Annotated in this window: 52 protein-coding genes (2 of these 52 only partly in view); 37 read left to right on the plus strand and 15 right to left on the minus strand. The window is 75.7% G+C overall.

From position 1 onward, the window contains the following. From ACI784_RS11615 to hpf, 14 genes are all read left to right on the plus strand, one after another. Nucleotides 1-830 carry the final stretch of a glycerol-3-phosphate dehydrogenase/oxidase gene (locus tag ACI784_RS11615; RefSeq protein ID WP_457013588.1) on the plus strand. Its footprint begins 913 nt before the window's first position, so only the last 830 of its 1,743 coding nucleotides appear in the window; the start codon falls outside the window, past its left edge; its stop codon occupies nt 828-830. 190 nt (nt 831-1,020) lie between these two features. Continuing rightward, the gene (gene manA, locus ACI784_RS11620) at nt 1,021-2,196 is read left to right on the plus strand and encodes a mannose-6-phosphate isomerase, class I (protein ID WP_457013589.1); all 1,176 of its coding nucleotides are present in this window, start codon (nt 1,021-1,023) and stop codon (nt 2,194-2,196) included. A 71-nt stretch (nt 2,197-2,267) separates the two neighbouring features. After that, entirely contained in the window at nt 2,268-3,467 is a 1,200-nt protein-coding gene (locus ACI784_RS11625) for a glycosyltransferase family 2 protein (protein ID WP_456923845.1), read from the plus strand. Then, complete coding sequence (locus ACI784_RS11630) at nt 3,458-3,880, plus strand: GtrA family protein (protein ID WP_457013590.1); 423 nt, start codon at nt 3,458-3,460, stop codon at nt 3,878-3,880. Before ACI784_RS11625 ends, ACI784_RS11630 begins: the two co-directional genes overlap by 10 nt. Then, nucleotides 3,877-6,126 (plus strand): hypothetical protein, encoded by a 2,250-nt coding sequence (locus ACI784_RS11635; protein WP_457013591.1) that lies wholly within the window; start codon nt 3,877-3,879, stop codon nt 6,124-6,126. Before ACI784_RS11630 ends, ACI784_RS11635 begins: the two co-directional genes overlap by 4 nt. A 153-nt stretch (nt 6,127-6,279) precedes the next feature. Next, on the plus strand, nt 6,280-8,151 hold the full coding sequence (locus tag ACI784_RS11640) for a glycosyltransferase (RefSeq protein ID WP_457013592.1): 1,872 nt from the start codon (nt 6,280-6,282) through the stop codon (nt 8,149-8,151). Nucleotides 8,152-8,321: 170 nt separating this feature from the next. Next, a complete protein-coding gene (locus tag ACI784_RS11645; RefSeq protein ID WP_457013593.1) occupies nt 8,322-9,068 on the plus strand; it encodes a class I SAM-dependent methyltransferase in 747 nt (248 codons plus the stop codon). Nucleotides 9,069-9,143: 75 nt separating this feature from the next. After that, complete coding sequence (locus tag ACI784_RS11650) at nt 9,144-10,031, plus strand: GmrSD restriction endonuclease domain-containing protein (protein ID WP_457013594.1); 888 nt, start codon at nt 9,144-9,146, stop codon at nt 10,029-10,031. A 142-nt stretch (nt 10,032-10,173) separates the two neighbouring features. Continuing rightward, nucleotides 10,174-11,658 (plus strand): adenosylhomocysteinase, encoded by a 1,485-nt coding sequence (gene ahcY / locus ACI784_RS11655; protein WP_456923839.1) that lies wholly within the window; start codon nt 10,174-10,176, stop codon nt 11,656-11,658. 197 nt (nt 11,659-11,855) lie between these two features. Further along, on the plus strand, nt 11,856-12,572 hold the full coding sequence (gene mtrA / locus ACI784_RS11660; protein ID WP_456851630.1) for an MtrAB system response regulator MtrA: 717 nt from the start codon (nt 11,856-11,858) through the stop codon (nt 12,570-12,572). Between the two features lie 201 nt (nt 12,573-12,773). Continuing rightward, nucleotides 12,774-14,519 carry an MtrAB system histidine kinase MtrB gene (gene mtrB / locus ACI784_RS11665; protein ID WP_456923838.1) on the plus strand — a complete coding sequence of 582 codons (1,746 nt, stop codon included), beginning with the start codon at nt 12,774-12,776 and terminating at the stop codon, nt 14,517-14,519. After that, entirely contained in the window at nt 14,516-16,234 is a 1,719-nt protein-coding gene (locus ACI784_RS11670) for an LpqB family beta-propeller domain-containing protein (protein ID WP_456923837.1), read from the plus strand. The genes mtrB and ACI784_RS11670 overlap by 4 nt, the downstream gene beginning before the upstream one ends. Nucleotides 16,235-16,315: 81 nt before the next feature. Next, on the plus strand, nt 16,316-17,095 hold the full coding sequence (locus tag ACI784_RS11675; protein WP_457013595.1) for a ComF family protein: 780 nt from the start codon (nt 16,316-16,318) through the stop codon (nt 17,093-17,095). A gap of 38 nt (nt 17,096-17,133) precedes the next feature. Further along, a complete protein-coding gene (gene hpf / locus ACI784_RS11680) occupies nt 17,134-17,811 on the plus strand; it encodes a ribosome hibernation-promoting factor, HPF/YfiA family (RefSeq protein ID WP_457013596.1) in 678 nt (225 codons plus the stop codon). Between the two features lie 42 nt (nt 17,812-17,853). Here hpf and ACI784_RS11685 read toward each other — a convergent pair whose 3' ends face one another. Both ACI784_RS11685 and ACI784_RS11690 read right to left on the minus strand, forming a co-directional pair. Beyond that, the gene (locus tag ACI784_RS11685; RefSeq protein WP_456923834.1) at nt 17,854-18,405 is read right to left on the minus strand and encodes a GNAT family N-acetyltransferase; all 552 of its coding nucleotides are present in this window, start codon (nt 18,403-18,405) and stop codon (nt 17,854-17,856) included. A gap of 10 nt (nt 18,406-18,415) precedes the next feature. Continuing rightward, nucleotides 18,416-18,808: a PPOX class F420-dependent oxidoreductase gene (locus tag ACI784_RS11690; protein WP_456923833.1), complete on the minus strand. Its 393-nt coding sequence runs from the start codon at nt 18,806-18,808 to the stop codon at nt 18,416-18,418. A gap of 59 nt (nt 18,809-18,867) precedes the next feature. Between ACI784_RS11690 and secA the strand changes: the two genes are divergently transcribed. Further along, the gene (gene secA, locus ACI784_RS11695) at nt 18,868-21,948 is read left to right on the plus strand and encodes a preprotein translocase subunit SecA (protein ID WP_457013597.1); all 3,081 of its coding nucleotides are present in this window, start codon (nt 18,868-18,870) and stop codon (nt 21,946-21,948) included. A 78-nt stretch (nt 21,949-22,026) separates the two neighbouring features. On the opposite strand, the gene ACI784_RS11700 is transcribed toward secA, so the two are convergent. Beyond that, on the minus strand, nt 22,027-22,593 hold the full coding sequence (locus ACI784_RS11700; protein ID WP_457013598.1) for an Rv3235 family protein: 567 nt from the start codon (nt 22,591-22,593) through the stop codon (nt 22,027-22,029). Nucleotides 22,594-22,679: 86 nt separating this feature from the next. Next, nucleotides 22,680-23,564 (minus strand): LysM peptidoglycan-binding domain-containing protein, encoded by an 885-nt coding sequence (locus ACI784_RS11705; protein ID WP_457013599.1) that lies wholly within the window; start codon nt 23,562-23,564, stop codon nt 22,680-22,682. Between the two features lie 99 nt (nt 23,565-23,663). Between ACI784_RS11705 and ACI784_RS11710 the strand changes: the two genes are divergently transcribed. Further along, nucleotides 23,664-24,233, plus strand: coding sequence for a hypothetical protein (locus ACI784_RS11710; RefSeq protein ID WP_457013600.1), 570 nt, complete (start codon nt 23,664-23,666; stop codon nt 24,231-24,233). Nucleotides 24,234-24,239: 6 nt separating this feature from the next. Here the strand turns inward: ACI784_RS11710 and ACI784_RS11715 are convergent, their stop codons facing one another. After that, the gene (locus ACI784_RS11715) at nt 24,240-24,530 is read right to left on the minus strand and encodes a helix-turn-helix domain-containing protein (RefSeq protein ID WP_456923828.1); all 291 of its coding nucleotides are present in this window, start codon (nt 24,528-24,530) and stop codon (nt 24,240-24,242) included. Between the two features lie 182 nt (nt 24,531-24,712). Here ACI784_RS11715 and ACI784_RS11720 point away from each other — a divergent pair, with 182 nt between their 5' ends. From ACI784_RS11720 to ACI784_RS11735, 4 genes are all read left to right on the plus strand, one after another. After that, nucleotides 24,713-25,579: an SAF domain-containing protein gene (locus tag ACI784_RS11720; RefSeq protein ID WP_457013601.1), complete on the plus strand. Its 867-nt coding sequence runs from the start codon at nt 24,713-24,715 to the stop codon at nt 25,577-25,579. Further along, the gene (locus tag ACI784_RS11725; protein WP_457013602.1) at nt 25,579-26,874 is read left to right on the plus strand and encodes an AAA family ATPase; all 1,296 of its coding nucleotides are present in this window, start codon (nt 25,579-25,581) and stop codon (nt 26,872-26,874) included. Before ACI784_RS11720 ends, ACI784_RS11725 begins: the two co-directional genes overlap by 1 nt. Before the next feature lie 80 nt (nt 26,875-26,954). Beyond that, complete coding sequence (locus tag ACI784_RS11730) at nt 26,955-28,337, plus strand: WS/DGAT/MGAT family O-acyltransferase (protein ID WP_457013603.1); 1,383 nt, start codon at nt 26,955-26,957, stop codon at nt 28,335-28,337. A gap of 72 nt (nt 28,338-28,409) precedes the next feature. Beyond that, nucleotides 28,410-28,922 (plus strand): DUF6912 family protein, encoded by a 513-nt coding sequence (locus tag ACI784_RS11735; RefSeq protein ID WP_457013604.1) that lies wholly within the window; start codon nt 28,410-28,412, stop codon nt 28,920-28,922. 20 nt (nt 28,923-28,942) lie between these two features. Here ACI784_RS11735 and ACI784_RS11740 read toward each other — a convergent pair whose 3' ends face one another. Continuing rightward, a complete protein-coding gene (locus ACI784_RS11740) occupies nt 28,943-33,193 on the minus strand; it encodes an FtsK/SpoIIIE domain-containing protein (protein WP_457013605.1) in 4,251 nt (1,416 codons plus the stop codon). Between the two features lie 150 nt (nt 33,194-33,343). Between ACI784_RS11740 and ACI784_RS11745 the strand changes: the two genes are divergently transcribed. Then, the gene (locus ACI784_RS11745; RefSeq protein ID WP_456923822.1) at nt 33,344-33,637 is read left to right on the plus strand and encodes a WXG100 family type VII secretion target; all 294 of its coding nucleotides are present in this window, start codon (nt 33,344-33,346) and stop codon (nt 33,635-33,637) included. A gap of 13 nt (nt 33,638-33,650) precedes the next feature. Here the strand turns inward: ACI784_RS11745 and ACI784_RS11750 are convergent, their stop codons facing one another. Together ACI784_RS11750 and ACI784_RS11755 are read right to left on the minus strand one after the other, a co-directional pair. Further along, nucleotides 33,651-34,598 carry an MFS transporter permease gene (locus ACI784_RS11750; RefSeq protein WP_457013606.1) on the minus strand — a complete coding sequence of 316 codons (948 nt, stop codon included), beginning with the start codon at nt 34,596-34,598 and terminating at the stop codon, nt 33,651-33,653. Then, nucleotides 34,595-35,083, minus strand: a complete 489-nt coding sequence (locus ACI784_RS11755; RefSeq protein WP_457013607.1) for a hypothetical protein — start codon at nt 35,081-35,083, stop codon at nt 34,595-34,597. Before ACI784_RS11755 ends, ACI784_RS11750 begins: the two co-directional genes overlap by 4 nt. A gap of 137 nt (nt 35,084-35,220) precedes the next feature. Between ACI784_RS11755 and ACI784_RS11760 the strand changes: the two genes are divergently transcribed. Then, nucleotides 35,221-35,727 carry a MaoC family dehydratase gene (locus ACI784_RS11760; protein WP_456923819.1) on the plus strand — a complete coding sequence of 169 codons (507 nt, stop codon included), beginning with the start codon at nt 35,221-35,223 and terminating at the stop codon, nt 35,725-35,727. A 10-nt stretch (nt 35,728-35,737) separates the two neighbouring features. Here ACI784_RS11760 and ACI784_RS11765 read toward each other — a convergent pair whose 3' ends face one another. After that, nucleotides 35,738-36,169, minus strand: a complete 432-nt coding sequence (locus tag ACI784_RS11765; protein ID WP_457013608.1) for an NUDIX hydrolase — start codon at nt 36,167-36,169, stop codon at nt 35,738-35,740. Between the two features lie 74 nt (nt 36,170-36,243). Between ACI784_RS11765 and ACI784_RS11770 the strand changes: the two genes are divergently transcribed. From ACI784_RS11770 to ACI784_RS11790, 5 genes are all read left to right on the plus strand, one after another. Then, the gene (locus tag ACI784_RS11770) at nt 36,244-36,867 is read left to right on the plus strand and encodes a DUF6758 family protein (protein ID WP_456923817.1); all 624 of its coding nucleotides are present in this window, start codon (nt 36,244-36,246) and stop codon (nt 36,865-36,867) included. A 134-nt stretch (nt 36,868-37,001) separates the two neighbouring features. Beyond that, nucleotides 37,002-37,160 carry a hypothetical protein gene (locus ACI784_RS11775; protein ID WP_456923816.1) on the plus strand — a complete coding sequence of 53 codons (159 nt, stop codon included), beginning with the start codon at nt 37,002-37,004 and terminating at the stop codon, nt 37,158-37,160. A gap of 9 nt (nt 37,161-37,169) precedes the next feature. Further along, nucleotides 37,170-37,844, plus strand: a complete 675-nt coding sequence (locus ACI784_RS11780; protein WP_457013609.1) for a PH domain-containing protein — start codon at nt 37,170-37,172, stop codon at nt 37,842-37,844. A gap of 50 nt (nt 37,845-37,894) precedes the next feature. Continuing rightward, on the plus strand, nt 37,895-38,752 hold the full coding sequence (locus ACI784_RS11785; RefSeq protein ID WP_457013610.1) for a PHP domain-containing protein: 858 nt from the start codon (nt 37,895-37,897) through the stop codon (nt 38,750-38,752). Nucleotides 38,753-38,788: 36 nt separating this feature from the next. Beyond that, the gene (locus ACI784_RS11790) at nt 38,789-39,643 is read left to right on the plus strand and encodes a RecB family exonuclease (protein WP_456923813.1); all 855 of its coding nucleotides are present in this window, start codon (nt 38,789-38,791) and stop codon (nt 39,641-39,643) included. 23 nt (nt 39,644-39,666) lie between these two features. On the opposite strand, the gene ACI784_RS11795 is transcribed toward ACI784_RS11790, so the two are convergent. From ACI784_RS11795 to ACI784_RS11810, 4 genes are read right to left on the minus strand one after another with little or no spacing between them, the layout of a single operon-like run. Then, nucleotides 39,667-40,533: an oxygenase MpaB family protein gene (locus ACI784_RS11795; protein WP_457013611.1), complete on the minus strand. Its 867-nt coding sequence runs from the start codon at nt 40,531-40,533 to the stop codon at nt 39,667-39,669. Beyond that, a complete protein-coding gene (locus ACI784_RS11800) occupies nt 40,530-41,477 on the minus strand; it encodes an alpha/beta fold hydrolase (RefSeq protein ID WP_457013612.1) in 948 nt (315 codons plus the stop codon). The genes ACI784_RS11795 and ACI784_RS11800 overlap by 4 nt, the downstream gene beginning before the upstream one ends. Nucleotides 41,478-41,521: 44 nt before the next feature. Further along, nucleotides 41,522-42,664 carry an outer membrane protein assembly factor BamB family protein gene (locus ACI784_RS11805; protein ID WP_457013613.1) on the minus strand — a complete coding sequence of 381 codons (1,143 nt, stop codon included), beginning with the start codon at nt 42,662-42,664 and terminating at the stop codon, nt 41,522-41,524. A 10-nt stretch (nt 42,665-42,674) separates the two neighbouring features. Beyond that, entirely contained in the window at nt 42,675-44,279 is a 1,605-nt protein-coding gene (locus ACI784_RS11810; RefSeq protein WP_457013629.1) for a DEAD/DEAH box helicase, read from the minus strand. A 367-nt stretch (nt 44,280-44,646) separates the two neighbouring features. On the opposite strand from ACI784_RS11810, the gene ACI784_RS11815 reads away from it, so the two are divergent. Further along, nucleotides 44,647-45,297 carry a ferritin-like fold-containing protein gene (locus ACI784_RS11815; protein ID WP_456923809.1) on the plus strand — a complete coding sequence of 217 codons (651 nt, stop codon included), beginning with the start codon at nt 44,647-44,649 and terminating at the stop codon, nt 45,295-45,297. Between the two features lie 11 nt (nt 45,298-45,308). Further along, nucleotides 45,309-45,968 (plus strand): SDR family NAD(P)-dependent oxidoreductase, encoded by a 660-nt coding sequence (locus ACI784_RS11820; RefSeq protein WP_457013614.1) that lies wholly within the window; start codon nt 45,309-45,311, stop codon nt 45,966-45,968. Between the two features lie 136 nt (nt 45,969-46,104). On the opposite strand, the gene ACI784_RS11825 is transcribed toward ACI784_RS11820, so the two are convergent. Both ACI784_RS11825 and ACI784_RS11830 read right to left on the minus strand, forming a co-directional pair. After that, the gene (locus ACI784_RS11825) at nt 46,105-46,341 is read right to left on the minus strand and encodes a DUF3107 domain-containing protein (protein WP_456923807.1); all 237 of its coding nucleotides are present in this window, start codon (nt 46,339-46,341) and stop codon (nt 46,105-46,107) included. A gap of 102 nt (nt 46,342-46,443) precedes the next feature. Next, the gene (locus ACI784_RS11830; protein WP_456923806.1) at nt 46,444-47,094 is read right to left on the minus strand and encodes a TetR/AcrR family transcriptional regulator; all 651 of its coding nucleotides are present in this window, start codon (nt 47,092-47,094) and stop codon (nt 46,444-46,446) included. Nucleotides 47,095-47,162: 68 nt separating this feature from the next. Between ACI784_RS11830 and ACI784_RS11835 the strand changes: the two genes are divergently transcribed. The 8 genes from ACI784_RS11835 to ACI784_RS11870 form a co-directional block, all read left to right on the plus strand. Beyond that, nucleotides 47,163-48,203, plus strand: coding sequence for an alpha/beta fold hydrolase (locus tag ACI784_RS11835; RefSeq protein ID WP_457013615.1), 1,041 nt, complete (start codon nt 47,163-47,165; stop codon nt 48,201-48,203). Between the two features lie 398 nt (nt 48,204-48,601). After that, complete coding sequence (locus ACI784_RS11840; protein WP_457013616.1) at nt 48,602-49,390, plus strand: DUF3152 domain-containing protein; 789 nt, start codon at nt 48,602-48,604, stop codon at nt 49,388-49,390. A gap of 199 nt (nt 49,391-49,589) precedes the next feature. Next, the gene (gene moeZ / locus ACI784_RS11845) at nt 49,590-50,750 is read left to right on the plus strand and encodes an adenylyltransferase/sulfurtransferase MoeZ (RefSeq protein ID WP_457013617.1); all 1,161 of its coding nucleotides are present in this window, start codon (nt 49,590-49,592) and stop codon (nt 50,748-50,750) included. A 68-nt stretch (nt 50,751-50,818) separates the two neighbouring features. Beyond that, nucleotides 50,819-51,403 carry a TIGR03086 family metal-binding protein gene (locus tag ACI784_RS11850; RefSeq protein WP_456923802.1) on the plus strand — a complete coding sequence of 195 codons (585 nt, stop codon included), beginning with the start codon at nt 50,819-50,821 and terminating at the stop codon, nt 51,401-51,403. 82 nt (nt 51,404-51,485) lie between these two features. Then, nucleotides 51,486-52,490, plus strand: a complete 1,005-nt coding sequence (locus ACI784_RS11855; protein ID WP_457013618.1) for a hypothetical protein — start codon at nt 51,486-51,488, stop codon at nt 52,488-52,490. After that, nucleotides 52,490-52,816 carry an MGMT family protein gene (locus ACI784_RS11860; protein WP_456923800.1) on the plus strand — a complete coding sequence of 109 codons (327 nt, stop codon included), beginning with the start codon at nt 52,490-52,492 and terminating at the stop codon, nt 52,814-52,816. Before ACI784_RS11855 ends, ACI784_RS11860 begins: the two co-directional genes overlap by 1 nt. Nucleotides 52,817-52,886: 70 nt before the next feature. After that, a complete protein-coding gene (locus tag ACI784_RS11865) occupies nt 52,887-56,063 on the plus strand; it encodes an ATP-dependent helicase (protein ID WP_457013619.1) in 3,177 nt (1,058 codons plus the stop codon). Continuing rightward, nucleotides 56,060-57,671 carry the start of an ATP-dependent helicase gene (locus ACI784_RS11870; protein WP_457013620.1) on the plus strand. The gene runs 1,697 nt beyond the window's last position, so 1,612 of the gene's 3,309 nt are visible here — the first part of the coding sequence; its start codon is at nt 56,060-56,062; the stop codon falls past the right edge of the window. The genes ACI784_RS11865 and ACI784_RS11870 overlap by 4 nt, the downstream gene beginning before the upstream one ends.

Genomic DNA, 57,671 nt, shown 5'->3' on the forward strand with positions numbered 1-57,671 from the left:
AGTGGATCATCGGCACCACCGACACCCCGTGGAAGCTCGACCGCGACCACCCGGCGGCCAGCAGCGCCGACATCGCCTACCTGCTCGACCAGGTCAACCGGGTGCTGGCCAAGCCGGTCACCGTCGACCAGGTCGTCGGGGTCTACGCCGGGCTGCGGCCGCTGCTGGCGGGGGAGGCCGACCAGACCAGCCGGCTGTCCCGCGAGCACGCCGTCGTCACGCCCGTCCCCGGGCTGGTGCTGGTCGCCGGTGGCAAGTACACGACCTACCGGGTGATGGCGGCCGACGCCGTCGACGCCGCCACCGCCGGGCTGCCCGGCGTCCCCCCGTCGCGGACCGCGCACCTGCCACTGGTGGGCGCGCACGGCTGGGACGCCGTCCGGCACCGCGCCGCGGAGCTGGCCGCCGCGTCCGGCCTGCCCGAGGACGCCGTCGACCGGCTGCTGCACCGCCACGGCGACCAGGTGACCGAGGTGCTGGACCTGGTCCGCGCCGACCCGGCGCTGGGACTTCCCCTGCCCGGGGCGCCCGCGCACCTGGCCGCCGAGGTCGTGCACGCGGTCACCGCCGAGGGGGCGCTGCACCTGGACGACGTCCTCACCCGGCGCACGCGGGTGTCGATCACCACGCCGCACCGCGGCACCGAGTCCGCGCCGGCGGTGGCGGAGCTGATGGCCGGGCCGCTGGGGTGGGACGCCGAGCGCGTAGCGCGCGAGGTCGCGCACTACGCAGCGCGGGTGGAGGCCGAGCGGGAGTCGCAGCGGATGCCCGACGACCGCACCGCGGACGCCGCGCGGCTGGGCGCACCGGACGTGCGGTCCGCCGTCTGAGACAGCTGTTCCCCGAGGGGCACCGCAGGGAGCGCTGCGAGCGAGGAGCGGACCGGGGCCTGCGGGGGACGGACCGGTGGCGGCCGACCGACTCACCCCGACGGGGCAGGCGGAGGGGGGTGCACTCCATCCGGTACGTGGGCGTTCCGACATCCCTGCTGTGCTCGAGTCGCCAGTAGCCTCCTCCGTGATGTGGCAGCTCACCAGTGCGGTCCGCTTCTACCCGTGGGGCAGCCGGACCGTCATCCCGGAGCTCCTCGGGGAGCCCACCCCCGCGCAGCTGCCGCACGCCGAGCTCTGGATGGGCGCGCACCCCGACCAGCCGAGCGTGCTGGCCGACGGCCGGCCGCTGGACCGGGCCATCGCCGAGGAGCCGGAGCGGCTGCTCGGTGCGCCCGTGGTCGAGCGGTTCGGGCCGCGCCTGCCCTTCCTCATGAAGGTGCTCGCCGCCGACGCGCCGCTGTCGCTGCAGGCGCACCCCACCATGGAGCAGGCCGCGGCGGGGTTCGCCGCCGAGGAGGCCGCCGGGGTGCCGCACGACGACCCCACGCGGACGTTCAAGGACCCGTGGCACAAGCCCGAGCTGCTGCTGGCCCTGACCACCTTCGAGGCCCTGTGCGGCTTCCGGCCGGTCGAGGAGTCGCTGCACTGCCTGGCCAAGCTCCAGCTGCCGGAGCTCAAGCCGACGATCGCCGCGCTGGCCCGCGGCGGGCTGCGCGGGGCCATCCCGCAGCTGCTGGCGCTGTCCGGCCGGCGCCGGACCTCGCTCGTCCAGGCCGTCGCCGAGGCCGCGGCCCGCTTCGTGGCCGCGCACGACCCGGAGTTCATCAACACCTACCGCTGGGCCGCGACGCTGGCCGAGGCCTACCCGGGTGACCCGGGAGTCGTCATCTCGCTGATGTGCAACCACCTCAAGCTGGCGCCGGGGGAGGCGGTCTTCCTGCCTGCCGGCAACCTGCACGCCTACCTCAGCGGGGCCGGCGTGGAGGTCATGGCCAGCTCCGACAACGTCCTGCGCGGCGGCCTGACCGCCAAGCACGTGGACCTGGCGGCGCTGATCGAGGTGCTCGACTTCAGCGACGGGCGCGTGCCGGTCATCCACCCCGTCCTCGGTCCGGGTGGACTGCGCTACCCGGTGCCCGTGCAGGACTTCGACCTCACCCACGTCCAGCTCGACGAGCAGGCCGGCGTCCTCACCACCCGCGGGCCGCAGGTGCTGCTGTGCACCGACGGGCGCGCCGTCCTGGCCGCGGCCGACGGCGAGCTGGTGCTGGATAAGGGGCAGTCGGCGTTCGTCCCCGCCGGTGAGCCGGTCACCGCCCGCGGGCCGGCCGTCCTGTACCGCACCACCACCCAGCTGCGCTGACCCCGCGGCGCCGGAGACCGCCGCGCAGCAGTCGCCTGCGCACCGGCTCCCGTTCCGGGAGGATGGCGGGCATGTTGCTGTCCGTCGTCGTGCCGTGCCACAACGAGGAGCGCGTGCTCCCGGAACTGGTGGACCAGGTCCGCGCGGCGGTGCAGCCGACCGGCGTCGAGCTGGAGATCGTGCTCGTGGACGACGGCAGCCGGGACCGCACCGTCGAGGTGCTCCGGCAGCTCAGCGTCGCGGACCCCCGGGTGCGGTACGTCTCGCTGAGCCGGAACTTCGGCAAGGAGTCGGCGATGCTCGCCGGCCTGGCCTACGCCCGCGGCGACGCGGTCGTGATCATGGACGCCGACCTGCAGCACCCCCCGCGACTGATCGTGGACATGCTCGAGCTGCACCACCAGGGCCACGACCAGGTGGTGGCCCGCCGGACCCGGGACGGCGACGCGCTCGGCCGCACCCTGCTCTCGCGGACGTACTACCGGCTGGTGAACGCCCTCGTCGAGGTGCGCATCGAGGACGGCGTCGGGGACTTCCGGCTGCTCAGTCGCCGCGCGGTGGACGCGCTGCTGCAACTGGGCGAGTACAACCGCTTCTCCAAGGGCCTGTTCGCCTGGATCGGGTTCCCGACCGCCACGATCGACTACCGCAACGAGTCCCGGTACGGCGGCGACGCCAGCCGCTGGACGCTGCGCCGGCTGCTCAACTACGGCATCGATGGGGTGATGTCGTTCAACAACGCCCCGCTGCGGCTGGCGATCTACGTGGGTCTCGTCGTCACCGCGCTGGCGTTCGGCTACACCGCGTTCCTCGTGGTCGCGGCCATCGTCGACGGCGTCACCGTGCCCGGGTACATCACCCTGGTGGCCGCGGTCATCGGCCTCGGTGGGCTGCAACTGCTCTTCCTCGGGGTGATCGGGGAGTACGTCGGCCGCATCTACTACGAGTCCAAGCAGCGGCCGCACTTCCTCGTCGCCGAGTCCAGCGACGACCACGCGCCGACGGTCACCCCGCGGCGGACCCGGGCACCGGCGCGCAGCACGGTCGTGGTCGGGAACTACGTCGCCACGGACGGCGTCAACGAGGCCGTCCCCGTCCACCCCGGCCCCGTGCGGGCCCCCGGCGCGCAGGCCCCGCAGACGGCGGAGACCGGATCCGCGCACGTCACGCGGCGGATCCCGCGGGGGAGCGGCACGCGGGCCGCGGCGTCGCGTCCGGCCGGCGACGCGGGGACGAGCCCCGTCCCGGGCGACGCCGCACCGTGGCCGTGATCCCGGCCCGGCTGCGTCCCGTCGCCCGGTTCGCCGTCGTCGGCGTCGTCAACACCGGGGTCTACTACGGCAGCTACCTCCTGCTGCGCACCGTCGTGCACTACCTGGCGGCGCACCTGTGCGCGATCGCGGTGGCGATGGTCGTGTCGTTCTTCCTCAACTGCTACTGGACCTTCCACACCCGGCCGACCTGGCGGAAGTTCGCGCTGTTCCCGCTGACCAACGCGACGAACTACGTGATGACGACGGTGGGGGTCGTGGTCCTGGTCGAGTGGTTCGGGATGGGCGAGCGCATCGCCCCCCTGGTGGCCGCGGCCGCCGCGATCCCGGTCACCTACCTGCTGTCCCGCAGGGTGCTGTCCGGCCGGCCGGAGGTGCCCGTCGGCGCGGCGCCGCGAGAGGTGGGCAGGTGACGGCGCGCACCCACGAGCACCCCGCCCCCGCCGCGGCACCCGAGGTGGCCGCCGACGCCGGCGACCACCCCGCGCCGCGGCGGCGCCGCCGGCTGCCCGAGTGGCTGGTCACCCTCGGCGTCGGGGCGCTGGTGTGGGCCCTGGGCGTCATCCCCCAGTGGCGGGGCGACTTCTTCTACTACGTGGGCGACCAGCACGAGCAGTTCGCGCCGCTGTGGCACCTGTTCGGCCGGCAGCTGCGCGCCGGGCAGTGGCCGGCCATGGACCCGGCCGGGTGGGTGGGCGGCAACTACGCCGCCGAGGCGCTGACCGGCATCTGGAACCCGGTCAACCTGGCGAACTTCGTGCTGGTCTCCACGTTCGACAACCTGTCGCTCGCCGCGTTCGTCGTCATGGTGGAGTTCCTCGGGCTGCTGGCCATGGGCGTGTTCCTGCTGGCCCGCGGCTACGGTGCGGCCCGCTGGCCGGCCGCCGTCGTCGCGACCGCACTCCCGGTGGCCGGCTTCACCCTCTGGTACGAGGCGTCGGGCTGGCCGGCCGGGCTCTTCGCCGTCACCTGGGTCACGCACTTCTGGTGGTCCGCGCACCGGGTCACCCGCGGCCGGCTCACCCCGCTGGTCCCCTTCGTCTTCGGCTTCCTGGCGGTCACCACGGGCAACCCCTACGGGCCGCTCGGGCTGGCGGTCGTGGTGGCGGCGCTCGGCGTCGAGCTGCTGCTGCGCCGGCGGTGGGCCCGGCTGGTCCACCTGGCCGTGCTCGGCGCCTGTGTCGGGGTGGTCGCCCTCCAGGTCTTCCTGCCGCTGCTGGGGGCCAACGCGGTGTCCTCGCGGGAGCAGCTGGCCGAGGTCGTCAACGACACGTTCCTCGTGCCCGACCTCGGCGACCTGCTGGCGGCCAGCTCGCCGACCTACCTGCCGTCGATCACCAACTGGAACGGCGCCCTGCTGGAGAGCCTGCCCTCCACCTACCTCGCCTGGTTCGTCCTGCCCCTGCTGCCGTGGCTGCGCTGGGACCGGCTGCGCCGCCGGGCGCGCTCGCTGGTCAGCGTGTTCGTCGTGGGCGGCTGGTACCTGCTGGCCACGCTGGGCCCCTCCAACCTCTGGCTGTTCCGGTGGCCGGTCCGCCTGGTCGAGTACCTGTGGCTGCCGGTGGCGGTGCTGTTCGCCGTCGTCCTCTCCGCCGGCCTGGCCACGACCGCGGTGCGCACCCGGGCGGTGGTCAGCGCGGCCGTCGTCGCCGCCGGGTACTACCTGGCCTGGGCGGTGCAGCCGGCCGACCTCGGCAGCGTCCACCTCGGGGGGCTGCTGCTCGTCGCCGGGCTGACCGCGCTGGCCGTCCTGGCCGGTCGCCGTCGCGGCCTGCCGGCCCTCGGCGCGGTGGTGGTCGCCGGCACCGCGTGCGTCCTCACCCTCCAGACCAGCGTGTTCCCGGCCCGCCCGGAGGGCGCCCCGCCGCCGGCCCAGCCGGCCTACGACCTGCCGTCGGTGGCCGAGGGCACGTCGACCTACGAGGGCACCGTGCTGCAGCTGGCCGCCCTCGCCGGCGTCGGCACCGAGCAGATGCGCGACGGCGAGATCCTCTTCGGCAACCTGCCGCGGGCGACCGGCGTGTCGACCGTGACCAGCTACAGCGGCATCGGGTTCCGCGAGTTCACCGCCGAGCTGTGCATGGACTACCGCGGGGCGACCTGCCCGGAGGCGTTCGACCGCGTCTGGCAGCCGGCCGGCCCGGGCTACGACGTCCCGCTGGTCGACGCGATGCAGGTGTCGACCCTGGTCGTGCAGCGGTCGCTGCGGCCGGACGTCGCCGCGCTCGAGCCGCCGCCGGGCTGGCGGGTGGCCCTCGAGACGCCGGTGCGGGTCGTCTGGGTGCGCGACCGGCCCGTGGACGACGAGGGCCGGGTGTCCTGGGCGTCGCCCGGCACCGCCGTCCTCGCCGACTCCGCCACCGCCCGGCGCGAGGAGGTCCGCTACCGCGCCACGGAGCCGGGCCGCCTGCTGTTCGCGCGCCTGACCTGGCCCGGGTACACCGCGACCGTCGACGGCCGGCCGGTCGAGGTGGTCGACGGCCCGGCCGGCCTGCTGGCGGTCGAGGTGCCGGCGGGGGAGCACTCCCTCGTGCTGGAGTACCGGGCACCCGGGCTGCGCGCCGGCGCCCTCGCCGCCGCGGCCGCCGCCCTGGTGGTGCTCGTGCAGTCCGGCGTCTGGTGGTGGGGCCGGCGCCGCCGCCGTCGAACCGCTGCGTGACCGATCGGAGACGCAGCGCCACACCCGACCGGCACGGCAGCGTGCCGCGCTGCTAACTGCCTGGGTAGACGGCCGATCCCAGGCCGAGTACCGACCACCCCGGTTACGGTCGGGCGCAGCTCATCACCGGCTCGACGGGAGTACCCGCTTCTCATGGTCCTTTCGACCCCGACCACCGCGCCCCAGACGCGTGCACCCGCCGCGACCCCGGTGGGCGAACGGCTGCTGGTGCAGCGCACCCTCTTCGCCGGGCTCTTCCCCGAGGCGCCCGCGGACCTCTACAGCATCGCGGCCGAGGGTGCGGCGGTGCGCGAGCGTGACCGCGTCGTCCTCGACCCGCACGCCGTCGTCTCGACCAACACCTACTTCGGCCGGTTCCCCGCCTCCTACTGGCAGCGCTGGACCTCCGCCGACCAGGTCCGGGTCACCCTGGTCGCCAGCGGCACCGGGGTGGTCCGCGTCATGGCCTCCGACAGCCGGGGGGTCGCGCGCACGGTGGCCACCGCACGGGTGAGCGACGCGGACGCCGAGCACCTGCGCCTCACCGCGGCGATCGACCGGTTCGTCGACGGCGGCGCCCTGTGGCTGGAGTTCGAGACCGCCGCCGCCCCGCTCACCGTCACCCAGGTGCGCTGGACGGTGCCCGCGGTCCGGCGCCGCCGTGCCACGGCCGTGGTCATCTGCACCTACAACCGGGCCGACGACTGCATCGCCACCCTGCAGACCCTCGCCTCGGACGTCGAGGTCGCCTCGGGGCTGAGCGCGGTCTACGTCATCGACCAGGGCACCGACACCGTCGACTCGCGGGCGGCGTTCCCGCAGCTGCAGGAGGCCTTCGGGCCGGTCCTGCGCTACGTGCGCCAGCCCAACCTGGGCGGCGCGGGCGGCTTCACCCGGGGCATCTACGAGGCGGTCCGCAACGAGACCGTCGACCGGGTCAACCTGCTGCTGATGGACGACGACATCCGGCTGGAGCCGGACACCGCCGTGCGCCTCACCGGCCTCGCCGACGCCGCCGCCAAGCCGATCCTCGTCGGCGGCCAGATGCTCAACCTGTTCCACCCCGAGCGGCTGCACGTCGGCGCCGAGTCCGCCGACCTGGACATCCTGCGGGCGGGCCTGCCCGTGCCCGACGCGCTGACCAACGCCGACGTCACCAAGGAGAAGCAGGAGGTCCGGGTCGACGCGGCGTACAACGCCTGGTGGACCTGCCTGATCCCCTCCGAGGTGGTCTCGGCGGTCGGCTACCCGCTGCCGGTCTTCTTCCAGTGGGACGACATCGAGTTCGGCCTGCGGGCCCGGGCCGCCGGCTTCCCGACCGTGACGCTGCCGGGGGCCGGCGTGTGGCACGCCGACTTCGCGTGGAAGAACTGGGACGACTGGTCGCGGTACTTCAGCTTCCGCAACTCGCTGATCACCAGCGCCCTGCACGGGGAGTTCGACCGTGGGCGCATCGTCGAGCACCTGGCCCGCCAGCTGGCCAACTACCTGGTCTCGATGCGCTACGGACTGGCGGTGCTCATGCTCAAGGCGGTCGAGGACTTCCTGCGCGGCCCGGAGGTCCTCGCCGACGGCGGCGCGGGGGTGTCCCGCGAGATCCGCGCGCTGTGGTCGGCCCACCCCGAGACGAAGAACCACCCCGCCTCGGCGGTGCCCGGCGTGGACGCCGACGCGATCGAGCGCACCGTGGCCGGGGGGACCCCGTCGATGCCGAAGTCCGTGCTGGCCAAGCGTGTCCTCTGGCAGCTGCTGGGCAAGGCGAAGGGCAAGGCCGCGATCAGCGACGCCGACGCCCACTGGTGGCACGTGTCGCTGTTCGAGACCGCCGTGGTGACCGACCCCTCGCAGGAGGGCGTCCGGGTACGCCGCTACGACCGGCAGCTGATGCGCGACCTGAGCCGGCGCGGGGCGGCCGTGCTGTGGCGGCTGTCCCGGGAGGGCGACCAGGCCCGGGACCGGTGGCGGGCCGGCGTCCCGGAGCTGACCTCCCGCGCGACGTGGGGCCGGCTGTTCGACAGCCCGTAGCCGCGACGGAGCCGGGGCGGCGCGGGCCGGGGAACCGCTAGGTTCCCCGGAGGTCCGGCGCCGGCCCGGGGCGGCCGCCGGGAGGACGAGGCGGTCGCATGGCGCGAGGACGACGAGGGCAGGGGCGGGGCAGGGTCGCAGCGGCGGCCCGACGGTGGCTGGTGCGGACGGTGGTCGCACCCGCCGAGGCGCGGCTGGCGCGGGTGGTCCGCGACGTCGTCGCCGCCGAGGTCGACCGCGCGATCGGCGCGGTCCACGAGGTGGAGTTCCGCTCCCGCCGCGACCTGCTGGCGGCCGGGGAGCGGGACGCGGCCGTGGGCTCGGCGCGGTTCGCCGCGCGGGCGATGCCGACGGCCCGCGCCTTCCACGACCGGGAGAGCACCCTCGAGTACGGGGTGCAGATCGCGCCGCGGGGCGGGCTGGCCCTGGAGTTCGGCGTCTTCGAGGGGCGGTCCCTGGAGGTCATCGCCCGTGAACGCGGGCGCCGCGACGTCTTCGGGTTCGACTCCTTCAAGGGCCTGCCCGAGGACTACCGGCCGCACGTCCGGGCGGGCGCCTTCGCCGTGGGCGGGCTGCCGGACGTCGACGGCGCCGAGCTGGTGGTGGGCTGGTTCGACGACACCCTCCCCGGATTCCTGGCCGACCACCCCGGCACGGTCGACTTCGTGCACGTCGACGGGGACCTCTACTCCTCGGCGGTGACGGTGCTGGACCAGGTCGGGCCCCGGCTGGCCGCCGGATCGGTGCTGGTCTTCGACGAGTTCTTCAACTTCCCCGGCTGGGAGCAGCACGAGTTCCGGGCCTGGGAGGAGTGGCTGGACCGCACCGGCGCGCAGGTCGAGTACGAGGCCTACACGTCCAACAACGAGCAGGTCGTCGTCCGCATCACCGACCCGGGCCGGCCGACGCCGGGGTGAGCCGGGGCGTGGCGCCCCGGGAGCGACGGGACGGCGGCCTAGCGTCGTCCCGTCGCTTCCGCACCGGGGAGGCCCGTGACCGCCCGCACCACCGCTCTCCCGCGCCGGCGCCGCGCCGGCGTGCGGTCGACCCTGGCCGCGCTCGCGCTCGCCGGGGCCCTCAGCGCTTGCGAGCCGCTCGCCGAGGACGCCGGCGGGCCGCCCACCGGCGTCCTCTCCGACGCCGCCGCGCAGGAGGCGATCGACACCGCACCGCCCGGCTCGGCGCTGGCGGTCCTCGGGGACCTGGCGGTGAAGGGGCGCGCGCCGAGCACCGGGTACGAGCGCGACCGCTTCGGCGACGGCTGGGTCGACGTCGACCGCAACGGCTGCGACACCCGCAACGACGTGCTGGCCCGCGACCTGACCGGCGAGACGACGCGCAACTGCGTCGTCCTCACCGGCACCCTCGCCGACCCCTACTCCGGGCGCACCATCGAGTTCCGGCGCGGCCAGGACACCAGCGACGACGTGCAGATCGACCACGTCGTCGCCCTGTCCGACGCCTGGCAGAAGGGCGCCCAGGGCTGGGATCCCGCCCGCCGCACCGCCTTCGCCAACGACCCGCTGAACCTGCTCGCCGTCGACGGCCCGCTGAACATGCAGAAGGGGGACGGCGACGCCGCGACCTGGCTGCCGCCCGACCGGTCCTACCGCTGCGCCTACGTGGCCCGGCAGGTCGCGGTGAAGTCCGGGTACGGGCTGTGGGTGACCCGCGCCGAGCGCAACGCCGCGGCCACCGTGCTGTCGGACTGCCCCGCGGAGCCACTGCCCGGTGGCGATCCGGCGGCGACGTCCCCGGCCGAGGTCGGCTACGCCGACTGCGGCGCCGTCCGGGCCGCCGGCGCCGCGCCCATCCGCCGGGGCGAGCCGGGCTGGCGGGACGCCTTCGACGGGGACGGGGACGGCGTCGGCTGCGAGTGAGCTCCGCGGCGTCGTCCGCGTACGCTGGACGACGGCACGAGCCCCGCCGAAGCCTCGGCATGCTCGCTCTCCCCGCCGTGCGCGGGGATCGCAGCGAACACGCATGGCCTGGCCGGGTGGCCGGGCCGGAACCTGGAGCGACATGACTGCCTCGACCGGCACCCGCGTCCTGAACGACGGCGACTTCAAGGTCGCCGACCTCTCCCTCGCCGGCTTCGGCCGCAAGGAGATCACCCTCGCCGAGCACGAGATGCCCGGCCTGATGGCGCTGCGCGCCGAGTACGGCGAGGCCCAGCCCCTGGCCGGCGCCCGCATCGCCGGCTCGCTGCACATGACCGTGCAGACCGCCGTCCTCATCGAGACGCTCACCGCGCTGGGCGCGGACGTCCGCTGGGTCAGCTGCAACATCTTCTCCACCCAGGACCACGCAGCCGCCGCGATCGTCGTCGGCGACGGCACCCCCGAGGAGCCCGCCGGCGTCCCGGTGTTCGCCTGGAAGGGCGAGACGCTGGAGGAGTACTGGTGGTGCACGCAGCGGCTGTTCGAGTTCCGGAACGAGGCCGGGGACGTCGTCGGCCCGAACATGCTCCTGGACGACGGCGGCGACGCGACCCTGCTCGTGCACCTGGGCACCCGCTTCGAGGCCGACGGGGCCGTCCCGGACACGACCGAGGCCGACTCCGAGGAGTACGGCGTCATCCTCGACGTCCTGCGCGGCACCCTCGCCGCCGACGGGCAGTACTGGACCCGCATCGGCCAGGGCATCGCCGGCGTCACCGAGGAGACCACCACCGGCGTCATGCGCCTGTACGAGCTGGCCCGCGACGGCCGGCTGCTGTTCCCGGCGATCAACGTCAACGACTCGGTCACCAAGAGCAAGTTCGACAACCTCTACGGCTGCCGGCACTCCCTGATCGACGGCATCAACCGCGCCACCGACGTGATGATCGGCGGCAAGGTCGCCGTCGTCTGCGGCTACGGGGACGTCGGCAAGGGCTGCGCGGAGTCGCTGCGCGGCCAGGGCGCGCGGGTGATCGTCACCGAGATCGACCCGATCTGCGCGCTGCAGGCGGCGATGCACGGCTACGAGGTGACCACCCTCGAGGAGGTCATCGGCAAGGCCGACATCATCATCACCGCCACCGGCAACAAGGACATCATCACCGCCGAGCTGCTCGGGCAGACCAAGCACCAGGCGATCGTCGGCAACATCGGCCACTTCGACAACGAGATCGACATGGCCGGCCTGGCCCGCACGCCCGGCATCACCCGGACGACGATCAAGCCGCAGGTCGACGAGTGGCGGTTCGCCGACGGCCACACGATCATCGTGCTCTCCGAGGGGCGCCTGCTGAACCTGGGGAACGCCACCGGCCACCCCAGCTTCGTCATGAGCGCCTCCTTCTCCAACCAGGTGCTGGCCCAGATCGAGCTGTGGACCAACCGGGCCGCCTACGAGGGCCAGGCGCCCGGCGTGACCGTGCTGCCCAAGAAGCTCGACGAGCACGTGGCGCGGCTGCACCTCGACGCGCTCGGGGTGAAGCTGACCGAGCTGACCAAGGTGCAGGCCGACTACATCGGCGTGTCGGTGGAGGGCCCCTTCAAGTCGGACCACTACCGGTACTGAGAGGACCCCTGCCCCCGCCCCTCGCCGGCTCGCGGCGGGGCCGTGCAGGGGGCCGTGCCAGGACGTCACCAGGCTCTGGAAGGGGCCGTTCCAGCACCTCACCGGAGCTGGACTACTGCGACTGGGTGACACCAGTGGGGCACCCGTCCGGTCGATGACCGGGCGGGTGCCCTCGTTCCGTCGTCTTTCAGCGCAGAATGGGCGCCGTGCCACCCACCGCTCCCCAGAACGGCTCCAGCCGCGGCCGTGTCCTCGTCGTCGACGACGACGCCGCTCTCGCCGAGATGCTCGGCATCGTGCTGCGACGCGAGGGCTACGAACCGGCCTTCGTGTCCGACGGCAACCGCGCGGTGGGCGTGTTCCAGCAGACCCGGCCCGACATCGTGCTGCTCGACCTCATGCTGCCGGGCCGCAACGGCCTGCAGATCTGCCAGGACATCCGCACGCAGTCGACGGTGCCGATCGTCATGCTCACCGCGAAGGGCGACACGATCGACGTCGTCCAGGGGCTCGAGGCCGGCGCCGACGACTACGTCACCAAGCCGTTCAAGCCCGTCGAGCTGGTCGCCCGGGTGCGCGCCCAGCTGCGCCGCGGCGAGACCGGCCAGGCGGAGAGCCTCAGCATCGGCGACGTCCAGATCGACGTCCCGGCCCACCAGGTCACGCGGGACGGCGTCCCGATCGCGCTGACCCCGCTGGAGTTCGACCTGCTGGTGGCCCTGGCCCGCAAGCCGCGCCAGGTGTTCACCCGCGAGCTGCTACTCGAGCAGGTGTGGGGCTACCGGCACGCGGCCGACACCCGGCTGGTGAACGTCCACGTGCAGCGGCTGCGGGCCAAGATCGAGCGCGACCCGGAGAAGCCGGAGATCGTGCTGACCGTGCGCGGCGTGGGCTACAAGGCCGGCCCGCCGTGAGCGGACAGGCCCGTGAGCATCGCAGCGAGGGCCGGAGCCGACAGGGAGTGAGCATCGCAGCGAGCTCTGCGAGCGAGGAGCGGAGCGACCGCGGAGGCGACCTGTGATGTCGGCGAGGAGCGGAGCGGGCCGCGGGAGCGAACCGCATGGCACCGTGATCGAGCCGGCGGGCATCGCGACGGTGACCCGGCCCGCCGGACCGTGAGCACGACCCGGCCCGCGACCGAGGCCACCCCGGCGCCGGCGGAGGACGACGCGCCGTCGTCGTCCTCCGCCGGGGTGGTGACCCCGGCCGGGCCGCGGCAGGCGCGCCCGGCCGACCTGGCGTCGGTCCGCCGCCGGCTGCGCCGCCGCGTCGTGCGGGCGCGGGTGCTGGCGCGCCGGACGGGCGCCCGCGCCCTGCACGCGTGGCGCTCCTCGCTGCACGTACGGGTCGGGGCCATCACGATGGTGGTCGCCGGCACCGTCGTCGTGATCGTGAGCATGGTGCTGTTCACCCAGATCCGGGACCAACTGCTGTCGGTGAAACGGCAGGCCGCGGTGGACCAGGCGCAGGCCGGGGTGCTGTACGCGCAGAGCGAGGTGGCCGGCATCGCGACCGGCGACGCCGCGAGCGTCCGGTCGACCCTGGACCGCACCGTCAAGCAGCTCAAGGAGCGCGGCGGCCCGGCCGGCGACTTCGACGTCGTCATGGTCTACCGGAGCGGCGACACCGAGCGGCCGGCCCCGAGCCGCCGCTTCGTCTACCCGGCGATCCCGGCCGAGCTGCGCGCCGACGTCGCCTCGGGCGGCCAGTTCTCGCAGTACGCGATGATCCCGGACGCGACCGACGAGCCCCGCCCGACCCTGCTCATCGGCGCCCCCGTGCCCACCGACGCCGCGGCGCCGGAGCGGATCGAGCTGTACTACGCCTTCCCCCTCGACCAGGAGGAGGAGAGCCTGTCGCTGATCCGCAGCACCGTGGTGATCAGCGGCATCGCGCTCACGCTCTTCGTCGTCGGCATCGGGGTGCTGGTCACCCGGCTGGTCGTGGACCCGGTCCGCCGCGCCGCCGGCATCGCCCAGCGGCTGGCCGAGGGGCAGCTGGAGGAGCGGATGACCGTGCGCGGCGAGGACGACCTCGCCCGGCTGGCCACCAGCTTCAACGCGATGGCTGACAGTCTCCAGCGCCAGATCACGCAGCTGGAGGGGCTGTCCCAGCTGCAGCAGCGGTTCACCTCCGACGTCTCCCACGAGCTGCGGACGCCGCTGACCACGGTGCAGATGGCCGCCGAGATCCTCTACGAGTCCCGGGGCGACTTCCCCGCGCACGTGGCCCGCTCCGCCGAGCTGCTGCACACCGAGCTGGACCGCTTCGAGGCGCTGCTCACCGACCTGCTGGAGATCAGCCGCTACGACGCGGGGGCCGCCGTCCTGGACTGGGAGCCCACCGACCTCGGCGCCCTCGTGGGCCGGGTGGCGGGGGGCATGTCGGCGCTGGCCCGGCGGCACGGCTGCGAGCTGACCGTCACCGGCCCCGGCTCCGACGTCATCGCCGAGGTCGACGCGCGGCGGGTGGAGCGGATCCTGCGCAACCTGGTCGGCAACGCCATCGAGCACGGCGCCGGCCACCCCGTGGAGATCACCTGGGCCGCCAACCGGACGGCGGCGGCGGTGACCGTCCGCGACCACGGCGTCGGCCTGTCCTCGGCCGAGGCCCAGCACGTGTTCGACCGGTTCTGGCGGGCCGACCCGTCGCGGGTGCGCACCGTCGGCGGCAGCGGGCTGGGCCTGTCGATCAGCCTGGAGGACGCCCGCCTGCACGGCGGCTGGCTGCAGGTGTGGGGCCAGCCCGGCGTCGGTGCGCAGTTCCGCCTCACGCTCCCGCTGTCGGCCGGAGCGGACCTCACCAGCTCGCCGCTGCCGCTGCGCCCGGCGATCGCCCGCCGTCCCGGACCACGATCGTGAGGCGCCGCGTCGCCGTCCTGGCCCTCCTCCTGCCCGCGCTGCTGCCCGCCTGCTCGACGGTGCCGACGAGCTCGCCGACGGTGCAGATCACCCAGGCCCCCACCCGGCAGGACCGCGCCGTCGGGATCGAGCCGTTGTCGCCGGAGCAGGGCGCGACCCCGGAGGAGGTCGTGCGCGGCTTCCTCGACGCCGGGGCCAGCCGGGTCCGCGGCCACCCCGTGGCGCGGGAGCACATGGCCCCGGAGGCGGCCGGCGCGTGGTCGGACGAGGCCGGGATCACCGTCCTCGGCCAGGACTACGCGACGGTCACCACCGACGCCGGCTCGGTCGTGGTGACCGCCACGCTGGTCGGCACGGTCGACCAGCGCGGGGTGTTCACCGTGGGCGCCCAGGAGGTCTACACCCGGGAGTTCACCCTCACCGAGGTCGACGGGGAGTCGCGGATCACCAACCCGCCGGACGGGCTGCTGGTCCTCGAACCGGACTTCGAGCGGCTCTACGAGCGGCGGGACCTCTACTTCGTCGACCCCACCGGGCAGCGGGTGGTGCCCGACCCGCGGTACCTGATCAGCGGGGAGGCGCAGCCGACGGTGCTCGTCGAGCGGATGCTCGACGGGCCGTCCGCGTCGCTGGCGGCGGGGGTGCACAACGAGCTGGCCGGCGTCTCGCTGCGCAGCACGGTGACGGTCTCGGCGGAGTCGGTCACCGTCGACCTGACCGGGCTGGGCGACGCGCCGCCGTCGCGGCTGGCCGAGCTCTCCGCCCAGCTGGTGTGGACCCTCGAGCAGTTGCCGGTCAGCTCGGTCGACATCCTGGTCGACGGTCAGCCGCTGCGCATCGAGGGCGTCACGCCGGTGCAGTCGACCGACACCTGGTCGGCCTTCGACCCCGACACCGTCCCGGTCGGCGCGGTCGGCCACTACGTCCAGGCCGGGGCGCTGCGCACGGTCGAGAACGCCGCGGCGCCCGGCCCGGCCGGCACCGGCGCCTACGTGCTGACCAGCGCCGCGGTCTCGATCGACCGGCGCACCGGCGAGCCCACGGCGATGGTCGGCACCACCGGGGACGACGGCCAGGCGACGCTGCTGGCCGGCGCCTACGGCGGTGACCTGACCGCGGTGCTGTCGGGCACGACCCTCAGCGAGCCGACCGTCGCCGCGACGCGCGGGGAGTTCTGGCTGATCCGGGACGGCGGCGCGGTCGTCCGGGTGCCGGCCGGCGGCACCCCGCAGTCGGTCAGCGCGCCGACGCTGCCCGGCCTCGGGCGCGCCTCGGAGCTGCAGCTCTCACCCGACGGCGTCCGCGCCGCCGTGGTGGTGGACGACGGGCAGCGCGAGGCTCTCTACGTCGGCACCGTGGTGCGCTCCGACGAGGGGCCCGTCGCGCTGCGCGACCTGCGGGAGGTGGCGCCCACGTTGTCCTCGGTCGCCGACGTGGCCTGGCGGACGGCGGGCAGCCTGCTGGTGCTGGCCGGGGACGCCGGTGAGGACCGCGTCGTCCCCTACACGGTCGGGGTGGACGGCTGGGGCCTGACCGCCGTGCCGACGGCCGGGCTGCCCAGCCAGCCCACCCGGGTGGCGGCCGCCCCCGGCCGGCCGCCGCTGGTGAGCGCCGGCGGCACCATCTGGCAGTGGCAGGTGGCCGGCGGCACCTGGGTGACGCTGGTCCGCGGCGAGCAGCCGCTGCCGGGGGAGGAGCCCTTCTACCCGGTGTGAGCCGGTGTCCACCTGCCGGCCGGTGTCCACAGATGCCGGCCGCCCCTGGGCCGACGGCGTCCCGACGGCGACGCTGGGGGAGTGGACGGCGGCCTGCTCGCGGCGCTGACCGACCTGCTCCTGCCGCGGCTGTGCGCCGGGTGCGAGCTGCCCGGCGCGGTGCTGTGCCGGCGCTGCGCGGCGCTGCTCACCGTGCCGCGCCTGGCCCAGCCGCGGCGCTTCCCGGCCGGGTTCCCGCCCACGGTGGCCGCGGGCGCCTACGCCGGCCCCGTGCGCCCGGCGGTCAACGCGTTCAAGGAGCGTGGCCGCGCCGAGCTGGCCCGTCCACTGGGAGCGGCCCTGGCGCTCGCCGTCGCCGGGGTGCTCGCCGGGCTGCCGACCGTGCCCGGGCCGGTGTGGCTGGTCCCGGTGCCGAGCGGGCGGGCCGCGCTGCGCACCCGCGGCCGCGACCACGTGCGGGAGCTGACCGGCCGCGCCGTCGCCGAACTGCGGGCCGCGGGGCTGCCGGCGGCGGAGGTCCGGCTGCTGCGACGCTCCGGGCGGGCCCGTGACTCCGCCGGGCTGTCGGCGGCGCAGCGGCGGGCCAACCTGGCCGGCACCTTCGCCCTGCGCGGCGAGCCGCCACCGCGTCCACCGGGCGTGGCCCTCGTGGTGGTCGACGACGTCGTGACCAGCGGCGCGACCCTCACCGAGGCCGCCGCCCAGCTGGCCTCCGTGGTACCGGAACCGGGCCCGCCGGTGCTCGCCGCGGTGGTCGCCGCCACCCCCCGACGGGCCTCCGCGGGGGCTCCGGCGGGAGGTCCCGGACCCGGCCGAAGCGGCCGCCAAGGTCGACTGTCGGGACCCGGGAACGGCGACTAGCGTGGAACCGATCACAGCCCGTCCTACCGGGAGGTCTCATGGAGATCGTGGTCCGTGGCCGCAACGTCGAAGTCCCCGAGCACTACCGACAGCACGTCGAGGACAAGGTCGGCCAGCTCGAACGTTTCGACGGCAAGTTGAAGATCCTCCGCGTCGACGTGGAGCTCTTCCACGAGAAGAACCCGCGCCAGTCCTCGCAGTGCCAGCGCGTGGAGATCACCCTCAGGGGCAAGGGCCCCGTCATCCGAGCCGAGGCCAGCGCCCCGGACTTCTACTCCGGCCTCGACCTGGCGGCCGGAAAGCTCGAGCACCGGTTGCGCAAGGCGGCCGACCGCCGCCGCGTGCACCACGGTCGGCGCACCCCCGCCACCGTCCGCGTCGGCGGTGGAGCCGAGCCCGGCGTCCTCGAGGCACTGGACCGCGAACGTCAGCTCGCCGCCGAGGGGCCGCACGTCACGGACCTCGACGAGCACCTGCCCGGGCGGATCGTCCGGGAGAAGCACCACCCCGCCACCCCGATGACCGTCGACCAGGCCCTCCACGAGATGGAACTGGTCGGCCACGACTTCTTCCTGTTCCAGTGCGCCGACACCGGCCAGCCGACGGTGGTCTACCGGCGGCACGCCTACGACTACGGCCTCATCCGGCTCGTCGACGCCCCGCTCGACGGCAAGCTCGAGCAGCAGCCCGCCCAGCCCGCGGCGGCCCCTCTCTGATCGCGCGGCGGGCGGAGCGCGGGAGGCGCCCCGCCCGCCGTCTCAGTCCCCGGCGACCCGGCCGAACAGCACCGCGTCCGCGCGGGTGCCGTCCCGCCGGTCCAGGCACGAGCGCACCAGCCCCTCACGGGTGAAGCCGGCCCGCTCGGCGACGATCTGCGACGCGGTGTTGTCCACGTCGGCGACCAGGTGCACCCGGGGTGCCCCCAGCCCCAGCGCCCACTCCGCCAGCGCGTGCGCCGTCTCCGCGGCGTACCCGCGGCCGCGGGCCCACGGCGCGATCCAGTAGCCGACCTCCGGCCCGAACCGGCCCTCGCGCAGGTGCACGCCGCCCGACCCCACGAACTCCCCGTCGGCCTCGACCGCCACCGGCAGGCCGCGGCCCTCCGCCCGCTCCCGTGGCGCCACGTCGGCCACCCAGGCACGGGCGTCGGCCCGGGTGTAGGGCACCGGGACCGTGGCGATCCACTGCTGGATGCCCGGGTCCTGGCAGGCGCGCAGGACGGCGTCCTCGTCGTCGGGGCGGTGGGGGCGCAGCACCAGCCGGTCCGTGCGCACCACCTCGGTGGTCAGGTCGATGCCGGACAGTTCCACGCCTGCAGTCTCAGGCGTTCCCCAGGACGCGGTCGACCGAGATCTCCAGGACCACCCGCGCCGGGTTCGCCCGCGGGGTGCGGTAGCGGCGGGCGTAGCGGTCCTCGGCGTCGGCCACCGACGCGGCGTCCTCCCGCACCACCGCCGTCCCCTCGAGGGTCACCCACCGGCGTCCGTCGACCTGGCAGACGGCGACCCGTGACTGCCCCGACCGCACGTGGCGGGCCTTGGCCGAGCCCCCCGAGGTGATGACCCGCGCGGTGCGGGTGGCCGCGTCGTAGGTCACCCCGACCGGGACGACGTGCGGGCTGCCGTCCGGGCGCAGGGTCGTGAGCGTGGCCAGGTGCCGTTCGGTGAGGAAGGTGAGCAGGCCGGGGCCCAGGTCGTCCAAGTGGTGCGCCACCCCGGGATTGTCGCCGTCAACCACCTGTCCCGCTGCGGACGCCGCCTACGCTGGGGTACGTGGTGTTCTCGAAGATCCTCCGTGCCGGTGAGGGCAAGATCCTCCGACGGCTGAACAAGATCGCTGACGCGGTCGAGTCGCTGGCGGACGACGTCGCCGACCTCACCGACGCGGAGCTGCGGGCCAAGACCGACGAGTTCAGGGAGCGGCTGGAGGAGGGGGAGACCCTCGACCACCTCCTGCCCGAGGCCTTCGCCGTCGTCCGCGAGGCCGCCACCCGGACGCTGGGCCAGCGGCACTTCCGCGTCCAGATCATGGGCGGCGCCGCGCTGCACCTGGGCAACATCGCCGAGATGCGCACCGGTGAGGGCAAGACGCTGACCGGCGTCCTCCCGGCCTACCTCAACGCGCTGGCCGGCCAGGGCGTGCACGTCGTCACGGTCAACGACTACCTGGCCAAGCGCGACGCCGAGTGGATGGGGCGGGTGCACCGCTTCCTCGGCCTGTCGGTCGGCACGATCCTCTCCGGCGAGCGCCCGGCGCACCGCCGCGAGCAGTACGCCTGCGACATCACCTACGGCACGAACAACGAGTTCGGCTTCGACTACCTGCGCGACAACATGGCTTGGAGCAAGGCCGACCTCGTGCAGCGCGGGCACCACTACGCGATCGTCGACGAGGTCGACTCCATCCTCATCGACGAGGCCCGCACCCCGCTGATCATCAGCGGTCCGGCCGAGTCGGCCGGCAAGTGGTACGTCGAGTTCGCCCGGATCGTGCCGCTGATGAAGCGCGACACCCACTACGAGGTGGAGGAGGCCAAGCGCACGGTCGCCGTCACCGAGGAGGGCGTCGAGTTCGTCGAGGACCAGCTCGGCATCGACAACCTCTACGAGGCGGTCAACTCCCCGCTGATCAGCTACCTGAACAACGCGCTCAAGGCCAAGGAGCTCTACCACCGCGACCAGCAGTACATCGTCACCAACGGCGAGGTGCTGATCGTCGACGAGTTCACCGGCCGGGTGCTGTCCGGACGGCGCTACAACGAGGGCATGCACCAGGCCATCGAGGCCAAGGAGCGGGTGCAGATCAAGGACGAGAACCAGACCCTCGCCACGATCACCCTGCAGAACTACTTCCGGCTCTACGAGAAGCTCTCCGGGATGACCGGCACGGCCCAGACCGAGGCCGCCGAGCTCTCCCAGACCTACAAGCTGGGCGTCGTCCCCATCCCGACGAACCGGCCGATGGTCCGCGAGGACCGCTCCGACGTCATCTACAAGACCGAGCAGGCGAAGTTCGACGCGGTCATCGACGACATCGCCGAGCGGAACGAGAAGGGCCAGCCGGTGCTGGTCGGCACCGCCAGCGTGGAGAAGTCCGAAGTGCTCTCCAAGCTGCTGCTGCGACGCGGCATCCCGCACGAGGTCCTGAACGCGAAGAACCACGCGCGTGAGGCGCACATCGTCGCCCAGGCCGGGCGGCTGGGCGCGGTCACCGTGGCCACCAACATGGCCGGCCGCGGTACCGACATCCAGCTCGGCGGCAACCCCGACTTCATCGCCGACGAGGCGCTGCGGGCCCGCGGGCTGTCGCCGGCGGAGACGCCGGAGGAGTACGAGGCCGCCTGGGACGACGCGCTGGCCAAGGCCAGGGAGCAGGTCAAGGCCGAGCACGAGGAGGTCGCCGACGCCGGCGGGCTGTACGTGCTGGGCACCGAGCGGCACGAGAGCCGCCGCATCGACAACCAGCTGCGCGGCCGCTCCGGCCGGCAGGGCGACCCGGGTGAGTCGCGGTTCTACCTGTCGCTGGGCGACGACCTCATGCGCCGGTTCAACGGCCCGATGCTCGAGTCGATGATGACCACGCTGCGGGTCCCCGACGACCAGCCGATCGAGTCGAAGATGGTCACCCGGGCGATCCGCTCGGCGCAGACGCAGGTCGAGCAGCAGAACTTCGAGGTCCGCAAGGACGTCCTGAAGTACGACGAGGTGCTCAACCGCCAGCGCACCGTCATCTACGACGAGCGGCGCAAGGTGCTCGACGGCCAGGACCTGCACGAGCAGGTGCGCGCGATGGTCGACGACGTGATCAGCGCCTACGTCGACGGCGCGACCGAGACCGGGTACGCCGAGGACTGGGACCTCGAGCAGCTGTGGACCGGCCTCAAGGCCCTCTACCCGGTGGGCCTGGACCGCGACGAGCTGATCGACCGCGTGGCCGACGGCGACCAGGCGGGGCTGACCGCCGACGTCCTGAAGCGGGAGCTGCTCGACGACGTCCACCGCGCCTACGAGGAACGGGAGGCCGCCCTCGGCTCGGAGGTCACCCGCGAGCTCGAGCGGCGGGTGCTGCTGTCGGTGCTGGACCGCAAGTGGCGCGAGCACCTCTACGAGATGGACTACCTGCGGGCCGGCATCCACCTGCGCGCGATGGCCAACCGCGACCCGGTCGTGGAATACCAGCGCGAGGGCTACGACATGTTCAACCAGATGCTCGACGGCATCAAGGAGGAGTCGGTCGGCTTCCTGTTCAACCTGGAGGTCAAGACCAAGGAGCAGCAGGAGGTGGAGGCCGCGGCCAAGCAGGCCGAGGCCGAGGCGAAGGCCCTCGCCGCCGCCCAGGAGGGGACGGCGCGGGTGCTGGCCCGCCAGGCCGCGGCCGCGAAGGCGGCGCAGGCCGCGGCAGCGGCCTCCACCCCCGCCCCGGCCGCCGCGGCAGCGGCCGCCGCCCCCGCTCCGGCCGCCGCGGCAGCGGCCGCCGCCCCCGCTCCGGCCGAGGCTCCGGCGGCCTCGGCCGGGGGGCAGCCCGAGGCTCCGGTCGCGCCGCCGGCGAAGGCCCCGACCGCCCGCCGGTCGGCGCCCACCGCCCGCCCCGCCCAGGCCGCTCCCGACGAGCCGGCGTCGACGGGCACCGGGCCGCAGCTGGCGGTCAAGGGCCTGGAGGAGCCGCGCCGGTCGACCGAGCAGCTGAGCTACTCGGCACCGAGCCTGGACGCCTCGCCCAAGGAGAGCGGTCCGGCCAAGGCGGCCAAGACCGCGACGGTCACCGGCACCAAGGAGCCGGCGCGCAACGCGCCGTGCCCCTGCGGGTCGGGCCGGAAGTACAAGGCCTGCCACGGCGCCCCCTCCGGCGCCTGATCCCTGACGACGACGCCCCCGCCGGTCCGACCGGCGGGGGCGTCGTCGTCCGTGCCGTCCCGGGGCCGTCGTTCCACCTCAGCCGATCTGCAGGGCGGTGCACCGCCACCGGCCGTCGATGCCCTCCAGCCGCGCCGCCACCGCGTGCGCGCGGCCGGAGCGGCGTGCCACGGCGGTGACCTCCGCGACCCCGTCGACCGGCTCGCACACGTGCACGGGGCCGAGCAGCACCGGGGCGGTGCTGCCCGAGCACCAGCGCGGCCGGCGTCCGCTGGTCAGGGCGGCGAAGACCCCGACCGACGTCAGTGACTGGACCTGGGCCAGCGGTCGGAGCCCCGTCAGCGCCTCGAGGGTCAGCAGGAGCAGCCGCCGGCCGGCCGGCTTCGGGTCGGGCAGGTCGGCGCGACCGGACCAGGCCGGCCCGAAGCCGGTCGCACAGCCGGCCGGGCCGCGGTCGGGACGGATCCGCGGACCCGGGCGGTGCGCCGGGCGCGGCACCGCGACCCCGGGGAGGACCAGCCGGCGGGCCGGTTCCTCGTCCAGCGGCGGCTGCGGGGTGGGCACGACGACCAGGCGCAGCGGAGCGGCGGGGAGCGGCCGCGCCTCGGCGTGGGGCGGCGCGGTGGGGGAGAGGGGCGCGGTCATCGGGTGCTCCGGTGCTCGGGGTGGGATCGGGGACGGGGCGGCGGTCACGGCGCCGCTGGTGGGTTCAGGACCTGGCCGGGCGGCGGTCACGGCGCCGCAGGTGGGTTCAGGACCTGGCCGGGCAGCAGGACGTCGGGGTCCGGGCCGATGACCGCCGCGTTCGCCCGCCACCAGGCGTGGACGGCCGCCGCGACCTCACCGCCGCTGGGCGGACGGCCGGTGCGCCGCCGGAGGTCGGCGGAGGCGATGTCCCAGAGGCACTCGCCGCGCAGGACCACGTGGGTGCCGGACGCCGGCATCGGCCAGTCGGGGACCGCCTCGGGCTGAGGTGATCCGGTGGCGACCGGTGCGGGCCGTGCCGGTGTCGCGGACTCCGTCGACGTTGCGGGCTCGGCGGGCTCAGTGGGCTCGGTGGGTGCCGTGGGCGTGCCCGCCGGCGCGCGGTCGGTGGCGGTGGGCCAGTCCGCGATGCGGCCGGGCCAGTCCGCGATGTGGCGGGGCCCGTCCGCGATGCGGCCGGGCCCGTCCGCGACGACGCCCGCCGGATCCGGCCGGACGTCCGTGGGGGCCGGCCCGGCGACCGCCGCCGGTGCTGCGGCCGCCGGACCGGGGCCGCACGCGGTCAGCAGCGGGCCCCCGGCGACGAGGCCGACGCCGAGTGCCAGGGCCGCGGCCCTCCGTGCGCCGGCGGGCAGGAGGCGGCGGGCGAGCGTGCGGGAGAGGGCGCCGACGGCACCCGGGACCGCGGACAGCGCGGTCAGCGCGAGGCCGAGCACGCCCCAGGCCCAGACGGTCCACGCGGCGGCGGCCACGGCACCGAGGAGGAGTGCCTCGGCCCCTCGGTCGTCGGCGGCCCGCTGCAGGTCCAGGCCGTACCCGGAGACCCAGCCGAGGTCCGGGGTCAGCGCACGGAGGGCGACCGCGACCGCGGCCATGGCCAGGCCCGTGCCCAACAGGCGGCGGATCGACATGTCTCCTCCTCGACTCAGCGACGGATCGAGACCAAACCACGCAAACGCAACCAAACGCAAGATTCGACATCCATCTACGCTTGGTCGAGGAGGTGCACCATGCGCTGGCAACAGCTGTTCACCGATCTGCAGGCGGAGTTCGACGCCGCCGAGGCCGCGATGGAGCGGGCCGAGGAGGGGTCCCGTCGCCGCGCCGAACTGGGCGCGGTCCGGCTTCCCGAGCGGGTGGCGGGGTCGGTGGGCCGGCGCGTCGGTCTGCGGTGCCGGGGCGCCGGGGACGTGGCCGGGACGCTCACCGACGTCGGCAGCGACTGGCTCCTGCTGGCCGACGACGCCCGGCGCGAGGTACTGGTGGCGTTCGCGTCGGTGCGGTCGGTGGGCGGCCTGGGGCGGGGCACGGCGGTGGCCGAGCCCGAGGGGGCGGTGCGGGGTCGACTCGACCTGCGGCGCGCGCTGCGCGGCCTGGCCCGCGACCGGGCCGCCGTCCAGGTGGTCCTCGACGACGGCTCCGTGCACGTCGGCACGGTCGACGGTGTGGGCGCGGACTTCTTCGAGCTCGCCGAGCACGACCCCGACCAGCCGCGACGCGCCGATGCGGTACGGGGCGTGCGGGTGGTGGCGCTCTCGGCGGTCGCGGTGGTGCGGACGCTCGCGCCCGGTCTCGGCTGAGCCGGGTCAGCGCCGGCGGCGACCGCCGGTGGCGGAGGGGGTGCTCTCGGCGTCCTGCTCGGCGGGCTCGTCGGACTCCGCGGGGGCGGGCTGCTCCGGCGCGGTGCCGGCGCGGGCCTCGGCGTACTTCTGCTGGATGAAGCGCTCCAGCTCGTCCACCTCCACGCGCCACTGGCCGCGGCCGCCGATCTGGATGGCAATGAGCTCCTTGCGGCGGACGAGCGCGTAGGCCTGCGACCACGACACGTTGAGGATCTCGGCGACGTCGTCGAGGGTCAGGAAGCGCGGTGTGGGCATCAGGTCTCTCCGTCCGGTCCCGCCCAGTCTGGCAGCCCCGTCCGGGTGGCATGCGCGTCGTCCACACCCGAACGTGTGGACGGCGACTGCGGCGATACGCGTCCGTGCCGCATCATCTGCGTCCGACCGTCACCCAACGAGGTCGTCGACGACGATCCGCAGCCCCGAAGGAACCGCTGGCCGTGAGCTCGCCGATCACCACCCCCACCTCGCCGCGTCCGGCCGACCCGGTCGCGGGGCCGGTGCCGCGGCGCGTGCGGCCGCCGCGCTGGCTGGACCTGCGCCTCGTGCTCGGTGTCCTCCTCGTGCTGGGGTCGGTGCTGCTGGGCGCCCGTGTGGTCGCGCCCGCCGACGCCACCGTGCCGGTCTGGTCGGCCACCGGCGACCTGGCCGCGGGCACCGTCCTCACCGCGGCCGACCTCGTCGCGGTCGACGTCCGACTCGACGGTGCGGCGGGGGCGTACCTGGCGGCCGGCACCCGGCCGGAGGGGCGCACGCTCGCGCGAGCGGTGCGGGCCGGCGAGCTGCTGCCCCGCGCCTCCCTCGAGGAGCCGGCCGAACTGGTCCAGGTCGCCCTGCCGGTGCAGGCGGGCTACGTCCCACCGGGTCTGGTACGCGGTCAGGTGGTGGACGTCTACGCCGTCGCGGACCCGGCGGTCGGCGCCACCGGTCCCTCCGACGTCTCGCTGGTCGTCGGCGCGGCCCCCGTCCAGGCGATCTCCGGGCGCGCCGAGGGGGTGCTGTCCACGGCGACGACGACGGTGCAGGTGGTGGTCTCGGTGCCGGCCGGCCGCGCCCCGGCGGTGCTCGGTGCCATCGCCGGCCGGCCGCTGGTCGTCGTCGTGCACGAGTCGGTGGACGCCCCGTCGCCGGACGGGGCGGCCACCGTGCCCACCGGTGCCGCCGCTGCCTCGGGCCCCGCTGCCTCCGCCCCCGGTGCCTCCGCACCCGCCAGGGGCACGGGAGTGGAGGGGCAGCCCGTGGCCGAGACGCCGGCCGGCGAACCCTCGCCCGGGCAGCCGGACGCCGCCACGGAGCCGGCGCCCTGATGGCCGTGCAGGTCTTCACCGCCGTCACCGGGGCGGGGTGGGAGTCGGAGCTGGTCGGTGCGCTGGACCGGACCGACCACGGGGTCACCGTCGTCCGCCGGTGCGTCGACGTCTCCGAGTTGCTCGCGGCCGCCGCCACCGGCACCGGCCAGGCCGCACTGCTCTCCGCCGACCTGCGACGGCTGGACGCCGACGCGGTGTCGCGCCTGGCCGCCGCCGGTGTCGCCGTGGTCGGGCTCGTCGATCCCGGCGACGACCGGGCGGCGGACCGGTTGCGCGCACTCGGCGTGGTGCACGTGCTGCCGGCCGACACCGAGCCCGGCGGCATCGCCCAGGCGCTGCGGGACGCGGTCACCGGCGGGCTCCGGACCGGGCGGGACATCGCCGATCCGCGCGCGGCCCTGCCCGCGACGACGCCGGCCGCTGCGCCCGTGGAGCGGCAGCCGGGCGCGGGACGGGTCGTCGCGGTGTGGGGGCCGACGGGCGCCCCCGGGCGGACGACGGTCGCGGTCGGGCTCGCCGACGAGGCGGCCCGGCTGGACGTGCGGACCCTGCTGGTCGATGCCGACGTGTACGGCGGGGTGGTGGCCCAGGTGCTGGGCCTGCTGGACGAGTCGCCCGGACTGGCCGGCGCGGCCCGCCAGGCGCTGGCGGGGACGCTCGACGACGCCGCCCTGACGCGGCTGGCCTGGGCGGTGCGCCCACGGCTCGGCGTCCTGACCGGCCTCGCGCGGGCCGACCGCTGGCCCGAGCTGCGGCCGCACGGCGTGGCGGCGGTGCTCGAGGAGGCGCGCCGAGCGGCCGACCTGACCGTCGTCGACTGTTCCTTCAGCCTGGAGGAGGACGAGGAGCTGTCCTTCGACACCGCGGCGCCCCGCCGCAACGGGGTGACGCTGACCGTCCTCGAGGCCGCGGACACGGTGATCTGCGTCAGCGGCGCCGATCCGGTCGCCCTGCAGCGCACGATCCGGGCCCTCGGGGAGCTGCGGGACGCCGTCCCGGGCGTCGAGCCGGTGGTCGTGGTCAACCAGGTGCGCCGCGGCCCCGTGCCGGGCGACCCGCGCCGGGAGATCGCCGAGGCGCTGGACCGGTTCGCCGGGCAGCCGGTGGCCGCCTTCCTGCCCGCGGACCGGCGCGCGACCGATGCCGCCCTCGCGGACGGCCGCACCCTCGCCGAGGTCGCGCCGGCGTCCCCGCTGCGGACCGAGTTGCGGGCGCTCGCCGCGTCCGTCGCCGGCGTGCGCCGGCCGGCGACCGGCCGTCGGCGCGTCGGCTCCCGGCGACGAGCCGGCTGAGGCGGGCGCGTGATCCTCGTCAGCGGGTGCCGACCGGATCGCCCCCGTCGTAGCGTGGGCCTCCGAGCGGGAGGAGGCCGATGGTGGAGCGACTGACCACCCTGGACGCGTCCTTCCTGTACCTGGAGAAGCCGGACAGCCCGATGCACGTGGCCGGGGTGCTGGTGCTCGAGCCGCCGCCGGGCGGCCTGGAGGCGATCGCCGCGCTGGTCGAGGCCCGGCTGCCGCTGGTCCCGCGCTACCGGCAGCGGGTCCTGGAGGTCCCCGGGCACCTGGCCAACCCCGTGTGGGTCGACGACCCCGACTTCGACGCCGAGTACCACGTGCGGCGGTCGGCGGTGCCGCGTCCGGGCACCGAGACGCAGCTGCTCGACCTGGTCTCCCGCGTGACCGCGCGACCGCTGGACCGCAGCCGCCCGTTGTGGGAGCTCTACCTCGTGGAGGGCCTGGCCGAGGGTCGGGTCGCGGTCGTCACCAAGACCCACCCGGCCCTCGTCGACGGGCTCGGGGCGGTGGACATCGGGCAGGTGTTGCTGGACCCCGTCCCGGACGTCGTCCTCCCGGAGCCGGAACCGTGGCGCCCCCGTCGGCTGCCGACCACCCTGCGACTGGTCCGCGACGCCGTGGAGGAGTACGTCGCCCGGCCCACGGCGGTGGTGGACACCGCGCGCCACGCCGTCTCCGACCTGCGGACCACCGGCGTCCGCATGGGCAGCGCCGTCGGCGGCGTGGCCCGGGCCACCCGGTCGGCGCTGTCCGCCGCGCCACGCAGTCCGCTGAACGCGGCCAACGGCAGCCAGCGGCGGGTCGCGGTGGCGCGCGCGGACCTCGACGACGTCAAGGCGGTGCGCAAGGCGCACGGCGGGACGGTCAACGACGTCCTGCTCACCGTGGTCGCGGGAGCGCTGCGCGACTGGCTGCTGTCCCGCGGGCAGGCCGTGCTCGGCTCCACCTCCGTCCGGGCCATGGTGCCGGTCTCCGTGCAGGGCGAGGAGGAGGACGCTCCCGGCAACCGGGTCTCCAGCTACCTCGTGGACCTGCCCGTGGGGGAGCCGAACCCGCGGGTGCGGCTCGCGCGGATCAGCTACGCGATGCGGGGGGTGAACCAGCAGGGCCGGTCGGTGGGGGCGCAGACGCTCATCGCCCTGACCGGCTTCGCCCCGCCCACCCTGCACGCCCTCGGCGCGCGGGCGGCGCGAGGACTGTCCCGCCGCGTGTCGAACCTGGTGATCACCAACGTGCCCGGCCCGCAGCAGCCGCTGTACGCGGCGGGGGGACGGATGCTGGAGGTCGTCCCCGTGGTGCCGCTGGCGCCGGGACAGGGTCTGTCGGTCGGCATCACCAGCTACGACGGCCGCCTCTTCTTCGGGTTGAACGCCGACCGGGACAGGGTGGCCGACGTCGACGTGCTCGCCGACCTCATCGAGCAGGAGATCGCGACGCTGGTCGATACCGCCGGCTGAGCCGAGGGCGGACGGCGCCGCCGACCGCCGGGATACCGTCGCGCTGACCGCCAGCGAAGAGGAGTCAGCCCGGTGCGTGTGTATCTGCCTGCGACGACGAGCGTCCTGCGGACCCTCGTGGACGACGGTCGCCTGGCCGGCCCGCACACCGCCTTCGCGGTGACCCCGCGGCTGCGGGAGTTCTACGCGGTCAGTGACGCGGGAGCCGACGTGGAGGAACTGGAGTACGCGGCCCTCCTCGGCGCCGCCCGCGCCAGCCTGCGGCTGCTCGACATCGACCCGGCCGCGGTCCGCCGCCGCGTGGTGCTGGCCGCCGACGTCCCCGACGCCGCGGTCACCGAGATGGAGGACCCCGACACCGAGCCCGGCGCCGTGCGGGTCACCGCGGACGTCGCCCTGCGTGACGTCGCGAGCGCCCACATCGACGGTGCCGACGCGGAGGACGACGTGCGGGCCGCGGTCAACGTCGTCCTGGAGGCCGATCTGGGCAGCGAGGACGCGCAGTTCGTCGTCGACCAGGCCGAGGGGCACGAGCTGGCCTGGTACGCCAGCCAGGAGATCGGCACGGTGCTCGAGCTGCTCTGACCGGCGTTCGGTTCCCCCGTTCACCGAGCCGCCGCCACGAGCTGGCGCGCGGCGCCGCTTGCTGCCTCGGCCGGCCGTCGCCGGGCGACCTGCACCCGCTGCGCTACCCCGGCCGTGACCAGCCAGCCGGATCCGGGACGGCGGGGGAGCGCGGTGCGCGGAAGCCGGGTGCCGAGCAGGTCGGCGTCGCCAGGGGCCGGGCACAGCAGCAACCCGCTGCGGCGCCGTCGGAGCGCGGGAACCGGCCCCCGGTACACCGCCGCCAGCTCCGGAGCCGTCCCGGCCACCAGGAGGACCACCCGGCCGGCGGTCCCACCGGCGCCGATCGCGGTGCCCACCGGCGACTCGGCCACCGCGCCGAGGTCGTCGAGGACCACCACACCGCTCTCCCCGCACAGCGACTCCAGCCACGACCGCCAGCCGGCCACGTCGGTGCACTCCAGACTCGCCGACGACCCCGCCGCCGACCGGCCCGGGGCACCGACGACACGCAGGACGGGCACCCCGCCCGCGGTCAGGTGGGCGGCGAAGGCGTCCAGGGCGGTGCTGCGCCCACTCCCCGGGGATCCGACGACGAGCAGTCCTCCGGCTTCGGCGAGGTCCACCTCGAGGACGGCGCCCTCGTCACCGCCCGGCCCCAGCGGCAGTCGCAGGGCGGTGCCGGCGCCGGTCCGCTCGGGGAGGGGCAGCACGGGAGCGCCCGGCAGTTCCGGGATGCGCAGAGGACGGCGGGCCGGGACGGCGGGCGCCCACGCGGTGGCCGGCGGCAGCGTGCGGGGCAGTGCCAGCTGGCACTCGAGGCCGTCCTCACCCATCAGGGCCCGCCCCGGTGGCCGGTGGTCGGGGACGTGGCGGGCCGGGATCCCGGCGACCGCGTAGTCGGCCCGGTCGGGCAGCGGCAGCACCAGCCGGGTGCCCACGGCGCCGGCCAGGCGGCCTCCGGGAACGGCACGCTCGGCGGACAAGAGGCAGGTGAGGCCGGCGGCGGCCCCGTCCCGTGCCAGGCGCAGCAGGCCCGCCGAGCCGGAGGTGGGGTCCGCCTCGTCGAGCAGGCTGCTCAGCTCCTCCACGCCGTCCACCAGCAGCAGGAGGTGGGGCCTCTCCTCGGTCGACGGCCCGGCGCGGCGGGCGGCCACCTCCTGGGTCAGGCGGTCCAGCAGCCGCACGGTGCGCAGCGCGTCCGGGCCGCCGACCGCCGTGCCCGTGTGCGGCAGTTCCGCCGCGGCGGCAGCGAGCGCGCCACCGCCGTGGTCGAGCACGTGGACGTGCAGGTCGTCGGGAGAGCGGCTCGTGACCGCCTCCGCGAGCACGGTTCGCAGGAAGGTCGTCCGACCGCTGCGTGCGCCACCGACGGCGAGCCACGCCCCGCCCCGCTCGAGGTCCAGGCACAGCGGCTGCTGGGACTGGGAGTCGGGCCGGTCGAGCAGGCCGATGCGCAGGCGGCGTCCGGCGCTCCGCGAGTCGGCAGCGGGCGGGGAGCCGGGATCGGGAGGGAGGTCCTCGACACGGACCGCGTCGGGCAGCGGCGGACACCACGGCCGGTGCGGGCGAGGCGTTCCCGACGCGGTCGCGTGGCGGTCCAGCGCCTCGGTCAGCCGGGCGAGGTCGCTCGCACCCACGAGCCGGGCCTCGTCGTCCACGGGGGCCAGCAGCGGCCAGTTCCAGAGAAGCACCCGGGGCCCGCGTCCGCTCCACCCCCGCGCTGCGCCCGCGACCCGGGCGGCCTGGAAGAGGACCGGGGAGCCGCCGCCCACCCGCAGGTAGGCGCGACCCGGTGCGTCCGTGGGGAGGAACGCGGCGGAGGGGGTACCCAGCACGTCCCGGGAATCGGCCTCGCCGGTCGTGCGCAGGCAGATCCGCAGCGTGCAGTTGGCCCGGATCTCCGGTGACACGACGCCGCCGGGCCGCTGGGTGGCCAGGACGAGGTGCACCCCGAGCGAGCGCCCGCGCTGGGCGATCCCGACCAGGCCCGTGACGAAGGCGGGCAACTCCTCGGCCAGGCCGGCGAACTCGTCGACCACGATGACCAGGCGGGCCAACCCCACCTCGTCGGGCAGTGCCGCGATGTCGGACACCCGGTGCGCGGCCAGCAGGGCCTCGCGACGGGTCAGCTCGGCACGCAGCGAGCGCAGCGCCCGGGCGGTGGTGGTGCCGTCGAGGTCGGTGAGCAGCCCCACGGTGTGCGGGAGGGTGGCGGCCTCGGCGAAGGCCGCGCCGCCCTTGTAGTCGACCAGCAGGAACGAGCAGCGGTCGGGTGGGTGGCCCAGCGCAAGACCGGCGATCAGCGTCTGCAGCAGCTCCGACTTGCCGGAGCCCGTCGTCCCCGCCACGAGCACGTGCGGCCCCTCGCGGCACAGGTCGACGGTCAGCGCACCGTCGGCCGTCCGCCCGAGTGGCGCCCCGAGGTGGTCCCGGGAGCGGGACCACCGGCCGGTCGGTCTACCCTCGGCCGGGATCCGCAGGCCGTCACCGGGGAGGTCGAGCAGCCGGACCTGGCGGGGGAGGACCCGCCCGGTGGAGGACGGCGCCAGCGGGGCGAGGTCGCGGGCCAGCGCCTCGGCGACCGGAGCCGGGAGGCGGTCGACGGTGATGCCCGACTGGTCGACGGCTCCGGTGCGGTGCAGGGTCGCGGCGTCGCCCGTCTCCCCGGCGAGCTCCAGCACCGCGTCGGGCGCCGCGGGCAAGCGGTGCAGCGACGGCCCGCAGGTGAGGGTGACGACGCCCGCGTCGCGGGCTGCGCGCAGCGCCGCGGACAGCCGGGGCCCTGCCGGACGGTCGAGGAGGACCACCAGCCAGCCCGGTTGCCCGTCGGTGCCCCTGCCCGCGAGCGAGCCGCGCTCGCCCGCGGCGGCCCGACGGCCCGCCGCCGTCGTGGTCAGCCACCGGGCGAGCACGGCGTCGTCGCCGTCTCCCCGGGCGCCGGTGACGTGCACGCTCCCGGCCTGCACGTGTGGCAGCCAGCGGAGCCACGACCAGGCCGGGAGGTGCTCGGTGCTCGTGAGCAGGACCAGGTCGACCTCGCCGGGGGCGTGCAGCGCCGCCAGCTGGGCGACGATGCCGGACAGCAGGCCCACGACGTGCGACCGGGGCCCGGCGACGGCCAGCCCACCGGTGGCACCGAGCGCGACGGCGACCGGCAGGTGCGCGAGGGTCTGCCGTTCCCGTGTGCCGTCGGCCTGCACGTACGTGACCGCGGACAGGCCGGGGCCGCTGCCGATGCGCACGGTCAGCGCGTCGCCGTCCCCGCGCCGGCGCTGCCAGAGGGGAGCGGACCGGCGACGGGCGGCCGTGGCGAGCGCCGCCAGGTCCGGGTGCACCGTGCGCGCCGTCCGCTCGTCGGTGCGGAGCGCCGCCCGGAGGCGGCCCCGGGCTTCCTCGACCTCCACGGCGTGCGCCGCCGCCGTCCGGCGCCGGTCACGGCGCCCCGTCCACCGGTCCGAGAGCCAGGTGCCGAGGGCGACGACCGGGCTGAGGAGGGCGAAGAACAGGAAGGTGGGAGTGCGCAGCAGCCAGGCCAGCAGCACCCCGCCGAGCGCGGGGAGGAGCACGGCGACCCAGGCCAGCCGGCGCCGGGGGAGGTCGGCCGGTGCGGCGGGGGCGGACACCTCCACCTCCGGACGGGGTGGCTCCAGTCGCGGCGGCGGGCGCAGCTGGAGACGACCGCCGGGGGCCGCCTGCACCGCTGCCCGGATGCTCCCGGGCCCGGCAGGGGCCAGTGTGCTGGCGCCGACCCGGACGATCGAGTGGTGCGGCCACGGGCACGGCCGGTCGCCGAGGGGCTCGTCGTCGAGCCGACTGCCGTTCGTCGACCCCAGGTCGGTCACGCTGAGCTCGCCGGAGCCCACCTCGACGAGCAGGTGCCGGCGGGAGACGTCGGGGTCGTCCAGCGGGATGTCGGCGGCACCCCCGCGCCCCACCACCTGCCGCCCGCGGGACAGCGGGAGTGCCCGGCCCGCCTCCGGTCCGCCCACGACGTGCAGTTCGAGCGCGCTGCGGCGCTCGCGGTCGCCCTGGCGGGGACCGGGCCGGCCCAGGCCGAGGACCGCGCCGTGCGCCAGCCCCGGATCGGTGAGCGGCAGCGCGGCGGGCAGGCGGGTCGACCCGGACCACAGCTCGGCGGCCGGCACTCCCAGGGCGGCGACCAGCCCGGGGAGCACCGCGCCCAGTCGGTCGTCGTCGGCCGCCACGACCTCCACGTCGACCGCGCCGGCGGACGTGACGACGGTCCAGCAACGGGCGGTGGGCGGGGCGGGGGTGGCGGACTCGGGCACGGGACGACCGTGACCGTCCGGCGGCTGCACGGGGGCGTCCGGATCGCCATCTGTGGACGGCCGCTCCGGCTGTGGACGACCGGACCCCGCGCCGCCCCCGCCGCCCTAACGTGCGCTGCGACCGGGAGAGGCCCGGACCGAGGAGGAACCGTGAAGGTCGAGATCGCCACCCTGCAGTCGATGGCCGGGCAGTGCCGGGCCGAGGCGTCCGACACCGCCGCGCGGCACGTCACCCTGTCCAGCAGCGTCAACGCGTCGGTGCTCGACGGGTGGACCGACAGCCAGGCCGCGCTGCGGTTCACCGAGCTCTACGAGCAGTGGCGGCTCAGCGCCCAGGGGGTGAGCGACGCGCTGACCGGCATGGGCACCCTGCTCGACGGCGTGGCCGCGTCCTACCAGCAGCACGAGGCCGACATGGCGGCCCGGATCAGCGCGCTGCTCTGAGCCCGTGAGGAGGTCAGCCCGGCGGCGCGGCGCCTGCCGGCTGCACCGCCGCCGGCCGCGCCCGCCCGAGTCGCCCGCGCAGCTGGCGGGCGGTGTCCGGCAGCCGCTCCCACGGGAGGATCGACAGGATCGCCACACAGTGCGGGAGGAAGATGATCTTCACGCTGGCGAACACCGCGAGGTGGAAGCCCAGCAGGAAGACCACGAGGGCCACCCGTGCCCGGTTGGACCACACGAGCAGCATCAGCGGTGCGGCGAACTCCAGGACGAGCATCGCCCACTGGGCGCCCACGAGGAGTCCGGGCACCTCGAGGGTCCAGTCCGACAGCACCGTGCCGCGGCGCACGATCGCGCGGGCCAGCGTCGACCCGGTGGCCCAGTCCCAGCCGCCGAAGCGCATCTTCGCCCAGGCGGCGAGGAAGTAGGTGAGCATGACGGTGACGAACACCGCCGCCATGGCCCAACCGGCCGCCTCGGAGGTGCGCCGGTCCCGCCACCGGACCCGCCCGATCGTGGGCAGCACGGCCAGCGCCACGAGATAGGCGATCCGGTCGTGGTCCACCTTCCCGTAGCTCATCGCGATGACCATCCACTCGAGGTAGAGGAGGAACACCGCAGAACCCAGGAGTCGGGGCGCCCGGCCGGTGGCCGCGGCCAGGGCCGTGACCACGAGCGCCCACTGGACGACGTGCACCACCGTGGCGGTCGGCGTCGGCAACGGGAGCAGCTGCCCGATCGTGAGCGGCTGGTAGTACTCGGTCGGGACGTCGGCGTGCGCCCGCACCCAGGCCGTGGTGAGGAAGACGTCGACCGGGACGAACAGGTAGACGATGGTCCGGAAGACCGCGATCCGGGCCAGTGGCACCGGCCGGAACCACCAGCCGGAGGACCGCCTCGGCGCGTCCCCGTTCGCCGGCTCGGTCCCGCCGGGACGCAGTCCGGTCCGCGCGGTCCCGCTCACGGGGTGCCCTCCAGTTCCTGGGCCACGAGGACGCTGTCGGTGGCCTCGCCGGTCTGCCGGCCGTCGACCAGTTCGTACCGGCGCTGCACGACCTGCACCGCCACCAGGGGCTCCGTGTCGGGGTGGCGGTCGGCGTAGCTCTCGGCCAGCAGCGTCAGCAACTCGGGCCGGTCGACCAGCCGGGGCAGCTGACCCTCGAACTCCGCCCGGCGCAGGCCGACCTCGCCACCGGAGAGCGGGACCTCCTCGCCGGCGGCGGTCAACCCCACCACCCGGGTGGACACGACCGGGCGGTCGGGGTCGGCCCGGGTCGAGTACATGCGGAACGGCCCGAAGGGGAAGTCCGCGTCCGTGCCCCACACGGTGCCGCCGAGCAGCACCACCAGGACGACGGCCGAGGCGGCCAGCCGCACCACGCGGCCGCGGGTGGAGAGGGTCAGGACGCCGGGCTCCCCGGGGTCACGAACGGGGGCTACCGGCGGCACCGGGGCATCGTAGGATCGGCGCCCGTCCAGATGGGGCACCGACGCCGCGTGGTGGGCAACTGCCCCTCCGTCGCGGAGGCCCTGCCCGCCGGCCGTCCACCACCCCGCCGTCAGCGTCGACACCGGGAGCACAGCGCATGCAGTTCGGCCGGTACTACGAGGAGTTCGAGGTCGGGGCCGTCTACAAGCACTGGCCCGGCAAGACCGTCACCGAGTACGACGACCACCTGTTCTGCCTGCTCACGATGAACCACCACCCGCTGCACCTGGACAGCAACTACGCGGCGGAGACCACCGACTTCGGCAGGAACGTCGTCGTCGGCAACTACATCTACTCGCTGCTGCTCGGGATGAGCGTCCCGGACGTCTCGGGGAAGGCCATCGCCAACCTCGAGATCGAGTCGCTGCGGCACGTGGCGCCGACCTTCCACGGCGACACGATCTACGGCGAGACGACGGTGCTGGACAAGACCGAGTCGAAGTCGAAGGACGACCGTGGCGTCGTGCACGTGGAGACCACCGGGTACAAGCAGGACGGCACCGTCGTCTGCATCTTCCGGCGCAAGGTCATGGTGCCCAAGCGCTCCTACGGCGAGGCCCGCGGCGGCGAGCAGCCCGGCCGGCCGGAGCCCCTGCCGCGCTGAGTCCGCGGGATCAGGCCGGCAGCACGCCCCACCCGCGCAGCGTCTCCACCAGCCGCGGGGTGCACGCCAGCCGCGCCAGGTCTGTCGCGGTGACGAAGGCGACCGCGTCGGCGTCGTCCCCGGCGACCGGCTCGGCGTCCGGGTCCAGCAGGGTGCAGGCGAGGTCGACGACGTCGTAGACCACGCCGGCGCCCGGGATCTCGACCCGGCCGACCGGCGCGCCGGCCCGCACCCGCAGCCCCGTCTCCTCCAGCACCTCCCGCTCCACGGCGGCCTCGGCGCTCTCCCCGGCCTCGACCCGCCCACCGGGTACCGACCACAGTCCACGGCTGGGCTCGTGCCCCCGGCGGATGAGCAGCAGCCGCCCCTGCGCGTCGTGCACCACCGCCCCCACGCAGGCGACCACCGGCGGCGTCGGTGCGGGAACGGGCTCGGGCGGCACGCCCCGCACGGTACGCACGCCGCCCCGGCCGCTGCGCTTGACGAACCCCTCGGGTCACAGGACGGTGATGCCCGATGACTGCCACCACGGTCTGTCCCCGGTGCGGTGAGCGGCTGGTCGTGCGCCCCGGCAACTCCGGTCAGGCCTGGTGTCACGTCCACGGCGCCGTGACGCCGCTGCACCACACGCTGCTCGTCGGTCACGACGCCATCGCCGCGGTGACGGCCGACGCGCGGGTGCCGGCGTGGGTGCCCGACCCCATGCCGACGGGCTGGTCCGTGACCGGCCTGGCCTGGGGCGGTGAGCCCGGCGCCCGCGCGATCGTCGTCGACTGCGCCGGGCCGGCACCCCTCGGCGGCTCGGCGGAGCTGGTCCTCGTGGCCGAGGAGCCCGGTACCGGCGTGGGGTGCGGCTACGCGGGGCTGCCCGGCCTCGACCCGGGCGACGTCATCTCCGGGCCGTCCTCGGCCGACGTCGACGCCGCCGGGCAGCGCGCGCCGCTGTGGGCGGTCCCCACCTCCGACGACCGCGCCGCCTTCGTGGGGGAGGCCTACGGCGTCTGGTTGTGGCTGGTCATGTGGCCGATGTCCGCCGCGTGGCTGCTGGCCGAGCGGCTCACGCTGCTCGACCTCCGCGAACGGCTCTACCCCGATCTGCCGTTGGGTCCGCCCAGTGAGCACCTGCTGCCGGGGACGTGACGGACCGGACCGCTCCGGCCCGCAACCCCGGCGGCGTGTCCCGGGAGGGAGCCGTGGGACCTGTGTTACCCATGGGATCCGCCGTGGGGACACCGTCGTCTCCACGCTCCCGACACGCACCCGCGGAGGTGATGGTGAACCTCAAGAAGGTCCTCACCTGGCTGGTCGTCGCCTTCGTGATCTTCTACATCATCCAGGCCCCCGAGAGCTCCGCCGAGATCGTCCGCACCGCCGGTCAGTGGCTCGGCGACGCGGCGTCGTCGTTCGCGGCCTTCGTCGGGTCGCTGGTCTGACCGCGCGCCGTGTCCGGTCCGGCAGAGACCCCGCCGCCGTCCGACGGCCGCCGGCCGCAGTGGAGCAAGGACGCCGAGAAGTACCTCCTCCCACTCGAGCAGCCACCGGTGGTCGCCACCCGCCGGCACTGGGCGGTGCTGTTCGAGCCGACGGTGAAGACGCTGCCGTTCCTCGCCCTGGGCCTCTGGCTGCTGCTGCTCGACCGCGACAACCGGGTGTCCACGACCGCCGGTTTCCTCGTGCTCGTGGGCGCCGTGGTGTTCCTCGGCCTGCGGGTCGGTGAGTGGTGGATGCGGCACTTCATCGTCACCAACCGCCGGGTGCTGCTGACCAGCGGTCTCATCGTGCGCACGGTCGCGCTGCTGCCGCTGCGCCGGATCACCGACCTGACGTACAAGGAGACGCTGTTCGGACAGCTGCTGGGTTACGGCACGTTCCGCTTCGAGTCCGCCGGGCAGCAGCAGGCCCTGTCGGAGATCACCTACCTGCCTCGCGCCGACCTCCTCTACCGCAAGGTCAGCAACCTGCTGTTCGGCAAGAACGGCGCGGACTCGGGGGACGACGAGGGCAACCCGGAGCCGCGCCGCCGCGCCGCCCGTCCGGGCCCCGAGGGCGGACGCCGGGACACCCAGCCGATCCGGCGGCGTCCGCGGGCCCCGCGGGTGGCCGGACGACGACGCTGAGTGCCGGGTCTCCCGGCGGGAACGACCCCCGTGCGGCAGGCTGACCGGTGATGCGGATCGACCTCCACACCCACTCGTCGGTCTCCGACGGCACCCAGAGCCCCGCCGACCTGCTCGCCACGGCCTCGGCCGCCGGCCTGGACGTCGTCGCGCTCACCGACCACGACACCACCGGCGGCTGGGCGGAGGCGGAGGCGGCGCGGCCCGCGGGGCTGACCGTCGTCCCGGGCATGGAGCTGTCCTGCCGCTGGTTCCCGGCCGGGGCGCCGCCGATCAGCGTGCACCTGCTGGCCTACCTGTTCGACCCCGCGCACCCGGCCCTGGCCGAGGAGCGGGCGCGGCTGCGCGCCGAGCGCCTCGGCCGGGGGGAGCGCATCGTGACCTCCCTCGCCGAGGCCGGCTACCCAGTCGCCTGGGCGGAGATCGTGGAGCGCTCGGGCGGCGGCGTGGTCGGCCGGCCGCACGTGGCGCGCGCCCTGGTCGAGGCCGGGGTCGTCGAGTCCGTCGACCACGCCTTCACCACGCTGCTGCACCACCGCAGCCCCTACTACGTGGCGAAGGCCGACACCGACGTCCTGGACGGCATCGCCCTGGTGCGGGCGGCCGGCGGGGTGCCGGTCTTCGCGCACGGCCTGGCGACCAAGCGGGGCCGGGTGGTCGGGGACGAGGCGATCGCGGCGATGGTCGCGGCCGGGCTGCTGGGCCTGGAGGTCGACCACCCCGACCACGACGTGGAGGAGCGGGCGCACCTTCGGGGTCTGGCCGGCGACCTCGGCTTGCTGGTCACCGGCTCCAGCGACTACCACGGCACGAACAAGACGACGCCGATCGGCGCCTGCACGACGGCGCCCGACCAGCTCGACGCCCTGCTCGCCGCCGGCACCGGCGCCGCGCCGTACCGCGACTGACGCGGGACCGTCGGCCCCGGCGGTTAGCGTGGCGGTGTGGGAGGCGAGCAGCTGGAGATGCCCGGCATGCCCCGGCGGCTGTTCCCGGCCACGCCGAGCAAGCTGGCCGCCTTCGCGGACTGCCCGCGCCGGTACCGGTTCGGCTACCTCGACCGGCCGACCCCGCCCAAGGGCCCGCCGTGGGCGCACAACACCGTGGGGTCGGCGGTGCACGCCGCGCTGCGTTCCTGGTGGGAGCTGACGGTGCCGAAGCGGACGCCGGCCGCGGCCCGGCAGCTGCTGTACTCGGTCTGGTCGACGGCCGGGTTCCGCGACGCCGAGCAGGCCGACCGGTGGCGGGCCCGGGCCGCCGGCTGGCTCACCGACTACGTGGCCGGCCTCGACCCCACCGACGAGCCGGTCGGCACCGAGCGGCAGGTGGCCGCCACGACCGAGCGGCTGGCGCTGTCGGGCCGGGTCGACCGCATCGACCAGCGCGGCGACGAGCTGGTGGTCGTGGACTACAAGACCGGCCGGGCGGTCAGCACCGACGACGAGGCCCGCGGGTCACCCGCCCTGGCCGCCTACGTGCTGGGGGTGCGCCGCACCCTGCGCCGTCCCTGCAGCCGGGTGGAGCTGCACCACCTGCCCAGCGGGACGGTCGCCGCGTTCGAGCACACCGACCGGTCGCTGGCCAACCACGTCCGGCGGGCCGAGGACATCGCCGCCGACATCGCCACGGCCACCGCCGCGGTGGACGCCGGCGAGGACCGGGACGTCGCGTTCCCCGCGGTGCCGGGGCGTCAGTGCGGCTGGTGCGACTTCCGGCCCAGCTGCGCGGTCGGCCAGGCGGCGACCCCGCCGCGGGAGACCTGGAGCTTCCTCGCCGAGGAGACCCCGGCCGTCGGCTGACGGCGACCGGGGGACGCCGGGGTTCACGCGCTGACCGGCACCGCCCGGGCGACGCGCTCGAGGCCGGCCCACACGATCGGGGAGCGCCGGGCCCGGGGCGGGAGCCGCAGCATCCCCTGGCGGAAGGCCCGGAGGGCCGCCGTCGCCGCGGCGTCGGTCACTCCCGACCCGGGCAGCGAGTACATCCGCCGGGCCCACGGGGGCAGCGTGGCGACCGCCAGCGACGCCAGGGTGCCCCACGCCGGGCGGGCCGGGGTGAGCCACCGGACCCAGGCCGGCATCGGCGGCGTCACCACCAGCCGCAGCGCGTCGCGGGCCGCCGGCGTCACCGCCAGCGACGGGCGCACGGCGGTGAGGTAGCGGGCGAGTCCGGCGACGCTGCGCGGCACGTCGGCCTCGGTGCACCCGACGAGGACGGCCGCGGTCACCTGCTCGGCGACGTAACGGTCGGCGTCGGCTCCGGCCCGCACCACCCCGGTCCGGTGGGCGGCGTCGAGCAGGGAGTCGACCTCGCAGCAGTGCACCCACAGCAGCAGGTCCGGGTCGTCGACCCGGTAGGCGCGACCGCTGGCCGGCTCCACGCCGGCCAGCCGCCGGTGGATGCCGCGCACCCGCCGCACCGCGCGCACCGCCTCGCGGCGGGTGCCGAAGGTCAGGGTGTCGACGTAGGCGGCGGTCCGGACCAACCGCGGCCACGGGTCGGTGCGGAAGCCCTCCGAGAAGGTCGCGACGCCGTCCATCGCGACCGGGTGCAGCGCCTGCAGCAGCAGCGCCCGCAGGCCCCCGACGGAGAACACGGGGTCCGCGTGCACCCGCCACGTGACGCTGTCGGGCCCGAAGAACCCGAGCAGGTCCTCCTCCGCCGTCCAGGACCGCGCCGAGAGGGTCACGACGGCACCGCGGCGTCCCGGCCGTCGTCGGCGCGCGCCGGGACCGAGGCCCAGAAGTCCTGCAGGACCTCCAGCGTCCGGAGCGGGTTCTCGATGGCGGGGGAGTGGATGGAGCCGGGGACGACCTCGTAGCGGGCACCCAGCCGCCGGGCCATGTCCTCCTGCGCGGCCGGGGTCCACGCGTCGTCGGCGATGCCGTGCGCGACCAGGACGGGGACGCCGCTGGCGGCCAGCTCGGCGACCCGGTCGGGCTCGGTGGTCATCGCGTCGGCCATGCCGCGCAGGCCGGCGGCGCTGTTGGCCAGGAACCGGCGGTCGAGGAACGCGCGGGTCGCGGCGGGCACCTCCTGCGCCTTGGGGTCGGTCATCGCCAGCTGCTCCAGCGCCTGCTGCACCAGCGGCACCCCGCCGGCGTCGAGCAGGGGGGAGAGGTGGTCGAGCAGCTCGGCGCGCGGGCCGACCAGCCGCGAGGGCCCGGAGCCGAGCAGGGTCAGCGAGTCGAACGCGGACGGGTCGGCGAGGACGGCGGCCCGGCCGACCAGCCCGCCGAAGCTGTGCCCGACCAGGTGCAGCCGGCCGACGCCCTCGGCGCGCAGCTGCCGGGCGACGGCGACCAGGTCGGCCGCGAGCTCCGCGACGCTGTAGCGGGCGGGGTCGTCGGGGCCGGGCGACTCGAACTGGCCCCGCTGGTCGAGCGCGACGACGCGCAGGCCGGCGGCGCACAGCGGCCGCAGCAGCGGCGCGAAGTCCTCCTTGCTGCCCGTGTACCCGGCGACCATGAGGACGGTCCCGACGGCGCCGTCCCCTCCGGTGTCCAGGGCGGTGAGGGGCCCGGCCCCACCGGGGAAGGTGCGGTGCCGCGCGTCGTGCTCGGCCAGCTGCCGCAGGTCGTCCGGGGCGATGGAGAGGGGGGTGCTGGGGTCGGGGCCACCGGGCATCACCATGACCCCCAGTCAACCCCGGCGCGCAGCCCGGTGCCTCCCCCGGGTCAGCGGAAGGCGATCACCCGATCGGGCAGCTGCAGGACGACCACCGGCCCGGCCACGGTCGTCAGCCCGCCCGGACGCAGGCCGGCGACCGCCGAGCGGCCCACCTCCGCACCGGTGGCGAGGTCGCGGACGACGACGGCGCCGTCCTCCGCGACGGGGACCGGCGTCGCGGCGGTGCCCGACCCCGCGACGGCCGGCCCCGTGGGGAGCCCGGTCGCGGGGGTGTCCCAGCGCAGGACGCCGGTGGCCTGGTCGACGGCGGACAGCGTGCCGCCGGCCAGCACGAGGAGGGTGTCCCCGATGCCGCGGGCGCTCGCCGTCCCGTCGGCCGCGGCGGTCAGGGGGGCGCCGAGGGGGGTGCCGTCGGCACCGGCGTACACCTGCACGCCGTCGTCCGCCGCGAGGACCACGGCCCGGTCGACGCCGGCCAGTGTCGCGGTCGCGCCGGGCAGGTCGCGGGTCCAGCGCGGGCTGCCCTCGAAGCCGTCGAACAGGCGCAGCTGCAGCGCGTCGGCGCAGCGCTGGACGACGACGACCCCCGCCGATCCGACGTCGGCGTCGAGCAGCCGGCAGCCCTCGGTCGGTGCCTGGCGCCAGCGGGTGTTGTCGCCGACCGGGTCGATCGTGACGACGCCGGTCGGGCTCGCGGCCAGCACGATGCCCTCGGTGCTGTGCAGGACCACGTCGGACCGGAGGTCGACGTTCCGCGTCCACGACCGCACGCCGGTGTCCGCCACGAGCGCGACCGCCTCGTCGCAGCGGTCCTCGGTGCGGAAGACGGCGACCACCCGGCCGCCGACCAGCGTCCAGTCGCACATCACCGCGTTGGCGCGGGTGTAGCGCCACGCCTCCTCGCCGGTGTCCGCGTCGAGCGCCCGGATCCCGTGCTCGTCCCCGACCAGCACCCGGCCGCCGAACACCGACGCGCGGGGGGCGTCGTCCGCGCCCGTCGTCGGGGAGGTCCAGGCGGCGGAGACGGCGCCGGCCGGCGTCCCCGTGGGGACGCCGGCCGGTCCGGTCGTGGTGCTCTGGGTGGCCGCTGCGTCGGACCCCCGCCACAGCAGGGCGGCGACGACGACCAGCGCCAGCGTGGCCGCCGTCCACACCCACACCCGCAGGGGCGGACGCTTCAGGGCGGTCACGGGTGGGTCATCAGGCGGCGGGCTCGGCGGAGCCGCGGTTGGCGCCGCCCCGGCGCCGCCGACGGCGGCGGGGCCTGGCCGCCTCGCCGGAGGCCGCGACCTCGCCCGCCGGGGCCTCGCCCGTCGCGGTCGCGGCAGCGGCAGCGGCCGGAGCCTCACCGGCGGCCGCGGCGGCGCCGCCACCGCGGGTCCGGCGACGCGGACGGTTCGACCGCGCCGGCTTCTTGTCGGCGTCCTGCTTCTCGGCGTCCTCGCGGCCAGGACCGCGGCTGCCGGAGCGGGTGCGCTTGCCGGTCTCGCCGAGGTCCTCGAGGGCCTCGGCGTCCAGGCCCTCGCGGGTCCGCTGTGCGCGGGGCAGCCGGCCGGTCGCGCCCTCGGGGACGTCGAGGTCGGTGTAGACCCACGGCGAGGTGGAGTAGGTCTCCGGCGGGTCGGTGAAGTCGAGGTCCAGCGCCTTGTTGATCAGCTGCCAGCGCGGGATGTCGTCCCAGTCGACCAGGGTGACCGCGACGCCGGTGGAGCCGGCGCGGCCCGTGCGGCCGATGCGGTGCACGTAGGTCTTCTCGTCCTCGGGGCACTGGTAGTTGACGACGTGGCTGACGCCGGTGACGTCGATGCCACGAGCGGCGACGTCGGTGGCGACCAGGACGTCGACCTTGCCGCTGCGGAAGGCACGCAGCGCCTGCTCGCGGGCGCCCTGGCCGAGGTCGCCGTGCACGGCGGCGGCGGCGAAGCCGCGCTCGACCAGCTCGTCGGCGACCTTCTGCGCGGTCCGCTTCGTGCGGCAGAAGACCATCGCCAGCCCGCGGTCGCGGGCCTGCAGCACCCGGGCGAGCAGCTCGGGCTTGTCCAGGTTGTGTGCCCGGTAGATGAACTGCGTGGTCTGCGGGACCGTCGAGCCCTCGTCGTTGCCGTGCGCCCGGATGTGCGTCGGCTGGGTCATGAACGACCGGGAGAGGGTGACGATCGGGCCGGGCATCGTCGCGGAGAACAGCATCGTCTGCCGCTTCTCCGGGACCATCGCCAGGATCCGCTCGATGTCGGGCAGGAAGCCCAGGTCGAGCATCTCGTCGGCCTCGTCGAGGACGAGCACGCGGACCTTGCCCAGGATCAGGTGGCCCTGCTGGGCCAGGTCGAGCAGCCTGCCCGGGGTGCCGACGACGACCTCGACGCCGCTCTGCAGCGCCTGGACCTGCGGCTCGAACGCGCGGCCGCCGTAGATGGCCTGCACGCGGATGCCGCGCCTGGAGCCGGCGGTGCCGAGGTCGCGGGCGACCTGCACGCACAGCTCACGGGTGGGGACGACGACCAGCGCCTGCGGGACGCCGTCGCCGCCCTCGGCCGCGGGGACGACGCGCTGCAGGAGGGGGACGCCGAAGCCGAGGGTCTTGCCGGTGCCCGTGCGGGCCTGCCCGATGAGGTCGTTGCCGGCCAGCGCGAGCGGGAGGGTGAGCTCCTGGATGGCGAAGGTGCGGGTGATGCCGGCCTCGGCCAGCGCCGCGACGACGTCGGGGTGGACGTCGAAGTCGCTGAACAGCGGGGCGTCCTCGGCGACCGGGGCGCCGCCGAGCTCCTCGGTGGCCTGCTCGAGCTGCTCGGGGGCGGGGGCGCCAATCTCGGCGTGCTCGAGGTCGGGGCCGGGGGTGGTGTCGTCGATGGAGGTCAGTGCTCTCGCCTCTGGTCTACTGGGGGACCGGCTCCGGCGGCGGAGGGCCGCGTCACACCCGTCCCGGTCGGTTGTCGCGGGATCAGTTCCAGCGCCGACGCGGCCAGCAGACCGGGCGTCGGATCGGCCCGGGAGACAGCCCCGGAGGGCGTCGTCCAGCGGTCGTCAGCGCACAGATACACAAGCGAACCGAGGGCTCGCCGATTCCCATCGTAGCGTGCGCACCGGTTAGCCTCTCCGCGCCGCGCTGCCCGGGGCCCCTGGAGCCCCCCGGACGGGCAGGCGGGTCCCGTGTCGGTGAACCCTGGAGGTGCCCGTGACGTCGGTCGACGAGCGCGCCGTCGTCGACCTGCTGGGGGTGCTCGCCTACGCCGAGCTGACCGCCTTCGACCGGCTCGCGGAGGACGCGCGGCTGGCGCCCACCCTCGCCGGTCGTGCGGCGCTGGCGGAGATGGCCGCCGCCGAGATCGGCCACCACACCCGGCTCACCACCCGCCTCGCGGAGCTCGGGGCCGACCCGACCGCCGCGATGACGCCCTTCGTCGCCGCGCTCGACGCCTTCCACGCGAGCACCCGCCCCCGCACCTGGCTCGAGGGGCTGGTGAAGGCCTACGTCGGGGACGGGCTGGCCGCGGACTTCTACCGCGAGATCGCGACGTTCCTGCCCGATCCGGACCGGGCGCTGATCCTCGACGTGCTCGCCGACACCGGCCACGCCGACTTCGCCGTCCGCGAGGTCCGCGCGGCGATCGCCGCACACCGCACCGTCGCCGGCCGGCTCGCGCTGTGGGGACGCCGCCTCGTGGGGGAGGCGATCACCCAGTCGCAGGCGGTGATCGCCGAGCGCGACGACCTCGCCCGGCTGATCATGGCGGGCACGGGGGACCTGACCGGGCTCGGCCGGCTCATCGAGCGCATCACCTCCGCCCACACCGAGCGGATGAAGACCCTCGGGCTCAACCCCTGACAGGAGGCCCCGTGGAGCACCTGCTGGTCGTGGGGGCCGGCCCCGGCATCCCTCTCGCCACGGCCCGCCGTCTCGGCACCCGGGGGTACGCCGTCGGCCTGGTGGCTCGACGCGAGGAGGAGCTGGCGGAGCTGCAGTCCGACCTCGCCGCTCACGGCGTCCTCGCCGGACGGGCCCCCGCGGAGGCGGCCGACCCCGCGTCGCTGACGGCGGCGCTCGACCTGTTCCTGGACACCTTCGGCCCGGCCGGCGTGCTGCTCGTCGACGTCCCGGCCGGCCGCCGGGTGACCGTGCCGGAGCTCGCCCCCGAGGACCTGCTGGCCGACCTGGCCGCCGGGGCGGTCGCGCTCCAGACCGCCGTCCGCGCCGTCCTGCCCGGGATGCGCGAGCGCGGCTCGGGCACCGTCCTGGTCACGGTCGGGGGTGCGGCTGACCGGTCGGCCGCCTCGACGGCGACGATCGGTGTCCAGGAGGCGGCGCTCCGGGCGCTGACGGAGGCGCAGGCCCGGGCACTGGCCCCCGAGGGAGTCCACGTCGCGACCGTCACCGTCCGGGGCCTCGCCGGGGTGGACCGGCCGATCGACCCCGACCGCGTGGCCGCGCTGTGCGAGGAGCTGGTGGCCGAGACCGCGGGACCGCCGGAGGCCTGGCGCACCACCGTCGACCTGTGAGAGGACCCGGTGCCCCCACGCCTCGCACGCCCGGCGCGGCTCCCTGCACCAGGGGCACTCCCAGGAACAGGGGCACTCCCAGGAACGCCGAGGGGGCGCCTCCGCGGTGCGGAGACGCCCCCTCGGGTTTCGGTCGTCAGGACCCGGCGATGAAGCCCACCCGGCGCTGGTCGGCCTGGGCGATCTCCACGTAGGCGATGCGGTCGACGGGCACGAGGACCCGCCGGCCACGCTCGTCGACCAGCGTCAGCAGGCCGTCCTTCGTGGCGCCGGACATGGCCTTGGCCACCTCGGCTGCGATCTCGTCGGGGGTCTGGGGGCTGTCGATGACCAGCTCCCGGGGGGAGTGTTGGACACCGATCTTGACTTCCACGGGGGGATGCCTCCTCGAATTGCGCGGCTGTGACCCACGCTAGTGCAGCGGTGTGGCGCGGACCTGCGGCGAGGCTGCGCCGTCAGCGAACGGGGCCGGCCCTCACGACGCCGGCGTCTCGCCGCCCTCGAGCCGGGGGAACCGGGAGATGCCCCGCCACGACAGCGAGGTCATGAGCGACACCGCCTCGTCCCGGGAGACGGTGCCCTTGCGGTCCAGCCACCAGCGGGCGCTGGTCTCGGCCAGCCCGGTCATGCCCGAGGCCAGCAGCAGCGAGCGCTCGCGGTCCAGGCCGGTGTCGGCCCCGATCACCTCGGCGATCGCCTCGACGCAGGCGAGGTGGCCGCGGTCGGCGAGCTCCCGCACCTCGTCGTCGTTGCGCAGATCGGACTCGAACACCAGCCGGAAGGCGGCGCCCTCGTCGTTGATGAAGTCGAAGTAGGCACCGACGGCGCCGTTGACGCGGGTGCGGTTGTCGTCGGTGCCGGACATCGCCTGGCTCACCCGGTCGGTGAGCGCCGTGACCTGTTGCTCGAGCAGCGCCAGGTACAGCTCTCGCTTGCCGGGGAAGTGCTGGTAGAGCACGGGCTTGCTGACCCCGGCGCGGTCGGCGATGTCGTCCATCGCCGCGGCGTGGAAGCCCTGGGCGACGAAGACCTCCTGCGCGGCCTGCAGCAGCTGGGCACGGCGCGCGCCACGGGGCAGGCGCGAGGTGCGCCGGGCGGGGGAGGCGTCGGGCCGGGACAGTGACATGACGCACGGATGTTACCGACGGGTCACCGCCTCGCGCGCCGCGGACCGGCCTGACCTACCGTCGGCGGGTGACCCGCACTGCCGAGCCCCCCACCGCGGCGGTAGCCGTCCGCACGGCCCGGCTGTCGGAGACGCCGCTGCCGTCGGTCGACCTCGTGCCGCCGCCCTGGCCGGGGGAGCCGGTGCTGGTGCGGGGCGGGGAGGTGTTCGTCCGGCGGACGCCGTGGACCGGCCCGGTCGACGGCGGGCCGGACGGCGCACCCCGGGAACGGGCCCTCTACGTGCACGGCCTCGGCGGGGCGTCGACCAACTGGACCGACCTGGCCGCGCTGCTCGCCGTCCGGTTCGACGGGTGGGCCATCGACCTGCCCGGCTTCGGCCGGTCGCACCCGCCGTCCCGCGGCTCGTACTCCATGCGCGGCCACGTGGCCGCCGTCATCGACGTCCTCGAGCGGATCGCCGCCGAGCCGGGCGAGGCGTCGGGCCGGCCGGTGCACCTGCTGGGCAACTCCCTCGGCGGCATGGCGGCGCTCATGGTGGCCGCCCGCCGGCCCGACCTCGTCGCCTCCCTGACGCTGGTCTCCCCGGCGATGCCGGTCTACCGGGTCCCGCCCGCGTTCAACCGGGCCCTCCTGCTGCTCCTGCTGCCCGGCGTCCCGTCGATCGCCGAGCGCCGGATGGCCGGCGTGACCCCGGAGCAGCAGGTGCGCGGGATGGTGCAGATGTGCTTCGGCGACCCGCGCCGCATCCCCCGCGCCCGGTTGCAGCAGGCGCTGGACGAGATGCGTGAGCGCGCCGCGCAGCCGTGGGCCGGGCGGGCGCTGACCCGCAGCATGCGCGGGCTGATCACCTCCTACCTGCGGATCGGCGCGGCCAACGCCTGGCGCGCCGCCCGCTCCCTGCGCCCGCCGACGCTGGTCGTGTGGGGCGACCGGGACCGGCTCGTCGACCCCGCGCTCGGACCCCGGCTGGCCGCCGCCGTCCCCGACGGCCGGCTGCTCGTCCTGGACGGCGTCGGGCACGTCGCGATGATGGAGGCGCCGGAGCCGACGGCCCGCGCCGTGCTGGCCCTGGCCGAGGACGTCGCCGGGGAGGGCCGAGAGCGCTAGCGCCGGCATCACCGGTACGAGTCGGTCCGGCACACGCCGTCGCCGGCCGGGTCTGCCGCCACGCCCGCGAGCCGTGAGAGCCTGGCCGGGTGAGCCCCGCGGACGCACCTCCCGGCCGCGGGCCGGGCGAGCGCCCCCGACCTCACCCGCCGGCTCCCGGACCCCGGCGCCGGCTCGCGGACGCCGGTGTCGCGCGCCGCGACCTGCCTCGTGTGCCGCCCGGTGCCCCCCGCCCCCATCCGGCTCCCGTCCGCGGCGAGGTCCCTCTCCCGTCCCGCCGCCGCAGCGACGTCCGGACGCCCGCGGACGCGGCCGGCCCGCGCCCGCCGGTGCCGCCCCGCCGCGAGCCGCGGGACCGCCCGCCCGCACGTCGTCCGGCCGGACGGGTGCGCCGCTTCGTGTCCCGCTGGGGATGGCGGGCCTACGCGATCCCGATCCTCACCATCGCCACCGTGCTCACCCTCGTCGACCTGGTCCGCAGCGGGACGACGACGGCGCGCACCGACGCCGGCACCGCGGCCGCGCAACTGCCTGCCACGACGGCGCCGGCGCCCACGAGCGACCCCGTGCCCGCCGACGTGACCGCGCCCGCGCAGGGTGACGCCGGGCCGATCGAGACCGCCCCGCCGGCACCCGACCAGATCGGCTTCGTCCAGCAGGGCGCGGGCACGGTCTCCGTCGTCGACGGGGCCTCCCAGGTGTACGGCACCGGCCCGCTGCAGCGGTTCGTCGTCGAGGTGGAGGACGGCATCGGGGTGGACGGCGCCGGGTTCGCCGCCGCGGTCGAGAGCACGCTCGGCGACCCGCGGTCGTGGGGGAGCGGCGGGCGGATGTCGTTCCAGCGCGTCGGGCCGGCCGAGGCCGCCTCGGGCGCCTACGACTTCAAGGTGACGCTCATCAGCCCCGGCAACATGGAGACCTACTGCCCCGGGGTCGGCACCGGCGGCTACACCTCCTGCCGCTACGGCGACCGCGCGGTCATCAACCTGGCCCGCTGGGAGACCGCCGTCCCCGACTACCAGGGCGACGTCGCCACCTACCGGCTCTACGTCATCAACCACGAGGTCGGCCACGCCCTCGGCAACGGGCACCAGCAGTGCCCCGGCGCCGGCCGGCTCGCGCCGGTCATGCAGCAGCAGACCCTCGGCCTCGAGGGCTGCGCCAAGAACCCCTGGCCCTACCCCTAGCCGACCTCCCCCTCGCACGACTCCGGGGAACCTGCTCTCCGGGGCGGTGGTGAGGGCGCGTCTTCCCCGGAGTTGCCGCGCGCCCGTCGTCCCTCCGCTCCCGGACCGCCCAGGGCGGGATTAGGAACGCGTGTCAGTCTGTTGTCCCGACGAACGACGGCCCCGCGCGGCCGCTGTCGAGTGACTGAGGAGCAAACCCGTGTCCCTGCCACCCCTGGTGGAGCCTGCGGCCGACCTGTCGATCGACGAGGTCCGCCGGTACAGCCGGCACCTGATCATCCCGGACGTCGGGATGGACGGGCAGAAGCGGCTGAAGAACGCCAAGGTGCTGGCGGTCGGCGCCGGCGGCCTCGGCTCGCCCGTGCTGATGTACCTGGCCGCGGCCGGCGTCGGCACCCTGGGCATCGTCGAGTTCGACGTCGTCGACGAGTCGAACCTGCAGCGGCAGATCATCCACGGCCAGTCCGACGTGGGCCGATCCAAGGCCGAGAGCGCGCGCGACTCCATCAAGGAGATCAACCCGCTGATCGACGTCCGGCTGCACGAGACGCGGCTGGACAGCGACAACGTGATGGAGATCTTCAGCCAGTACGACCTCATCGTCGACGGCACCGACAACTTCGCCACGCGCTACCTCGTCAACGACGCGTGCGTGCTGTTGGACAAGCCGTACGTGTGGGGCTCGATCTACCGCTTCGACGGCCAGGTCTCGGTCTTCTGGAACGAACACGGCCCCAACTACCGCGACCTCTACCCGGTGCCGCCGCCGCCCGGCATGGTCCCCAGCTGCGCCGAGGGCGGCGTGCTCGGTGTCCTGTGCGCGACCATCGGCGCGATCCAGGCCACCGAGGCCGTCAAGCTGATCACCGGCATCGGCGAGACGCTGCTCGGCCGGCTGATGGTCTACGACGCCCTGGAGATGACCTTCCGCACCATCAAGGTGCGCAAGGACCCGGAGGCCGAGCCGATCACCGAGCTCATCGACTACGAGACCTTCTGCGGTGTCGTGTCGGTCGAGGCCCAGGAGGCCGCCGCGGGCTCGACGATCACCGTCGACGAGCTCAAGGACATGATGGACGCCGGCAAGGACTTCGAGCTGATCGACGTCCGTGAGCCCAACGAGTACGAGATCGTCTCGATCCCGGGCGCGAAGCTGATCCCCAAGGACGAGATCCTCTCCGGCCGGGCGCTGTCCCAGCTGCCGCAGGACAAGCCGATCGTGCTGCACTGCAAGACCGGCGTCCGCTCGGCCGAGGTGCTCGCCGCCCTCAAGAACGCCGGCTTCTCCGACGCCGTCCACGTCCAGGGCGGCGTGACGGCGTGGGCGACGCGCATCGACAAGGCGCTGCCGACGTACTGAGGCACCACCGAGGGCCCGGATCGCTCCCCGCTGGGGCGGTCCGGGCCCTCGTGGCGTCTACTGACGACGTGTCCGAATTCTCTCCGGCCGAACTGATCGAGCTCTTCCAGCGGGCGCAGGCCTCGTTCACCGACCGGGTCGACGCGGTGAAGCCCGAGCAGTGGGAGGACCCGGCCCTGCCGGGGTGGAGCGTCGCCGACCTCGTGGCCCACCTGGTCTCCGAGGCGCTGTGGGCGCCCCCGCTGCTCGCCGGGGAGCCGTTCGACCTGGTCGACGGCCGATTCCCCGACGCGACGCCGGACCTGCTCGGGAACGATCCGCTGACCGGCTGGGAGAGCGCGGCCGACGCCGCCCTGGCCGCGTTCGCGGGGGACCATGCGCTGCTGCACACGGTGCACCTGGCCCGCGGCCCCCTGCTGGCCGCGCACTACATCGAGGAGATGACCGCCGACCTGACGGTGCACTCCTGGGACCTCGCCCGGGCCACCGGCGGGGACACCGAGCTCGACATGGTGCTGGTCACCGCCGGCCTCGTCGTCGCCGACCGGCTGCCGGAGGACGGCGTCCCGGGGCTGATCGACCCGCCGCTGGACGTGCCGGCCACCGCCGATCCCCAGACCCGGCTGCTGGCGAGGTACGGCCGGCGCGGCTGAGCGGACAGGCGGGTCGCGCGGATCCGCCTGGCGGAAGCGCCTCTAGGCTGCGGGCGGAAACGACCAGCTGGAGGTACCGCGAATGAGTCAGCCGCCCTCGGGCCAGGACCCCTACGGTCCGCCCGGCCCCCCGCCCCCCGGTCAGGGTGGGTGGGGTCAGCCGCAGGGCCAGGGCGGCTGGGGGCCGCAGGGTGGGCCGGGCGGTCCCGAGGGTCCGCAGCCGGGCCGGCCGCAGTACGGCCAACCCCCGTACGGCCAGCAGCCGGGCCAGCCGCAGTACGGCCAGCCTCCGTACGGCCAGCCTCCGTACGGCCAGCCGGGCCCGCCGCAGTACGACCAGCAGGGTCCCTACGGGCAGCCCGGTCAGCCCGCGTACGGCCAGCCGGGGCAGCCCCCGTACGGCCAGTTCGGTCAGCCCGGCCCCTACGGGCAGCCGGGCCGGCCGCCGTCCGGCAAGGGCGGGCGGGGCCTGGTGATCGGCATCGTGGCCGCCGTCGTCGTGGTGGTCGGCCTCGCCGCGATCCTGTTCCTCACCCTGGGCGGGGACGACGAACCGACGGCGTCCGCCGACAGCACGACCTCCGCCGGCAGCTCGTCGAGCTCGTCCTCCCGGCCCTCGACCAGCAGCAGCTCCTCGTCCAGCGCACCGCAGCCCGGCGGCGCGAGCGACCTGCTCGCGATGGTCCCGCCGGACTTCACCGGCTGCGAGGAGGCCCCGCTGGCCGGCGACGGCGACGTCGCACACGTGGCCTGCACCGGGAGCGCCGCGGTCCCGCAGGACGGCAACTTCTTCCTCTACCCGGACCGGACGACCATGGACGACGTCTTCACCTCCGACACCGCCGGCGCGCCGGAGCTGCCGCAGGGCGAGGACTGCACGACCGGCACGGGCACCAGCGTCTGGACGTCGGCCGGCAACAGCGGGTCCTACGCGTGCGCCATCGACGCCGACAACGGCCGGGTCGGCATCGTGTGGACCGACGACGAGGCGCTCGTGGAGGGCGTCGTCACGGCTCCGGGCACCACCCAGGAGGAGCTCGCCGCCCTCTACGAGTGGTGGGTGGCCAACAGCAGCTACCAGCAGTGATGCCGGAGGCGCCCGGAGGACCGCCGTCCCCGGGCGCCTCCGCGTCCGCCGCCGACGTCGACGAGGCGGTGTTCGACGCCGTCGAGGCGATCCCGCCCGGCCGGGTCAGCACCTACGGCGCGATCGGGCGGTTGGTCGGCGTCGGGCCGCGGCGGGTCGCGCGGGCTCTCTCCCAGGGCGGGGGTGCCGTCCCCTGGTACCGGGTGGTCCGCGCCGACGGCACGGCCGCCGAGCCCGTGCGCGTGCGCCAGCTGGAGTTGCTGGCCACCGAGGGCGTGCCCGTGCGGGACGGCCGGGTCGACCTCCGCGCCGTCGGCTGGCCCTGAGGCACACCCCACGCGCCCCACCCGTGACGGACGTGTCGGACGGCCGTGGTGTCATCGAGAGGTGGCGGCAGTGCGGGGGGCGGACGGGGCGCCGGTCTACCGGCTCGTGCAGGGGGACCCGGTCCCGGTGGCCCGGCCCCGGCTGGACCCCACGCAGCAGGCGGTGGTCGACCACCCCGGCGGGCCGCTGCTGGTGCTCGCCGGTCCCGGAACCGGCAAGACCACCACGATCGTCGAAGCCGTCGCGGCCCGGATCGACCGCGGGATCGACCCCGAGCAGATCCTCGTCCTGACCTTCAGCCGCAAGGCCGCCGCCGAGCTGCGCACCCGCATCACCACCCGGGTGGCGCGCACCATCCGGGAGCCGCTGGCCCGCACCTTCCACTCCTACGCCTACGGGGTCCTGCGCCGGGCGGCGCTGCTCCGCGGTGACCTCCCGCCCCGCCTGCTCACCGCCGCCGAGCAGGACGCCGTCGTCGCGCAGCTGCTGCGCGGCGACGTCGAGGAGGAGGGGGCGGTCCGCTGGCCGGAGTCGCTGGGGCCGGCGCTGTCGACGGCCGGCTTCCGCACCGAGCTGCGCGAGCTGCTTCTGCGCGCCACCGAGCGGGGGGTGGGGCCCGACCGGCTCGCCGCCTGGGGGCGCGAGCTCGGCCACGACGCGTGGGTGCACGCCGCGGCGTTCCAGGCCCAGTACGAGGCGGTCACGGCCTTCGCCACCGCCGGCCGCGGTGACGCCTCCGGGTACGACCCCGCCGAGCTGGTCCGGGAGGCGATCGCCGAGCTCGCCTCGGACCCCGAGCTGCTGCGGCAGGAGCGGGAGCGGGCCCGCTGGCTGTTCGTCGACGAGTACCAGGACACCGACCCCGCCCAGGTGGAGCTGCTGGAGCTGCTCGCCGGCGGCGGTGGGGACCTCGTGGCCGTCGGCGACCCCGACCAGGCGATCTACGCCTTCCGCGGCGCCGAGCCGCGGGGCATCGTCGAGTTCCCCGACCGCTTCCGGCACGCCGACGGCCGCCGCGCCGACCGGCTGTCCCTCGGGGTGTGCCGCCGGTCGGGTGCCGAGCTGCTGCGGATCAGCCGCCGCGTCGCCGAGGGCCTGCCCGGCCCCTGGGAGCACCGCCGCCTCCAGCCGGTCGAGGACACCGGCGACGGCACCGCGGAGGTGCACGTCTTCGGCTCGGCCGCCGTGGAGGCCGCCTACGTCGCCGACGTGCTGCGCCGGGCGCACCTGCTCGACGGGGTGCCGTGGTCGCAGATGGCGGTCGTCGTCCGGACGGCGACCGCGCTGGGGCCGCTGCGCCGGGCGCTGACCTCCGCGGGGGTCCCGTCGGCCGTCTCCGCCGACGAGCTGCCGCTGGCCGCCCAGCCGGCGGTCGCCCCGTTCCTGTCCGCGCTCGAGGCGCTGCTGCCGGGGGACGACGGGGCGCCGGCCGGGCTCGACGAGCCGGCCGCCGAGGCGCTGCTGTCCTCCCCGCTGGGCGGTGCCACGGTCCTCGACCTGCGCCGGCTGCGCCGGGCGGTCCGCATCGCCCTGGCCCAGCAGGGCATCGACGCCGCCGAGCGGGGCGCCCCTCTCGCGACCGCCGTCCTCGACGAGCTGCTGCTCGAGACGCTGCCCGAGCACGTCGCCCGGCCGGCCTCCCGGGTCGCCGCCGTCCTGGCCGCCGGCCGGGTCGCGCTGGCCGCCGACGGCTCGGCCGAGGACGTGCTGTGGGCGATGTGGCAGCGCAGCGGGCTGGCCGGGCGGTGGGCGCGGGCCAGCGCCGCGGGCGGTGCGGCCGGAGCGGTCGCCGACCGCGACCTCGACGCCGTCGTCGCCCTGTTCGACGCCGCCGGGAGCTTCGTGGACCGGCTGCCGTCGGCCGACGTCCGGGCCTTCGTCGACCACCTCGCGGCCCAGGAGCTGCCCGGTGACACCGGCGCGGCCCGGGCGGCCACCGACGAGACCGTCCGGCTGCTCACCGCCCACGCCTCCAAGGGTCTGGAGTGGGACGTGGTCTGCGTGGCCGGCGTGCAGGAGGGCGTGTGGCCGGACCTGCGCGAGCGCGGCTCGCTGCTCGGCACGGAGGTCCTCGTCGAGCGGGCGGCCGGCATCGACGCGGCCGCCGTCGACCGGCGCACCCTCACCATGGCCGAGGAACGGCGGCTGTTCTACGTCGCCTGCACCCGGGCCCGCCGGCGCCTGGTGGTGACCGCGGTGCAGGGCGCTGTCGACGGCGCCGACGCGGGCGCCACGGCGTCGCGGTTCCTCGACCTGGTCGAGGCGCCGCCGGAGGGCGGCCGGCCGCTCACGGACCTGCCCCGCTCGCTCACCCTGCCCGCACTCGTCGCCGAGCTGCGCCGCGCGGTCGCCGACCCGCACACCCCGCCGGGCCGGCGGTCGGCCGCCGCGGCGGTCCTGCGCCGGCTGGCCGAGGAGGGCGTGCCGGGAGCGGCGCCGGCGCACTGGTGGGGTCTGGCCCCGCTGTCCGACGACGCGCCGCTGGTGCCGCCGGAGGACCCGGTGCGGGTGCGGCCCTCGGCCATCGAGACCTTCCAGCGCTGCCCGCTGCGCTGGGTGCTGGGTGCGGTCGGCGCGGAGGCCTCACCCGACGCCACCCGCACCGTCGGATCCGCGGTGCACGCCGTCGCGCAGCGCGTCGCCGAGGGGCTGCCCCCGGCCGAGGCGCCCGGCGCGCTCGCCGTCGAGCTCGACCAGCTCGACCTCGGGCCGGGCTGGTCCGACCAGCGCCAGCGCGCCACCGCGCAGCAGATGCTCGAGCGGTTCCTCCGCTGGCACGCGGCCAACCGCCGCGAGCTCGTCGCCGCCGAGGAGGACTTCGACGTCGTGGTCGGCCGCGCCCGCCTGCGCGGTCAGGTCGACCGGCTGGAGCGCGACGCCGAGGGCCGGCTGGTCGTCGTCGACCTCAAGACGGGGAAGACCGCGGCGAGGAACGTCGAGGAGCACGGCCAGCTGGCCGCCTACCAGGTCGCCGTCGCCTCCGGCGCGTTCGCCGACCACGGCACCGTCCCCGGCGGGGCGGCGCTGCTGCAGGTCGGCACCGGCGCCAAGGCCAAGGAGCAGCACCAGGAGCCGCTGCCGGCCGACGTCCCCCTGGCGCAGACCCCGGCCGGCGAGCTGATCGCCGCGGTGGGGGAGGGCATGGGCGCGGGCGCCTTCGAGGTGCGCACCGGCACCCACTGCCAGCGCTGCCCGGCACGCCGCACGTGCCCGATGCACGAGCGCGGCCGGCAGGTGACCGCGTGACGGACGCGCAACTGAGCCTCGACGACCTGTTCGGCCTGGAACCCGACGTCGCGGTCGCGCCCCGGCGGGTGCTCTCCCCGGCCGAGGTCGCCGCCCGCTGCGGGCTGTCCTACGCCCCGTCGGAGGAGCAGGCCCGGGTGGTCGCCGCCCCGGCCGACCGGCCGCTGGTCGTCGTCGCCGGCGCCGGTTCCGGCAAGACCGAGACCATGGCCGCGCGCGTCTCCTGGCTGGTGGCCAACCGCGTCGTGGAACCCGAGGCGGTGCTCGGGCTGACCTTCACCCGCAAGGCGGCCAGCGAGCTGAACGAGCGGATCCGGCTGCGGCTGGGCGCCCTGGCCCGGCACCCGGAGACCGAGCCGGAGCTGCGGGAACGGCTGGAGATCGCCCAGCCCACGGTCTCCACCTACCACGGGTACGCCGCGGCGCTGGTCGCCGAGCACGGCCTGCGGATCGGCGTCGAGCCCGGCGCCGGCGTGCTCGGGCCGGCCATGTGCTGGGGCCAGGCCGCCCAGGTCGTGTCCGCCTACACCGGCGACATGGACGACGTCCCGCTGTCGCTGCTCACCACCGTCGAGGACGTCCTCGCCCTCGCCGCCGAGATGGGCGAGCACGACGTCACCCCCGCCGCGCTGCGCGCCTGGACCGCCCGACTCGAGGCGCAGGTCGCCGGCTACCCCGACGCCCCGCGGAAGAAGGGTCCCTACAAGGACGTCACCGACGTGCTCGACCGGCAGCGGGCCCGGGTCGCGCTGCTGCCGCTGGTCGAGGCGTTCGAGGCGCGCAAGCGGGCGATGGGCTCGATCGACTACGCCGACCAGGTGGCCCACGCCGCGCGGATCGCGGTCGCCGCGCCCGAGGTCGGACGGCGGGAGCGGGCGCGGTGGCGGGTGGTGCTGCTCGACGAGTACCAGGACACCAGCGTCGGGCAGCTGCGGATGCTGGAGGCGCTGTTCGGCCGGGACACCGGCCACCCGGTGCTGGCCGTCGGCGACCCGCGGCAGTCCATCTACGGCTGGCGCGGCGCGTCGGCCGGCACCATCGAGCGGTTCGCCCGCACCTTCCCCGGCGTCCGCGGTCGGCGTGCCGAGCGGCTGACGCTGGCGACCAGCTGGCGCAACGACGAGGCGGTGCTCGCCGTCGCCAACGCCGTCGCAGGCCTGCTGCCGCCACCCGACGTCCCGCTGCCGGACCTGGCGCCCGCCCCCACCGCGGGCCGCGGGGCGGTCACCGTCGGCCTGTACGAGACCGTGGCCGACGAGACCGCCGCGCTGGCCGACCGGCTGGCCGCCTGCTGGCACGGCACGGACCCGGTCGTCGCCCGCCGCCCCGACGGCCGGCCGCCGACCGTCGCCGTCCTGGCCCGCACGCGCAAGCAGCTGCCGGGCATCGCCGCCGCGCTGCGCGAGCGGGGCCTGCCGGTGGAGGTCGTCGGCCTCGGCGGCCTGCTGGAGGTCCCCGAGGTCTCCGACGTCGTCGCCACCCTCACCGTGCTCGTCGACCCGACCGCCGGCGACGCCCTCGGCCGGCTGCTCGCCGGCGCCCGGTGGCGCATCGGCCCCCGCGACCTCGCCGTCCTGGAGGCCCGCGCCCGTGCGCTGGTGCACTCCC

The organism is Geodermatophilus sp. SYSU D01186, from assembly GCF_054050215.1.

What these genes read in the sequence shown, in the direction of transcription:
- ACI784_RS11705 (WP_457013599.1), bottom strand. Translation starts at nt 23,564, where the DNA reads ATGTCGATCCGCCGCCTGTTGGGCACGGGCCTGGCCATGGCCGCGGTC.
- hpf (WP_457013596.1), top strand. Translation starts at nt 17,134, where the DNA reads ATGGAGATCGTGGTCCGTGGCCGCAACGTCGAAGTCCCCGAGCACTAC.
- ACI784_RS11710 (WP_457013600.1), top strand. Translation starts at nt 23,664, where the DNA reads ATGCGCTGGCAACAGCTGTTCACCGATCTGCAGGCGGAGTTCGACGCC.
- ACI784_RS11770 (WP_456923817.1), top strand. Translation starts at nt 36,244, where the DNA reads ATGACTGCCACCACGGTCTGTCCCCGGTGCGGTGAGCGGCTGGTCGTG.
- ACI784_RS11760 (WP_456923819.1), top strand. Translation starts at nt 35,221, where the DNA reads ATGCAGTTCGGCCGGTACTACGAGGAGTTCGAGGTCGGGGCCGTCTAC.
- manA (WP_457013589.1), top strand. Translation starts at nt 1,021, where the DNA reads ATGTGGCAGCTCACCAGTGCGGTCCGCTTCTACCCGTGGGGCAGCCGG.
- ACI784_RS11625 (WP_456923845.1), top strand. Translation starts at nt 2,268, where the DNA reads ATGTTGCTGTCCGTCGTCGTGCCGTGCCACAACGAGGAGCGCGTGCTC.
- ACI784_RS11730 (WP_457013603.1), top strand. Translation starts at nt 26,955, where the DNA reads ATGGTGGAGCGACTGACCACCCTGGACGCGTCCTTCCTGTACCTGGAG.
- ACI784_RS11830 (WP_456923806.1), bottom strand. Translation starts at nt 47,094, where the DNA reads ATGTCACTGTCCCGGCCCGACGCCTCCCCCGCCCGGCGCACCTCGCGC.
- mtrA (WP_456851630.1), top strand. Translation starts at nt 11,856, where the DNA reads ATGGGCGCCGTGCCACCCACCGCTCCCCAGAACGGCTCCAGCCGCGGC.
- ACI784_RS11855 (WP_457013618.1), top strand. Translation starts at nt 51,486, where the DNA reads ATGAGTCAGCCGCCCTCGGGCCAGGACCCCTACGGTCCGCCCGGCCCC.
- ACI784_RS11800 (WP_457013612.1), bottom strand. Translation starts at nt 41,477, where the DNA reads ATGGTGATGCCCGGTGGCCCCGACCCCAGCACCCCCCTCTCCATCGCC.
- ACI784_RS11725 (WP_457013602.1), top strand. Translation starts at nt 25,579, where the DNA reads ATGGCCGTGCAGGTCTTCACCGCCGTCACCGGGGCGGGGTGGGAGTCG.
- ACI784_RS11700 (WP_457013598.1), bottom strand. Translation starts at nt 22,593, where the DNA reads ATGACCGCGCCCCTCTCCCCCACCGCGCCGCCCCACGCCGAGGCGCGG.
- ACI784_RS11785 (WP_457013610.1), top strand. Translation starts at nt 37,895, where the DNA reads ATGCGGATCGACCTCCACACCCACTCGTCGGTCTCCGACGGCACCCAG.
- ACI784_RS11860 (WP_456923800.1), top strand. Translation starts at nt 52,490, where the DNA reads ATGCCGGAGGCGCCCGGAGGACCGCCGTCCCCGGGCGCCTCCGCGTCC.
- ACI784_RS11715 (WP_456923828.1), bottom strand. Translation starts at nt 24,530, where the DNA reads ATGCCCACACCGCGCTTCCTGACCCTCGACGACGTCGCCGAGATCCTC.
- ACI784_RS11640 (WP_457013592.1), top strand. Translation starts at nt 6,280, where the DNA reads ATGGTCCTTTCGACCCCGACCACCGCGCCCCAGACGCGTGCACCCGCC.
- ahcY (WP_456923839.1), top strand. Translation starts at nt 10,174, where the DNA reads ATGACTGCCTCGACCGGCACCCGCGTCCTGAACGACGGCGACTTCAAG.